Origin of the sequence: Methylobacterium radiodurans (assembly GCF_003173735.1) — a bacterium.
Taxonomy (GTDB): Bacteria; Pseudomonadota; Alphaproteobacteria; order Rhizobiales; family Beijerinckiaceae; genus Methylobacterium; species Methylobacterium radiodurans.
This window is the reverse complement of record NZ_CP029551.1, coordinates 3,787,501-3,844,098: the sequence shown is the minus strand read 5'-3', so window position 1 is coordinate 3,844,098 and position 56,598 is coordinate 3,787,501. Positions and strand designations below refer to the sequence as shown.

49 protein-coding genes (2 of these 49 cut by a window edge) are annotated in these 56,598 nt (G+C 72.7%); 33 read left to right on the top strand and 16 right to left on the bottom strand.

All coding sequences use genetic code 11. The annotated features are described in order from the left end of the window. Window positions 1-793 carry the 3' portion of a phytoene/squalene synthase family protein gene (locus DK427_RS17935; RefSeq protein WP_109952449.1) on the top strand. The gene continues 299 nt to the left of window position 1, outside the view, so 793 of the gene's 1,092 nt are visible here — the last part of the coding sequence; its start codon lies off the left edge, out of view; it ends in the stop codon at window positions 791-793. Window positions 794-983: 190 nt separating this feature from the next. On the opposite strand, the gene DK427_RS17930 is transcribed toward DK427_RS17935, so the two are convergent. Further along, a complete protein-coding gene (locus DK427_RS17930; RefSeq protein WP_109954250.1) occupies window positions 984-1,256 on the bottom strand; it encodes a hypothetical protein in 273 nt (90 codons plus the stop codon). Between the two features lie 351 nt (window positions 1,257-1,607). On the opposite strand from DK427_RS17930, the gene DK427_RS17925 reads away from it, so the two are divergent. Beyond that, window positions 1,608-3,746: a molybdopterin-containing oxidoreductase family protein gene (locus tag DK427_RS17925; protein ID WP_109952448.1), complete on the top strand. Its 2,139-nt coding sequence runs from the start codon at window positions 1,608-1,610 to the stop codon at window positions 3,744-3,746. A gap of 305 nt (window positions 3,747-4,051) precedes the next feature. Here DK427_RS17925 and DK427_RS17920 read toward each other — a convergent pair whose 3' ends face one another. After that, window positions 4,052-4,909, bottom strand: a complete 858-nt coding sequence (locus DK427_RS17920; RefSeq protein WP_109954249.1) for a carotenoid 1,2-hydratase — start codon at window positions 4,907-4,909, stop codon at window positions 4,052-4,054. Continuing rightward, window positions 4,906-6,435 (bottom strand): 1-hydroxycarotenoid 3,4-desaturase CrtD, encoded by a 1,530-nt coding sequence (gene crtD, locus DK427_RS17915; protein WP_109952447.1) that lies wholly within the window; start codon window positions 6,433-6,435, stop codon window positions 4,906-4,908. The genes DK427_RS17920 and crtD overlap by 4 nt, the downstream gene beginning before the upstream one ends. 232 nt (window positions 6,436-6,667) lie before the next feature. Between crtD and DK427_RS17910 the strand changes: the two genes are divergently transcribed. The 12 genes from DK427_RS17910 (at window position 6,668) to pufC (ending at window position 17,766) form a co-directional block, all read left to right on the top strand. Further along, window positions 6,668-7,552 (top strand): polyprenyl synthetase family protein, encoded by an 885-nt coding sequence (locus DK427_RS17910; RefSeq protein WP_109952446.1) that lies wholly within the window; start codon window positions 6,668-6,670, stop codon window positions 7,550-7,552. Next, entirely contained in the window at window positions 7,552-8,808 is a 1,257-nt protein-coding gene (locus tag DK427_RS17905) for a methyltransferase (protein WP_109952445.1), read from the top strand. The genes DK427_RS17910 and DK427_RS17905 overlap by 1 nt, the downstream gene beginning before the upstream one ends. Before the next feature lie 149 nt (window positions 8,809-8,957). After that, window positions 8,958-9,896 carry a chlorophyll synthesis pathway protein BchC gene (bchC, locus tag DK427_RS17900; protein WP_109952444.1) on the top strand — a complete coding sequence of 313 codons (939 nt, stop codon included), beginning with the start codon at window positions 8,958-8,960 and terminating at the stop codon, window positions 9,894-9,896. Next, entirely contained in the window at window positions 9,893-10,879 is a 987-nt protein-coding gene (locus DK427_RS17895; protein ID WP_109952443.1) for a chlorophyllide a reductase iron protein subunit X, read from the top strand. Before bchC ends, DK427_RS17895 begins: the two co-directional genes overlap by 4 nt. 4 nt (window positions 10,880-10,883) lie before the next feature. Next, window positions 10,884-12,440, top strand: coding sequence for a chlorophyllide a reductase subunit Y (gene bchY / locus DK427_RS17890; protein WP_109952442.1), 1,557 nt, complete (start codon window positions 10,884-10,886; stop codon window positions 12,438-12,440). Beyond that, window positions 12,440-13,894 carry a chlorophyllide a reductase subunit Z gene (gene bchZ, locus DK427_RS17885; protein WP_109952441.1) on the top strand — a complete coding sequence of 485 codons (1,455 nt, stop codon included), beginning with the start codon at window positions 12,440-12,442 and terminating at the stop codon, window positions 13,892-13,894. The genes bchY and bchZ overlap by 1 nt, the downstream gene beginning before the upstream one ends. Before the next feature lie 77 nt (window positions 13,895-13,971). Beyond that, the gene (locus DK427_RS17880; RefSeq protein WP_245930619.1) at window positions 13,972-14,184 is read left to right on the top strand and encodes a hypothetical protein; all 213 of its coding nucleotides are present in this window, start codon (window positions 13,972-13,974) and stop codon (window positions 14,182-14,184) included. A 155-nt stretch (window positions 14,185-14,339) separates the two neighbouring features. After that, window positions 14,340-14,597, top strand: a complete 258-nt coding sequence (gene pufB / locus DK427_RS17875; protein WP_109952440.1) for a light-harvesting antenna LH1, beta subunit — start codon at window positions 14,340-14,342, stop codon at window positions 14,595-14,597. Between the two features lie 10 nt (window positions 14,598-14,607). Beyond that, window positions 14,608-14,790, top strand: a complete 183-nt coding sequence (gene pufA, locus DK427_RS17870; RefSeq protein ID WP_109952439.1) for a light-harvesting antenna LH1, alpha subunit — start codon at window positions 14,608-14,610, stop codon at window positions 14,788-14,790. Between the two features lie 87 nt (window positions 14,791-14,877). Next, a complete protein-coding gene (gene pufL / locus DK427_RS17865; RefSeq protein WP_109952438.1) occupies window positions 14,878-15,705 on the top strand; it encodes a photosynthetic reaction center subunit L in 828 nt (275 codons plus the stop codon). Between the two features lie 13 nt (window positions 15,706-15,718). After that, entirely contained in the window at window positions 15,719-16,696 is a 978-nt protein-coding gene (gene pufM, locus DK427_RS17860; protein ID WP_109952437.1) for a photosynthetic reaction center subunit M, read from the top strand. Continuing rightward, a complete protein-coding gene (gene pufC, locus DK427_RS17855; protein ID WP_109952436.1) occupies window positions 16,693-17,766 on the top strand; it encodes a photosynthetic reaction center cytochrome PufC in 1,074 nt (357 codons plus the stop codon). The genes pufM and pufC overlap by 4 nt, the downstream gene beginning before the upstream one ends. Before the next feature lie 69 nt (window positions 17,767-17,835). On the opposite strand, the gene DK427_RS26435 is transcribed toward pufC, so the two are convergent. Continuing rightward, window positions 17,836-18,282, bottom strand: a complete 447-nt coding sequence (locus tag DK427_RS26435; RefSeq protein ID WP_245930618.1) for a YidB family protein — start codon at window positions 18,280-18,282, stop codon at window positions 17,836-17,838. A gap of 226 nt (window positions 18,283-18,508) precedes the next feature. Here DK427_RS26435 and DK427_RS17845 point away from each other — a divergent pair, with 226 nt between their 5' ends. The 6 genes from DK427_RS17845 to DK427_RS17820 all read left to right on the top strand — a co-directional run bounded on the left by DK427_RS17845 (window position 18,509) and on the right by DK427_RS17820 (window position 26,050). Further along, on the top strand, window positions 18,509-18,931 hold the full coding sequence (locus DK427_RS17845; protein ID WP_109952435.1) for a hypothetical protein: 423 nt from the start codon (window positions 18,509-18,511) through the stop codon (window positions 18,929-18,931). Window positions 18,932-19,047: 116 nt separating this feature from the next. Next, on the top strand, window positions 19,048-21,387 hold the full coding sequence (locus DK427_RS17840; protein WP_109952434.1) for a sensor histidine kinase NtrY-like: 2,340 nt from the start codon (window positions 19,048-19,050) through the stop codon (window positions 21,385-21,387). Then, on the top strand, window positions 21,384-22,748 hold the full coding sequence (gene ntrX, locus DK427_RS17835; protein ID WP_109952433.1) for a nitrogen assimilation response regulator NtrX: 1,365 nt from the start codon (window positions 21,384-21,386) through the stop codon (window positions 22,746-22,748). Before DK427_RS17840 ends, ntrX begins: the two co-directional genes overlap by 4 nt. Window positions 22,749-22,942: 194 nt before the next feature. Then, a complete protein-coding gene (gene hfq, locus DK427_RS17830; protein ID WP_109952432.1) occupies window positions 22,943-23,197 on the top strand; it encodes an RNA chaperone Hfq in 255 nt (84 codons plus the stop codon). A 179-nt stretch (window positions 23,198-23,376) separates the two neighbouring features. Next, window positions 23,377-24,795: a GTPase HflX gene (gene hflX / locus DK427_RS17825; RefSeq protein ID WP_109952431.1), complete on the top strand. Its 1,419-nt coding sequence runs from the start codon at window positions 23,377-23,379 to the stop codon at window positions 24,793-24,795. 7 nt (window positions 24,796-24,802) lie between these two features. Further along, on the top strand, window positions 24,803-26,050 hold the full coding sequence (locus DK427_RS17820) for an adenylate/guanylate cyclase domain-containing protein (protein WP_109952430.1): 1,248 nt from the start codon (window positions 24,803-24,805) through the stop codon (window positions 26,048-26,050). Between the two features lie 12 nt (window positions 26,051-26,062). Here the strand turns inward: DK427_RS17820 and DK427_RS17815 are convergent, their stop codons facing one another. Then, window positions 26,063-27,568: an OpgD/OpgG family glucan biosynthesis protein gene (locus tag DK427_RS17815; RefSeq protein ID WP_245930616.1), complete on the bottom strand. Its 1,506-nt coding sequence runs from the start codon at window positions 27,566-27,568 to the stop codon at window positions 26,063-26,065. 276 nt (window positions 27,569-27,844) lie between these two features. On the opposite strand from DK427_RS17815, the gene glmU reads away from it, so the two are divergent. The 5 genes from glmU (at window position 27,845) to DK427_RS17790 (ending at window position 33,416) form a co-directional block, all read left to right on the top strand. After that, window positions 27,845-29,224 carry a bifunctional UDP-N-acetylglucosamine diphosphorylase/glucosamine-1-phosphate N-acetyltransferase GlmU gene (glmU, locus tag DK427_RS17810; RefSeq protein ID WP_109952428.1) on the top strand — a complete coding sequence of 460 codons (1,380 nt, stop codon included), beginning with the start codon at window positions 27,845-27,847 and terminating at the stop codon, window positions 29,222-29,224. A 261-nt stretch (window positions 29,225-29,485) separates the two neighbouring features. After that, window positions 29,486-31,312 (top strand): glutamine--fructose-6-phosphate transaminase (isomerizing), encoded by a 1,827-nt coding sequence (gene glmS / locus DK427_RS17805; protein WP_109952427.1) that lies wholly within the window; start codon window positions 29,486-29,488, stop codon window positions 31,310-31,312. A gap of 70 nt (window positions 31,313-31,382) precedes the next feature. Continuing rightward, on the top strand, window positions 31,383-31,874 hold the full coding sequence (locus DK427_RS17800; RefSeq protein ID WP_109952426.1) for a DUF2721 domain-containing protein: 492 nt from the start codon (window positions 31,383-31,385) through the stop codon (window positions 31,872-31,874). 16 nt (window positions 31,875-31,890) lie between these two features. Then, window positions 31,891-32,568, top strand: a complete 678-nt coding sequence (locus tag DK427_RS17795; RefSeq protein ID WP_245930615.1) for a Pr6Pr family membrane protein — start codon at window positions 31,891-31,893, stop codon at window positions 32,566-32,568. 68 nt (window positions 32,569-32,636) lie between these two features. After that, window positions 32,637-33,416 (top strand): DUF502 domain-containing protein, encoded by a 780-nt coding sequence (locus DK427_RS17790; RefSeq protein WP_109952425.1) that lies wholly within the window; start codon window positions 32,637-32,639, stop codon window positions 33,414-33,416. Window positions 33,417-33,477: 61 nt separating this feature from the next. Here DK427_RS17790 and DK427_RS17785 read toward each other — a convergent pair whose 3' ends face one another. Further along, on the bottom strand, window positions 33,478-33,762 hold the full coding sequence (locus DK427_RS17785; RefSeq protein ID WP_162559825.1) for a hypothetical protein: 285 nt from the start codon (window positions 33,760-33,762) through the stop codon (window positions 33,478-33,480). Between the two features lie 289 nt (window positions 33,763-34,051). After that, window positions 34,052-36,202, bottom strand: a complete 2,151-nt coding sequence (gene recG / locus DK427_RS17780; protein ID WP_109952423.1) for an ATP-dependent DNA helicase RecG — start codon at window positions 36,200-36,202, stop codon at window positions 34,052-34,054. 135 nt (window positions 36,203-36,337) lie between these two features. Between recG and DK427_RS17775 the strand changes: the two genes are divergently transcribed. The 3 genes from DK427_RS17775 to DK427_RS17760 all read left to right on the top strand — a co-directional run bounded on the left by DK427_RS17775 (window position 36,338) and on the right by DK427_RS17760 (window position 41,959). Then, on the top strand, window positions 36,338-36,634 hold the full coding sequence (locus tag DK427_RS17775; RefSeq protein ID WP_109952422.1) for an FAD assembly factor SdhE: 297 nt from the start codon (window positions 36,338-36,340) through the stop codon (window positions 36,632-36,634). Window positions 36,635-36,874: 240 nt separating this feature from the next. Then, window positions 36,875-40,471 (top strand): transcription-repair coupling factor, encoded by a 3,597-nt coding sequence (gene mfd, locus DK427_RS17770; protein WP_109952421.1) that lies wholly within the window; start codon window positions 36,875-36,877, stop codon window positions 40,469-40,471. Between the two features lie 282 nt (window positions 40,472-40,753). Beyond that, on the top strand, window positions 40,754-41,959 hold the full coding sequence (locus DK427_RS17760) for a UbiH/UbiF family hydroxylase (protein ID WP_109952420.1): 1,206 nt from the start codon (window positions 40,754-40,756) through the stop codon (window positions 41,957-41,959). 13 nt (window positions 41,960-41,972) lie between these two features. Here the strand turns inward: DK427_RS17760 and DK427_RS17755 are convergent, their stop codons facing one another. The 3 genes from DK427_RS17755 to DK427_RS17745 form a co-directional block, all read right to left on the bottom strand. Next, on the bottom strand, window positions 41,973-43,526 hold the full coding sequence (locus DK427_RS17755; protein WP_109952419.1) for an alkaline phosphatase D family protein: 1,554 nt from the start codon (window positions 43,524-43,526) through the stop codon (window positions 41,973-41,975). Window positions 43,527-43,626: 100 nt separating this feature from the next. After that, window positions 43,627-43,914 carry a hypothetical protein gene (locus tag DK427_RS17750; protein ID WP_109954246.1) on the bottom strand — a complete coding sequence of 96 codons (288 nt, stop codon included), beginning with the start codon at window positions 43,912-43,914 and terminating at the stop codon, window positions 43,627-43,629. Between the two features lie 587 nt (window positions 43,915-44,501). Beyond that, window positions 44,502-44,765 carry a hypothetical protein gene (locus DK427_RS17745; RefSeq protein WP_109952418.1) on the bottom strand — a complete coding sequence of 88 codons (264 nt, stop codon included), beginning with the start codon at window positions 44,763-44,765 and terminating at the stop codon, window positions 44,502-44,504. A 150-nt stretch (window positions 44,766-44,915) separates the two neighbouring features. Between DK427_RS17745 and DK427_RS17740 the strand changes: the two genes are divergently transcribed. Next, window positions 44,916-46,112, top strand: coding sequence for a sensor histidine kinase (locus DK427_RS17740; RefSeq protein ID WP_109952417.1), 1,197 nt, complete (start codon window positions 44,916-44,918; stop codon window positions 46,110-46,112). A gap of 13 nt (window positions 46,113-46,125) precedes the next feature. On the opposite strand, the gene DK427_RS26430 is transcribed toward DK427_RS17740, so the two are convergent. Both DK427_RS26430 and DK427_RS17725 read right to left on the bottom strand, forming a co-directional pair. Then, complete coding sequence (locus tag DK427_RS26430; RefSeq protein WP_162559824.1) at window positions 46,126-47,394, bottom strand: TadG family pilus assembly protein; 1,269 nt, start codon at window positions 47,392-47,394, stop codon at window positions 46,126-46,128. Beyond that, window positions 47,391-47,762, bottom strand: coding sequence for a TadE family protein (locus DK427_RS17725; protein ID WP_162559823.1), 372 nt, complete (start codon window positions 47,760-47,762; stop codon window positions 47,391-47,393). Before DK427_RS17725 ends, DK427_RS26430 begins: the two co-directional genes overlap by 4 nt. A 443-nt stretch (window positions 47,763-48,205) precedes the next feature. On the opposite strand from DK427_RS17725, the gene DK427_RS17720 reads away from it, so the two are divergent. Genes DK427_RS17720 through DK427_RS17710 form a run of 3 tightly spaced genes read left to right on the top strand, consistent with a single transcriptional unit; the run spans window position 48,206 to window position 52,999 of the window. Then, the gene (locus DK427_RS17720; protein WP_109954245.1) at window positions 48,206-49,249 is read left to right on the top strand and encodes an efflux RND transporter periplasmic adaptor subunit; all 1,044 of its coding nucleotides are present in this window, start codon (window positions 48,206-48,208) and stop codon (window positions 49,247-49,249) included. Then, entirely contained in the window at window positions 49,242-52,466 is a 3,225-nt protein-coding gene (locus DK427_RS17715; protein ID WP_109952414.1) for an efflux RND transporter permease subunit, read from the top strand. Before DK427_RS17720 ends, DK427_RS17715 begins: the two co-directional genes overlap by 8 nt. A 56-nt stretch (window positions 52,467-52,522) precedes the next feature. Next, complete coding sequence (locus DK427_RS17710; RefSeq protein ID WP_109952413.1) at window positions 52,523-52,999, top strand: hypothetical protein; 477 nt, start codon at window positions 52,523-52,525, stop codon at window positions 52,997-52,999. A gap of 37 nt (window positions 53,000-53,036) precedes the next feature. Here the strand turns inward: DK427_RS17710 and DK427_RS17705 are convergent, their stop codons facing one another. After that, complete coding sequence (locus DK427_RS17705; protein WP_109952412.1) at window positions 53,037-54,056, bottom strand: sensor domain-containing diguanylate cyclase; 1,020 nt, start codon at window positions 54,054-54,056, stop codon at window positions 53,037-53,039. Window positions 54,057-54,328: 272 nt separating this feature from the next. Here DK427_RS17705 and DK427_RS17700 point away from each other — a divergent pair, with 272 nt between their 5' ends. Continuing rightward, a complete protein-coding gene (locus tag DK427_RS17700; RefSeq protein WP_109952411.1) occupies window positions 54,329-54,727 on the top strand; it encodes a group III truncated hemoglobin in 399 nt (132 codons plus the stop codon). Window positions 54,728-54,782: 55 nt separating this feature from the next. Here DK427_RS17700 and DK427_RS17695 read toward each other — a convergent pair whose 3' ends face one another. From DK427_RS17695 to DK427_RS17685, 3 genes are all read right to left on the bottom strand, one after another. After that, window positions 54,783-55,184, bottom strand: coding sequence for a type II toxin-antitoxin system VapC family toxin (locus DK427_RS17695; protein ID WP_204165181.1), 402 nt, complete (start codon window positions 55,182-55,184; stop codon window positions 54,783-54,785). Between the two features lie 11 nt (window positions 55,185-55,195). Continuing rightward, window positions 55,196-55,423, bottom strand: coding sequence for an antitoxin (locus DK427_RS17690; RefSeq protein ID WP_109952409.1), 228 nt, complete (start codon window positions 55,421-55,423; stop codon window positions 55,196-55,198). Window positions 55,424-55,530: 107 nt separating this feature from the next. Beyond that, a protein-coding gene (locus DK427_RS17685) for a DEAD/DEAH box helicase (RefSeq protein WP_109952408.1) crosses the window boundary here: on the bottom strand, window positions 55,531-56,598 show its 3' portion. Its footprint extends 591 nt past the window's final position; the window shows 1,068 of its 1,659 coding nt (coding positions 592-1,659); its start codon lies off the right edge, out of view; its stop codon occupies window positions 55,531-55,533.

Below are 56,598 nucleotides of genomic sequence, written 5' to 3'. Positions count from 1 at the left end.
CGACCGGGCACTCGCCGCGGTGATGGAGGCGCACGCGATTCCCCCGGCGCTGCCCCGCGCGCTCCTCGAAGGCCTTGCCTGGGACGCGGAAGGCCGCCGCTACGCCGACCTGGCCGCGCTCACCGCCTACGCGGCGCGCGTCGCCGGCACGGTCGGCGCGATGATGACCCTGATCATGGGCTCGCGCGACCCGAACGTGCTCGCCCGCGCCTGCGATCTCGGGGTGGCGATGCAGTTCACCAACATCGCCCGCGACGTCGGCGAGGACGCGCGCGCCGGCCGCCTCTACCTGCCGCTCGCCTGGATGCGCGAGGCCGGGCTCGACCCGGAGGCGTGGCTCGCCGCGCCGGTCCACGGGCCGGCGCTCGCCGGCGTGGTAGCGCGGCTGCTGTCCGAGGCGGACCGGCTCTACGCGCGGGCGCAGGCCGGCATCGCGGGGCTGCCGGCCGATTGCCGCCCGGCGATCCGCGCGGCGGCCCTGATCTACGCCGAGATCGGCCGTGCGGTGGCGGCGAACGGGCACGACGCCGTGGGCGCACGCGCCCGGGTCGGCACGCCGCGCAAGCTCGCGCTGCTCGCCCGCGCGGCGGCGCCGGAGCGCGCCGCGCCCGTCTTCGGGCGGGCACCCCCACTGCCGGAGACTGCCTTCCTGGTCGCGGCCGTCGCGGGCGCGCCCGGCCCGGCGCGAAGACTGCCGGCCTGGTGGGACCTGCGCGGCCGGGCGCTGCACGCGCTCGACCTCATCGAGACCTGGGAGATCCGCGACGCGCGAGCCCGCGCCGCGCTGCCGTGAGCGGCAAGGCCGTCCACGCGAAAGGGCCGCCCGCGGGCGGCCCTTCCTCTGCTTTCTGCTCGACCTCGGTGGCTCAGAGGCCGGCGAGCACGCCGGCCGAGCCCCAGAGCGTCAGGCCGAGACCGGCCACGAACGCGCCGATCATGCCGTAGGAGAACGCTTTCATGGTCTTCTGCATCCGGCCCACCCCTTAGCAGCGGTTCCCACCGGCGGTCTGGCCGTATTGCTGCACGGGAAAGTTCTGCTGGTTGGCATTGCCCTCGGCGGCCGAGCTCATCGGGCAGATGCGCGGGTCGCGCAGCACGCCGGTCCGGCCGATCGATCCGGTCACATCGACCTCGTAGGGGTTGAGTGCGCCGTAATGGTCGCGCGGCGCACCATAGGAGAGGGCCATCGCAGACGAGGCCGGGGCAGCGACGCCGAGCATGAGAACGGCGAGAGCGGCGGCGACACGGGTCTTCATGGTGGTCTTCATCTCCTGAATGCTTCGTGGCCGGCCTGTTCCGAGCCACTTCGTCTTCCGTGATCTGAAGATAGAGATCGTCTCGTCGGCGCGACGTGCCAGGACGCACGTCACATCACGGAACGAAATTCCGGTCGGCGCCGAGTGCCGTCCGGGCGCCTGGACAGGATCGGGCGCACCGAACGGCCCGGCGCCGGTCTGCCCGCGTCGCGCGCCGACACCCGGTTGCCCTGCCGAGCGGCCGCAGGATCCGAATTAGAACTTTTCTTCCTTTCATTGTACGCTGCTGCCGTGCCGAGCCGGGAGACCGGAACAATAACGCGGTTCCCGAGGCCGGCCGGGGAGGTAGCCATGAACGAGATCGTCAAGCCCGAGGCGTTTTCCGAGGTCTTCTACGGCGCCTGCCCGCACGACTGCCCCGATACCTGCTCAATGCTGTTCGAGGTGCGGGACGGCGAGCTGCTCGGCGTGCGCGGCAACCCCGACCACCCGATGACCCGCGGCGGCCTCTGCGTGAAGCTGAAGGACTACGAGAAGCGCCACTACCACCCGGACCGGCTGCTCTACCCGATGCGCCGCGTCGGCCCGAAGGGCTCGAAGCAGTTCGCGCGCATCAGCTGGGACGAGGCGCTCGACGAGATCGTCACCCGCTGGCGGGCGATCATCGACGCGCACGGACCCCAAGCCATCGTTCCCTACAGCTACCTCGGCAACCAGGGGCTGGTGCACGGGCTGAACGGGGGCGACGCCTTCTTCAACCGGCTCGGCGCCACCGTGACCGAGCGGACCTTCTGCGGCGAGGGCTCCTGCACCGCCTGGCTCCTCACGGTCGGCCCCACCGCGGGCCTCGATCCGGAGAGCTACATCCACTCCAAGTACATCGTCATCTGGGCCTGCAACTCGGTCAGCACGAACCTGCACCACTGGGCCATCGTGAAGGACGCGCAGAAGCTGGGCGCCAAGGTCGTGGTCATCGACGCCTACGCCTCCCGCACCGCCAAGGCCGCCGACTGGCACATCCGCCCGAAGCCCGGCACCGACGGCGCGCTCGCCATGGCGCTGATCAACTCCATCATCGCGCAGGGCCTCGTCGACCAGGACTACGTCGACAACCACACGGTCGGCTTCGCGGAGCTGAAGGAGCGGGCGAGCACCCGCACGCCCGAATGGGCGGAAGGGATCACCGGCGTGCCGGCTGCGGACATCCGGAAGCTCGCCCGCGAGATGGCGACCGAGCAGCCCGTCGGCATCCGCATGGGCGTGGCGCTGGAGCGGCACTTCGGCGGCGGCCAGACCATCCGGGCGGTCACCTGCATCCCGGCGCTCACCGGTGCGTGGCGCCATGTCGGCGGCGGCGTCACCCAGTTCCCGGTCTGGGAGCACCCCTACCGCTTCGACGTGATGTGCCGGCCCGACCTGATCCCGGAGGGCACGCGGGTGATCTCGAACCTGCAGATCGGCCGCGCGCTCACCGGCGAGATGCCGCTCGATCCGCCGATCCTGTCGATGATGTGCTGGAACTCGAACCCGGTCACGCAGGCGCCGGAGACCGACAAGATCGTCCAGGGCCTGATGCGCGAGGACCTGTTCCTAGTCTCGGCCGAGCACTTCATCTCCGACACCGCCGCCTACGCCGACATCCTGCTGCCGGCCGCGATGGGGGCGGAGATGGAGGACATGATCCTGTCCTGGGGCCACCTCTACCTGACCTACAACACCCGGTGCGCCGAGGCGCCGGGCGAGGCGATCCCCAACAACGAGATCTTCCGGCGGCTCGCCGCCCGGCTCGGCTTCGAGGAGGAGAATTTCAAGTGGTCGGACGCGGAGTGCCTGGAGCACTACGTGGACTGGTCCTCGCCGGCCTGTGAGGGCTACGACCTCGCCTACATGCGCGAGCACGGCTTCGCCCGCCTGAAGGTCGGCACGCCCGACGACCGGGCGCCGCATAAGGATGGCAACTTCCCCACGCCGACCGGCAAGTGCATGCTGAAGGTGGAGGGCGCCACGAACTTCGTCGCACCGCCCTTCCGGCAGATGTACGAGGGCTTCCAGCCCGGCGAGGCCCTCGACCCGCTGCCGGACTATGTCGGCGCGCGGGAATCGCACGCGGCGGATCCGGAGCTGGCGAGGCGCTTCCCGCTCAACATCGTCTCGCCGAAGAGCCACTACTTCCTGAACTCCTGCTACGCGAACATGGAGGACAAGCAGCGCGGCCAGGGCGAGCAGTTCGTGATGATCAGCCCGGCGGATGCCGGGGCGCGGGGCATCCTGGACGGCGACCGGGTGCAGGTCGCCAACGGGCGCGGCGCCTTCAAGGGCGTGGCGCGCGTCACCGAGGACGTCACGCCGGGCGTCGTGGTGGCGACGCTCGGCTACTGGCGCCAGCTCAACGAGGGCACGGTCAACAGCATCTCGTCGGCCGCCTTCACCGACATGGGCCACGCGCCGTCCTTTTCGGACAACCTCGTGGAGGTCGCGCGGGCGAACTGAGGGGGGAGCGAGCAGTCCCGCGGATGCGGGGCCGCTCCGGCCTCATCCGGTTTTCGAATGAGCACCCCGATCCCAACGGATCCCCTCTCCCCGCGCGCGGGGAGAGGGGCGAGCCCCCTCGGCGGGGGCGAGCCGAGCGATCGATCCCGGAGGGATCGACGCGGGGGTGAGGGGGCGGTGCCGGGTGAGGCTTCTTCGTGGAAGCCCCCTCACAGTCGCCTGGGGGCTCGCTCCGGCGACGACAAGGTCGCCGAAGCCCTCTCCCCGCACGGCGGAGAGAGGGGGTTCCGCACGGAAGGGGCGCCTCACCCCAACACCCGCGGCATCCGGAACGGCAGCATGAAGCGCACGAGCGGGTTGGTCAGCCGGGTCAACGACAGGCTCTCGTGGACCGGGCGGACGGCCTCGCCTCCGAGCCGGGCGGAGAGCAGCGAGCGGGAATAGAACGGCGTGTCCTCGAAGGTCCGCAGCACTCGCGCCTGCCCGTCGTCGCTGCGGGTCGGGCGGGGCATCCGCCAGAATCGCGTCGGGGCCAGCGCGGCGGCGCGCGGCGGCGCGATCTCCCGGCGGGCGCCGTCGCGGGCGAAGCGCAGGGCGAGATCCTGCGCGCTCCCGTCGCGGCGGCGCACGTCGTAGAGGATCGCCGCGCCGTTCGAGAGGTCGGCCCGGCACCACGACCAGTCGGTGAAGGCGTCCTCCAGGGGCTCGTCGCCCGCGTTGGTGTCGAAGTAGCCGGTGCCGCGCCAGCTGAGGCCCGGCTCGGAGAGGTCCACCTCGACGCGGGACGACGGCGCGATCGGCCACCAGCGGTGGCGCCCGGCCGCATCGAGCGTGAAGGGCCCGGCGGTGATGCCCTCGGGGAAGAGCCGCACCGTGCCGCGGATCGGGCGCGGGAGCGGCGCCCCCCGCTCGTCGATGCGCACGGTGAGCGCGGTCCCGTCCCAGGCGAGCGCGCTCGGCCCGATCGCGAGGTGCGCTGCCCCCCGGTCGAGGGCGGGTGCCCGCCGCTCTGTCAGGGCGAAGCGGCCGGGCGTCCCGTACAGCACCACGTTGAGGGCGCAGTGGTCGAGCGGGTTCCGGGTCGGATCGAGGGCGTAGTAGGTCGAGAAGACCGAGCCGACGAAGGCGATGAGGGTGAGGCCGTGCCGCCCGTCCGCGCTCAGGGCGTCGACGTACCACCAGACATAGCCGCCCCGCGCGACCGCGCCGTCGAAGCGGAGCGGTGATCTGAGAGAATCGCCCGCGCCGCGAGCCCCCCCGAGAGCGCCGCCATCGGCACCCCCGGGCCCGGATGCACGCTGCCCCCCGCCAGGTAGAGCCCCGGCAGGGCGGAGCGCGCCCCCGGCCGCCGGAAGGTCGCGGTCGAGCCCCGGGACGCCCGTCCGTAGAGCGCTCCCTTCGTCCCCGGGAACAGGGCCGCGAACCCCGCCGGCCCGGTCGTGACCGGCGGGCTCGTGTCCGTCAGGCTCAGCCCGAAGGCGGCGAGCCGCATCCGCAGATTCGTCGCGCATCGTTCGATCTCCGGCGGCGTAGGGCCCTCCGGCCCGTCGGCCGGGGCATTGACGAGGAGGAGCAGGCGCTCGGGGCCCTGAGGCGCGGCGCAGGCGTCGTCGCGATCCTGCGCGCAGACGTAGACCGTGGGCGCCTCGGGCAGCCGGCGCTCCCGGAGGATCTCATCGAACTCGGCCCGGTAATCGGGCGCGAAGAACACCGTGTGGTGGGCGAGCGGGAAGCCCGAGACGGTGGCGCGCGCGCAGAGCGTCACCGCCGAGAGCGAGCGCTCCTGGGGCTCCAGGCGCTCGCCCGCGGGCGCGGCTTCCGGCCCGAGCAGGCCTGCGCCGAGCGCCGCCGCGTCGGCGTTGCAGACCACCGCGTCGGCGGGGACGCGCTCGCCGTCGGCGAGATCCACCCCCACGACGCGCCCGCCCGAGACCGCGAGGCGGGCGACCTCCGCGCCGTAGCGCAGGCGCGCGCCCCGCTCGGCGGCGAGATCGGCGACCGCGCGGGCGAGGGCGCTGAGCCCCCCCTCCACGGTCCAGACGCCCGCCTGCTCGACATGGGCCACCAGCATCAGGGTGGCGGGCGCCTCGAAGGGCGAGGAGCCGCAATAGGTCGCGTAGCGGGCAAACAGCTGGCGCAGGCGCGGATCGCGAAAATCGTCGGCCAGCGCCGACCACAGGGTAGCGAAGGGCTGGATCCGCCAGAGCCGCGGCAGGCCCCACGGCCCGACCCGCAGGGCGAGGTCCACGGCGCTCGGCCGGTCGTCGCGGATGAAGGGGCCCTCCAGCGTCTCGTAGACCTCCCGCGAGCGGGCGCAGAAACGGCGGTAGCCCTCCGCCTCGCGGGGTCCCGCAAACGCCCGGATCGCCTCGGCCGAGGCGTCGATGTCGGCGAAGAGGTCGAGCCGCGAGCCGTCCTCCCAGGCGTGGCGGGCGAGCAGCCGCGCCGGGGTGAGGCGCAGCCGCGCGTCGAGCGCGGCGCCGCAATCGCGGAAGAGTTCGTCCAGCACCCAGCGCATGGTCAGGACGGTGGGGCCGGCCTCCACACCGAGCCCGCCGACATCGAGGCTGCGCATCTTGCCGCCCGGAGCGGCGCCGCGCTCCAGCACGGTCACGTCGAGGCCGGCCTGGGCGAGGCGGAGCGCGGCGGCGAGCCCGCCGATCCCGGCGCCGATCACCGCGACGCGCATCGGTGCCCGCCTGGCAGCGTCCCTTCACCCGCAGAAGGGGGAGGAAGAGCGCGCGGGCAATCCGCCCGCGAGATGTGAACGCCGCCGGGAAGCGGACGGGCTGTCTGCATCGGCCGGCTCCGCTCGGTTCGACGACCACGCGCCGCAGAAGAACAGGCTTGATCCGAGGCCAAAGCAATGTCAACTCATATTGACACTTGCTTCGTCACTTCAATTAGACAGGAGCGGCGCCATGGATCCCGGTCGACGGATCGAGACGGCCCTTGAATTGGCGGTGTCCTCGGCGGAGGCGCCCGGCGCGCCGCCGCTGCTGGCGGAGGCGATCCGCTACGCGGTCTTTCCCGGCGGACACCGGATCCGGCCACGCCTCTGCCTCGCGGTGGCCCGGGCCTGCGGCGACGACGATCCCGAAGCCGCGGACGCGGCCGCCGCGGCGATCGAGCTCCTGCACTGCGCCTCCCTGGTCCACGACGACCTGCCCTGCTTCGACGACGCAGCCCTCCGCCGCGGCAAGCCCGCCGTCCACGTGGCCTACGGCCCGGCACTCGCGGTGCTCACCGGCGACGCGCTGATCGTAGGCGCCTTCGAGGCGCTCGCCCGCGGCGCGGCGCGGCGCCCGGCCCGGCTCGCGGGCCTCGTCGGGCTGATCGCCCGGGCGGCGGGCGCGCCCCACGGCATCGTGGCGGGGCAGGCCTGGGAATCGGAGGCGCACGTCGCGCTCTCCGATTACCAGCAGGCCAAGACCGGGGCGCTCTTCGCCGCCGCCACGGTGGCGGGGGCGGCCGCCGCAGGCGCCCGGCCGCTGCCCTGGCGGCTCCTGGGCGAGTGCCTGGGCGAGGCCTACCAGGTCGCCGACGACCTGCGCGACGTCGCCTGCCGCCAGGAGGAGATCGGCAAGCCGGCCGGGCGCGACGTGACGCTCGGCCGCCCGAACGCAGCCGCGCTGCTGGGCCTCACCGGCGCGCTCGCGCGGCTGGAGCGGCTCTCGGCGGAGGCGGTCGCGGTGATCCCGGACTGCCCCGGCGCGGAGGCGCTGCGGGTCGAGATCGAGGCGCAGACGCGGCTGTTCCTGCCCGAACGCTTGCGCGCCGATCCCCGCGCCGCCGCGGTGGCCTGATGGAGGCCGGGGTCGCTCCGGCCCCACCGCTGCCCCCGGGCCGGGGCGCGCGCTGGCTGGTCCCCTGGCGCGCGCGCTGGCTCACGCGCTGGCTCACGCGCTGGCTCTCTTGGCGCAACGCCCGCATCGCCAGCCCGGCCTTCCAGCGCTGGGCGGCGGGCTTCCCCCTGACGCGCCGGGTCGCGCGGTCCGAGACCCGGGCCCTGTTCGATCTCTGCGCCGGCTTCGTCTACGCGCAGGTGCTGTTCGCCTGCGTGCAGCTCGACCTGTTCCGGATCCTGGCGGCGGGCCCGCAGGGCGGCGACGCGCTGGCGCGCCGCCTCGCGCTGCCGCCCGAGCGGATGCTGGTGCTGCTGCGGGCCGCCGTCTCCCTGAAGCTGCTGCGGGCGCTGCCGGACGGGCGCTTCGCGCTGGCCGATCTCGGCGCGGCGCTGCTGGGCAACCCGGGCGTCGCCCGGATGATCGAGCACCACGCCCTGCTCTACGCCGACCTCGCCGACCCGGTGGCGCTGCTGCGGGGACGGGGCGGGACGACGCAGCTCGCCGGCTACTGGCCCTACGCCGCCGAATCGGCCGGAGCCGCGGACGGATCCGCCGGGACCGCGGCCGAATCGGCCGAGTCGGCCGCCTCGCACGGGACGGCGCTCCGGCCCGAGGCCGTCGCGCCCTATGGCGGGCTGATGGCGGCCTCGCAGGCGCTGATCGCCGAGGACGTGCTCGAGGCCTATCCGTTCCGGCGGCACCGGGCGCTCCTCGATGTCGGGGGCGGGGAGGGGGCCTTCCTGACCGCGGTGGCCTCCCGCGCGCCCGGCCTGCGGCTCGGCCTGTTCGACCTCCCAGCCGTGGCAGCGCGCGCGGCCCTGCGGCTGGAGGAGGCCGGGCTCGGCCACCGCGCCGCCTGCCACGGGGGCAGCTTCCACCGCGATCCCCTGCCCCGGGGAGCCGATCTCGCGACGCTCGTGCGCGTGCTGCACGACCACGACGACGGGCCGGCGCTCGCGCTGCTCCGGGCGATCCACGATGCCCTGCCCCCGGGCGGCACCCTGCTGGTGGCCGAGCCGATGGCCGGCACGCCCGGGGCCGAGCCCGTCGGCGACGCCTATTTCGGCCTCTACCTCCTGGCGATGGGCAGCGGCCGGCCCCGCCGGGCCGACGAGATCCGGGCGCTGCTGACGGCGGCGGGGTTCGACCGCATCGCCGAGCGCCGCACCCGCCGCCCGCTCCTGGTCCGGCTCATCCGGGCAAGGCGCCCGTGATCCCCGGGCGGAGGGGCAGCGTGGCGGCGCGGATCCCTTTTTGTCCGGTCCGGGACCGAGCGGACGTTAATTCAGGTTGACGCTGTTGAGTGTCAATATAAGATGACACATCCGATCTCGGTCGGCCACGGACGCGAAAGATCCAGACCATGGACACCCTCGCCGTCGTTCTCGAACAGCCCGAGCGCCTCGCGCTCAGCCGCCTGGCGCTGACGCCCGCGGGGCCGCTCGACGCGGTGGTGGAGATCGCCTGGAGCGGGATCAGCACCGGCACCGAGCGGCTGCTCTGGTCGGGCCGGATGCCGCCCTTCCCGGGTCTCGGCTACCCCCTGGTGCCCGGCTACGAATCGGTCGGCACGGTCGTCTCGGGCCCGCCGGATTCCGGCCTCCGGCCGGGCGACAGCGTGTTCGTGCCGGGCGCCCGCTGCTTCGGGCCGGTGCGCGGCCTGTTCGGGGGCGCGGCCTCGCACTTGGTGGTGCCGGCCGCCCGCCTCGTTCCGGTCGATCCCGGCCTCGGGCCCCGGGCCTGCCTGCTGGCGCTCGCCGCCACCGCGCAGCACGCTCTGGGGCCCATCACGCCGGGGGAACGGCCCCTCATCGTCGGGCACGGCGTGCTCGGGCGCCTGCTCGCGCGGCTGACCCGGCTCGCGGGCGCGGAACCCACCGTGTGGGAGACCGATCCCGCCCGCATGGCCGGCGCGCACGGCTACCCGGTCCTCGTGCCCGAGGACGACCCGCGGACCGACTACGCCCGGATCACCGACGTCAGCGGCGATGCCGCCGGGCTCGACCGACTGATCGCGCGTCTCGCTCCCGGGGGCGAGATCGTGCTGGCGGGCTTCTACGAGGCGCCGCTCGCCTTCGCCTTCCCGCCGGCCTTCGCCCGCGAGGCCCGCATCCGCGTCGCCGCCGAGTGGCGGCCCGACGACCTCGCGAGCGCGACCGCGCTGGCACGCGCCGGGCGCCTGTCGCTCGACGGGCTGATCACCCACCAGGCCCCGGCGGTGGAGGCGCACGCGGCCTACCGCACCGCCTTCACCGACCCGGCCTGCCTGAAGATGGTGCTCGACTGGAGGGCAACCGCATGAACCTGCACCTCAACACGGCGGCGCTCCGCGCGGAGGCCGCGGTCGAGCCCGACGCGCCCGCGACCGGGGAAGCCAAGCGCGAGACCCAGATCATCGCGATCTACGGCAAGGGCGGCATCGGCAAGTCGTTCACGCTGGCCAACCTGTCCTACATGCTGGCGCGCCAGGGCAAGCGGGTGCTGCTGATCGGCTGCGACCCGAAGAGCGACACCACCTCGCTGCTCTTCGGCGGGCGCGCCTGCCCGACCATCATCGAGACCTCGACGAAGAAGAAGCTCGCGGGCGAGCAGGTCGCGATCGGCGACGTCTGCTTCAAGCGCGACGGGGTCTTCGCGATGGAGCTCGGCGGCCCGGAGGTGGGCCGCGGCTGCGGCGGGCGCGGCATCATCCACGGCTTCGAGCTCTTGGAGAAGCTCGGCTTCCACGACTGGGGCTTCGACTACGTGCTGCTCGATTTCCTCGGCGACGTGGTCTGCGGCGGCTTCGGCCTGCCGATCGCCCGGGACATGTGCCAGAAGGTGATCGTGGTCGGCTCGAACGACCTGCAATCGCTCTACGTCGCCAACAACGTCTGCTCGGCGGTCGAGTATTTCCGCAAGCTCGGCGGCAATGTCGGCGTCGGCGGCCTCGTGATCAACAAGGACGACGGCACCGGCGAGGCGCAGGCCTTCGCGGAGGCCGCCGGCATCCCGGTGCTCGCCGCGATCCCGGCCGACGAGGACATCCGGCGCAAGAGCGCGAACTACCAGATCGTGGCCGAGCCCGACGGGCGCTGGGGCCCGCTCTTCGCGGAACTCGCGGCCAATGTCGGGGCGGCTTTGCCCCACCGCCCCCGCCCCCTCAGCCAGGACGCGCTGCTCGGCCTGTTCTCGGGCGAGACGGTCGGGCGCGACGTGGTGCTGGAGCCGGCCTCGCTGGCCGACATGTGCGGCGTCGAGATCGCGCAGAAGCCCTCCCTCGAAGTCGTCTACGACGAGGGCTGAGCGCATGGCCGTCTCCCTCGACATCGCGGACCTGCGGGCGCGGCGGCGGCCCGCCGAGATCCCCCCGGCACCGGAGCAGGGCGCCGCGCCGGAACCCGGCTCCGCCGACGGCCTCGGCTGCCACGGCGGCAAGGCGACGCTGCGGGCCGCCGCCGAGGCGGCCGGTCTCTCCGAGACGCTCGCGACCTACCGCCGGGACTACCCGGCCGGCCCCCACGACCAGCCGCAGAGCATGTGCCCGGCCTTCGGGGCGCTGCGGGTGGGCCTGCGCATGCGCCGCACCGCGACGCTGCTCTCAGGCAGCGCCTGCTGCGTCTACGGCCTGACCTTCACGGCGCATTTCTACGGCGCGCGCCGCAGCGTCGGCTACGTGCCGTTCAACTCCGAGACGCTCGTCACCGGCAAGCTGTTCGAGGACATCCGCGAGGCGGTCCACGAGGTCGCCGGAGCGGGCGAGCACGACGCCGTGGTGGTGATCAACCTCTGCGTGCCGACCGCCTCCGGCGTGCCGCTCCGGCTCCTGCCCAAGGCGATCGACGGGGTGCGGATCATCGGCATCGACGTGCCGGGCTTCGGCGTGCCGACCCACGCGGAGGCCAAGGACGTGCTGGCCGGCGCGATGCTGGCCTATGCCCGCCAGGAGGCCGAGCGAGGCCCGGTGGCCGCCCCCCGCGGCGGCCGCTCGGAGCGCCCGAGCGTGACGCTGCTCGGCGAGATGTTCCCGGCCGACCCGGTGGTGATCGGCGCGCTCCTCGAGCCGCTCGGCCTCTCGGCCGGTCCCGTGGTGCCGACGCGCGAGTGGCGCGAGCTCTACGCCGCGCTCGACGGCGCGGCGGTCGCGGCCATCCACCCGTTCTACGCGGCGAGCGTGCGCGAGTTCGAGGCGGCCGGGCGGCCGGTGGTGGGCTCGGCCCCCGTCGGCCACGACGGCACCGCGGACTGGCTCGAGGCCATCGGCAAGGCCTGCGACGTGACGCCCGCCGTGATCGCGGCGGCGAAGGCCCGCCTGCTGCCGCCGATCCGCGCCGCGATCGCCGCGAACCCGATCCGCGGCCGGATCACGCTGTCGGGCTACGAGGGCTCGGAGCTGCTGGTCGCGCGCCTCCTCGTCGAGAGCGGCGCGGAGGTGCCCTATGTCGGCACCGCCTGCCCGCGCACGCCCTGGTCCGAGCCCGACCGGGCCTGGCTGGAAGAGCGCGGCGTCGCGGTGCGCTTCCGCGCCTCGCTGGAGGACGATCTGGCGGCGCTCGCCGCCTTCCGGCCCGACCTCGCGATCGGCACGACGCCGGTCGTGCAGAAGGCCAAGGAGGGTGGCACGCCGGCCCTCTACTTCACCAACCTGATCTCGGCCCGGCCCCTGATGGGCGTGGCGGGCGCGGGCTCGCTCGCCCAGGTCGTCAACGCGGCCATCGCCGGCCGCGACCGCTTCGCGGCGATGCGCGGCTTCTTCGAGGGCGTCGGCACCGGCCACGCCGCGGGGATCTGGCAGGAGCGTCCGCAGGTGAAGGCCGCCGTGAAGGCGCAGCGCGCGCCCGAGCGCCCGATCGGGGAGATGGCCTGATGCTCGTCCTCGATCACGACCGGGCCGGAGGCTACTGGGGCGCCGTCTACGTCTTCGCGGCGGTCAAGGGCCTGCAGGTCGTCATCGACGGGCCCGTCGGCTGCGAGAACCTGCCGGTCACCGCGGTGCTGCACTACACCGATGGGCTTCCTCCCCACGAGCTGCCGATCGTGGTGACGGGGCTCGCCGAGGAGGAGCTCGGCCGCCACGGCACAGAGGGCGCGATGAAGCGCGCCCACGCGACGCTCGACCCGACGCAGCCCAGCGTGGTCGTCACCGGCTCGATCGCCGAGATGATCGGCGGCGGCGTCACCCCCGAGGGCACCGGGCTGCAGCGCTTCCTGCCCCGCACCATCGACGAGGACCAGTGGCAGGCCGCCGATCGGGCGATGTCCTGGCTCTGGCAGGAATACGGGGCCAAGCGCTACGCCAAGAAGGGCATCCCGAAGCGGCCCGAGCGCAAGGAAGGCGAGCGGCCCCGGGTCAACATCGTCGGCCCGGCCTACGGCAGCTTCAACATGCCGAGCGATCTGGCCGAGATCCGCCGGCTGGTCGAGGGGATCGGCGCCGAGGTCAACCTGACCTTCCCGCTGGGCTGCCACCTCTCGGAGGTTCCCCGCCTCGTCGAGGCCGACGCCTCGATCTGCCTCTACGGCGAGTTCGGCCCGGCGCTGTGCGAGAGCCTGGAGCGACCGTGGCTGCGCGCCCCGATCGGTGTGCTCGCCACCACCAAGTTCCTGCGGGCCCTGGGCGAGATCCTGGGCCTCGACCCCGAGTCCTTCATCGAGCAGGAGCGCCACACCACGATCAAGCCGGTCTGGGACCTCTGGCGCTCGGTGACGCAGGACTTCTTCGGCACGGCGAGCTTCGGCATCGTGGCGACCGAGACCTACGCGCGCGGCGTGCGCCGCTTCCTCGCCGACGAGATGGGCCTGCCCTGCCAGTTCGCCTTCGGGCGCCAGCCGGGCCGGAAGCCCGACAACCAGGCGGTGCGCGCGGCGATCCACGAGCGGCCCCCGCTCGTGCTGCTGGGCTCCTACAACGAGCGCCAGTACCTCGCCGAGGCGGGGGGCCGCGCGGCCTACATCCCGGCCTCGTTCCCCGGCGCGATCGTGCGGCGGCACACCGGCACGCCCTTCATGGGCTACGCGGGCGCGACCTACCTCGTGCAGGAGGTCTGCAACGCGCTCTTCGACGCGCTCTTCCACATCCTGCCGCTGGGACGCGACCTCGACGCGGTGGTCCCGACACCCGCGCGCGAGCAGGGCGAACTCGCCTGGGAGGAGCCCGCCCGTGCGCGCCTCGACGCGCTGGTCGCGGCCGAGCCGGTGCTGGTGCGGATCTCGGCGGCCAAGCGCCTGCGCGACGCCGCCGAGCGCCTCGCCCGCCGCCGCGGCGCCGCGCGGGTCGCCGCAGACCATGTCGAGAACGCGCGCGCGGAGGCACCCGCATGAGCGCCGCGCTTGCACTTCCGCCGCTCCCCGTTCCCGCGCGTCCCACCGGGCGCGTCCCCCCGCCGGAGACCCGAGCCATGCTGAGACCGATGCCCGCCACGGCCCGCCTGCACCGGGAGGCCGTGCAGTTCCGGATCCTGCTCGGGCTGACCTACCCGCTCTTCCTGGCGGCGGCCCTGGTCCAGCGGCTGCGCGGTCCGGCGCGGCCGGCGCTCGCGCCCCGCCGCACGGTGTTCGGCGAGGCCCGGGCGATGGCCGCCCAGGCCGTGCCCTTCGCATTCATGGGCTGAGATCTTGGGCTGACAGGCCCGACCATTCCGGGCCGCCTCGCGGCCCCGCGACGCTTCCGTCCGGTGCATCCGGGGAAGGCCCGCCGAGATCGCCTCGGGTCCCGGCGGGGTCCGCCGCCTCCGATCGGAGCGGCCAAGCAACGGAGGTTCGACCGATGGCAAGCGGAACACAGACCGGGTCCCATCCCGGCACGACACTCGAGAGACCGAGCAGCCTGTCCGGGCTGACGGAAGCGGAAGCCAAGGAGTTCCACGCGATCTTCCTGACGAGCTTCATCGTCTTCACGGCGATCGCCGTGGTAGCCCACATCCTGGTCTGGCTGTGGCGGCCCTGGCTGCCCGGGCCGCAGGGCTACGCGTCCCTGGAGGGCGTGGGCGAGGCGGCCCGCGCGCTCACCACGCTCATCGGCTGAGGAGGATCCCGTGCACAAGATCTGGCTCCTGTTCGATCCGCGCCGGACGCTGGTGGCTCTGTTCACCTTCCTGTTCGTGCTGGCGCTGCTGATCCACTTCATCCTGCTCTCGACGGACCGGTTCAACTGGCTGGAGGGGCCCAAGCGCTCCGCCCAGGCGCAGAGCCTCGTCCTGCCGCAGATGCCGGCTTGACCGACCGGCCGCGGCGCCCCGGCGCCGCGGCCCACATCCAGTCCCACGCCTAGACCGGACTAGACCCGTCCCGGGAGGAGACGCGCCATGGCGATGCTGAGCTTCGAGCGCAAATACAGGGTCCGGGGCGGCACGCTCCTGGGCGGAGACCTGTTCGACTTCTGGGTCGGGCCCTTCTACGTCGGCTTCTTCGGGGTCACGACGCTCTTCTTCTCGGTGCTCGGCACCGCGCTGATCCTCTACGGAGCGGCGATCGGGCCGACCTGGAACATCTGGCAGATCAACATCGCGCCGCCGGACCTGAAATACGGGCTGGCGCTGGCGCCGCTCAAGGAGGGCGGCCTCTGGCAGATCATCACGATCTGCGCGATCGGGGCCTTCGCGTCCTGGGCGCTGCGCGAGGTCGAGATCTGCCGCAAGCTCGGCATCGGCTACCACGTGCCCTTCGCCTTCTCGGTGGCGATCTTCGCCTACGTGGTCCTGGTGGTGGTGCGGCCCTTCCTGATGGGCGCCTGGGGCTACGGCTTCCCGTACGGGATCCTGAGCCACCTCGATTGGGTATCCAACACCGGATACCAGTATCTCCACTTCCACTACAATCCGGCGCACATGCTCGCGGTGACGTTCTTCTTCACCACGACCTTCGCGCTGGCGCTGCACGGCTCGCTGATCCTGTCCTCGACGAATCCGCCGAAGGACGACGACGTGGTCAAGACGCCCGAGCACGAGGACACGTTCTTCCGCGACACGATCGGCTACTCGATCGGCACGCTCGGCATCCACCGGCTCGGCCTGTTCCTGGCGCTCTCGGCCGGCTTCTGGAGCGCGGTCTGCATCGTGATCAGCGGCCCGTTCTGGACCCGCGGCTGGCCCGAATGGTGGGGCTGGTGGCTCAATCTTCCGGTCTGGCGCTGAAGGGGAGGGGGTCGTGGCCTACTACCAGAACATCTTCACCCAGGTTCAGGTGCGCCCGGTCGTGCCGGAGCACGGCATCCCGGTCGCGGTCGATGCCCGCGTGGGCAAGCCCTTCAACAGCTACCTGTTCGGGCTGATCGGCAACAGCCAGGTCGGGCCGATCTACGGCGGCTATCTCGGCGCGCTCTCGCTCGCCTGCGGGCTGATCGCCTTCGAGATCATCGGCCTCAACATGTGGGCTTCCGTGAACTGGGACCCGGTCCAGTTCGTGCGCCAGCTCCCCTGGCTGGCGCTGGAGCCGCCGCTGCCGAAGCACGGGCTCAAGGTGCTGCCACCCTTGAACGAGGGCGGCTGGTGGCTGATCGCCGGCTTCTTCCTCACCGCCTCGATCCTGCTCTGGTGGCTCCGGCTCTACCGGCGGGCCCGCGCCTTGGGCCTCGGCACCCACGTGCCGTGGGCCTTCGCCTCGGCCATCTGGCTCTACCTCGTGCTGGGCTTCATCCGGCCGCTGATGATGGGCTCATGGTCGGAGGCGGTGCCCTTCGGCATCCTGCCACACCTCGACTGGACCGCGGCCTTCTCGCTGCGCTACGGCAACCTCTTCTACAACCCCTTCCACATGCTCTCGATCGTCTTCCTGTACGGGTCGACGCTGCTCTTCGCGATGCACGGAGGCACGATCCTCGCCTGCTCGCGCTACGGGGCCGAGCGCGAGATCGACCAGATCGTCAACCGTGGCACGGCCACCGAGCGCGCCGCCCTGTTCTGGCGCTGGACCATGGGCTTCAACGCCACCATGGAATCCGTCCACCGCTGGGCCTGGTGGTTCGCGGTGCTCACCACGCTCACCGGCGGCATCGGCATCCTGCTCACCGGCACCGTGGTCGACAACTGGTATCTCTGGGCGGTCAAGCACGGCGTCGCGCCGGCCTACCCGGAGGTGTTCGGCCCGATCCAGGATCCCCTCAAAGCGCCGGGAGGCACGCCATGAAGACGATCGGCGTCATCGTCGCGGGCGTCGTGGCCCTGTTCCTCACGATCGCGCAGTTCGGCACGGCGGGCTGGACGCGGCCCCCGATGCTCAACCAACAGCACGGCTTCCGCGGCACCGGCATGGACGTCATCCAGACCAGGGCCGGGGCCGCGGAGATCAAGGCGGCGAACGTCGCCCCGGCCCCGGCCGACAAGGTCGAGGCGGGCACCGACAAGGCCGGCGCGGTCTACGAGAACGTGAAGGTGCTCCAGGACCTCCCCGTGGAGGAGTTCAACCGCCTCATGGTCTCGATGACCGAGTGGGTCTCGCCCCAGCAGGGCTGCACCTACTGCCACAACACCGAGAACATGGCGGACGACAGCCTCTACCAGAAGCGGGTCGCCCGCCGGATGCTGCAGATGACGCAGCACATCAACACGACCTGGAAGGAGAAGCATGTCGGCGAGGCCGGCGTGACCTGCTACACCTGCCACCGCGGCAACCCGGTGCCGGCCCATGTCTGGTTCGATTCGCCGAGCCCGACGCGGGGCTTCGTCGCCCGCAACAACGGCCAGAACCTCGCGACGCCGTCCACGGGCCTCGCCTCGCTGCCCTACACCTACCTGCAGGACTTCCTGGCCAAGCCCGAGGCCGACCAGGGCGCGATCCGGGTGAACGCCACGACGGCCCTGCCCGAGAGCCCCGGCAAGCCGATCCAGTCGGCCGAGCGCACCTTCGCGCTGATGATCCACATGTCGGAATCGCTCGGGGTGAACTGCACCTACTGCCACAACACCCGGGCGGTGGCGGAGTGGTCGCAGAGCGCGCCGCAGCGCACCCTCGCCTGGCACGCGATCCGCATGGTGCGCGACCTCAACGCCGACTACCTGACGCCGCTCACCGGCGTGTTCCCACCGAACCGCCTCGGGCCCAAGGGCGACGCGCCGAAACTCAACTGCGCGACCTGCCATAACGGTCAGAGCAAGCCGCTCGGCGGGGCGCACGTGATCGAGGCCTATCCGGAACTCGCCGTGGCACCCGCGACCACGAGCGGACCGCAGGGGGTGCCGGTGCCGGCGGCGCAGTAGGTCCGGCCGCCTCCCCCGACGCGGGGGAGGCGGGACGCGAGGCCCGGCCCGGGCCGGCTACGGTGCCGGCTACTCGGCCGCCATCTTCGCGGCCCGGGTCGCCTCGGTCGTGCCGGGCTCGCCCGGCATCGCCTGTGTGCTGAATTGCGGCTGTGGGCGGAGCGTCCCGTCCGGGCTCTCGACATCGACCGCGGCGGGCAGGAACTGCGCGAGCGTCACCGGCACACGCTCCGGCCGCAGGCCGAGGTCGTGGGCGAAGGCCGCGGCGACGGCGGGCGGGAGGACGCGGGCGAAGGCCTCGGCGGGGACGGCCGCGTTCGGGCCCCGGCCGAGCCAGGACTCCACGGCCGCGCCGTGACCCTCCGCCCGCAGGGCGTCCAGCAGGGCGGGCAGGCCGCCGGGGAAGAACTTCGCCGCGGCGAGCGCAAGGCCGTCCGCGCCCTTGGCGTCGAGGGCTCGCTCCAGTCTCGCGCCGAGCCCCCCGAAGATCGTCGTCACGCTGCCGAGCACGCCCATCCTCCGCCGTTGCGGTGCCGCAGCGGCACCGTGCGGTCACAAGGTCGGGCGCGCTGCAGCAGCGGCAAGTGCGTCATCGTACACGCCGCGGGGCCCGCACCGGGTGAGCGCGGACTCCGTCCGGCAAAGGCGCCGGCGCCGCCGGCACCGCCCGGCCGGTCCGCACGCCGGGATACGCACGCCGGAACATGCCGGAACATGCCGGTCGGGCTCCGATTGGCCCCGTATGCTTCGCGGATCGCTGCACCTCCCGGCCCTCGCCCTCCTGCTCGCCGCACCCGCCGCCCTGGCGCGGGGATCGGGCCCGTCCGCCCCCGGAGGCGGCAGCGTCGCCGCGCAGATCGGCGGGGGATACAACCCGGGCGCTTCCACCGGCTCGACCGGCCTGCAGGGACCGGGCGCCGGAGGCGGAGGTGTCGGCGGTGGCACGGCGCCGAGCGGGGGCGTCGGTGCGCTGTCCGGCGGTGCCGGCGCCGGACAGCGCCCGCCGGGCGGACAGGTCGGCGCAGGCAGCGCCACCGGCACGGGAGCCGGTGCGCAGGACATGAGCACCGGCACGCGCCCACCCGAGCCCGCGTCGGACCGCCCCATGCGCCGCGAACCGGCTTCCAACGGACCGGCCGGCTGCGCCTTCGGCCTTCCGCGCTGAGACCCTCCGAGACCGCCCAGGCGGCCCAGGAAACCCCTTCCCACACCGCCAGCACCGAGAGGGCCGGCGCGCGATTCGTATTAATTCTGCCACACTGTTGTGGCCCCGCATCGGGGATGGTGCGCACGCGAGACAGATCACAGGAGACGCCCCCCGTGCCCCCCGGCGAGGCCGCCGAGGCGACGCGGCCGGACCCGCGCGGGCCGGGCTGGATCGGCGCCGTCGTGGTGGTCACGGCGCTGGTCTCGGCCACCATCACCTTCCTGATCCTGGCCGGCGTCATCCGGGTGACGCCGACGCCCACGATCGGCGTGACGCTGCTCGCCATCAACGTCGCGCTGGTGCTGGGCCTCGGCGTCATCATCGCCTGGGAGGCGCGCGTCTTCCTCATGGCGCGCCGGGCCAACGCCGCGGTGGCGCGGCTGCACACCCGCATCGTCGGCCTGTTCAGCCTGATCGCGATCCTGCCCACCATCCTGCTGGCGGTCGTGGCCTCGATCACGATCGACCGCGGCCTCTCGCTCGGCTTCACCGACCGGGTGCGCGACGTGGTGCTGAAATCCGTGGAGGTGGCCGACGCCTACCAGGAGAACCAGTGCCAGAGCCTCGCCCGCGAGATCCGCATCCTCAACGACGACCTGACGCGGGCGCGGCCGAACTTCGACGTGAACCGGGCCTGGTTCGAGAACTTCCTCACGACGCGCGCGACCAATCTCGGCCTGCCGGTCGCCCAGATCATGCGGGGCCCGACCGAGGTGGTGGCCCGCGCGAAGATCGACGTGCTGAAGTCGACGCGCCTGCCCTCGGCAGCGGCCTTCGCGGACGCCGCCAAGTCGAACGACCCGATCTGCCTGCTGCCCACCGAGGGCCGGGTCTTCGCCGCGCTCCTGCGGATGCCCGCCTACGACGACGCCGTCCTCATGGTGCAGCGGGAGGTGAGCCAGCTCGCCATCGATTTCCCGGGCGTGTCGCGGGCGGCGGCGGCCGAGTACCTCACCTACGACTCGCTGCGGCGCCAGATCCAGATCACCTTCGCGTCGATCTTCGTGCTGATCGCCCTGATGGCGCTGCTCTCGGCGGTGTGGTTCGGCATGAACTTCGCCAACCGCTTCGTCGCCCCGATCCGCCGGCTCATCAACGCCGCCGACCAGGTCGCCTCGGGCAACTTCTACGCTCAGGTCCCGGCCCGCAAATCCGACGGCGACCTCGCGCATCTGGGCGCCAGCTTCAACAAGATGACGCAGGAGTTGCGCCGCCAGCATGCCGGGCTCACCGCGGCCAACGAACTGATCGACAGCCGCCGCCGCTTCACCGAGGCGGTGCTGTCGGGCGTCTCGCCGGGCGTCATCGGCATCGACGCGGGCGGCTTCGCCACCATCGCCAACCCGGCCGCCGAGCGGATGCTCGATCTCGCGGGCGAGGCGCTGGTCGGGCAGCGGCTCGCCCAGGCCGTGCCGGAACTCGGCCCCGTGCTCGCCGAGGGCGAGAGCCGGCAGCGCGCCGTGCAGCAGCAGATCCAGCTGACCCGGGCGGGGCGCGAGCGCACCGTCACGGTGCGGGTGACGAGCGAGCAGGCCCACGGGGCGGCCCGCGGCTCCGTGGTGACGCTCGACGACATCACCGACCTCGTCTCGGCCCAGCGCACCTCGGCCTGGGCGGATGTCGCCCGCCGCATCGCCCACGAGATCAAGAACCCGCTGACGCCGATCCAGCTCTCGGCCGAGCGCATCCGGCGCAAGTACGGCAAGGTCATCACCGCCGACCGCGAGGTGTTCGACCAGTGCACGGCGACCATCGTGCGCCAAGTCGACGAGATCAAGCGCATGGTCGACGAGTTCTCCTCCTTCGCGCGGATGCCCAAGCCCGCGATCGCCGAGAACGACCTCACCGAGATCGCCAAGCAGAACCTGTTCATGATGCGGGTGGCCCACCCGGAGATCGACTTCGCCTTCTCGACCGCCGGGGACGGGTCCGAGCGCATCACCGCGGCCTTCGACATCCGGCTCCTGTCCCAGGCCATCACCAACATCCTGAAGAACGCCGTCGAGGCGGTGATCGAGGTGCCGGAGGCTGTGCTGGGCCGCGGCCGGATCAGCCTGGACCTCGCCGTCGAGGATGGCTTCGCGGTGATCAGCATCACCGACAACGGCAAGGGATTTCCCGCCGAGGGGCGCCAGCGCCTGCTCGAGCCCTACATGACGACCCGCGAGGGTGGGACGGGCCTCGGGCTCGCCATCGTCAGCAAGGTGCTGGAGGAGCACGGCGGGGGGATCGAACTCAACGACAATCCGGCAGGCCGCGGCGGCCAGGTGCGCATGCGGGTCCCGCGCGCGCAAGCGGCCGACGCGTCGCCGACCGGTTCGGCACAACCCGACAAGACCCCTCAGACAGCGGCCACGACAGTGGAGAAGGGCGCCGCGCGGACGGCCCCCCAGATCGCGGAGATCACCAGATGAGCGCCGACATCCTGATCGTGGACGACGAGGCCGACATCCGCGACCTCGTGGCGGGCATCCTCGACGACGAGGGCCATCGCTGCCGCACGGCCGGCGGCTCGGACGAGGCGCTGGCCGCCATCGAGGCCAGGCGCCCCCACCTCGTCTTCCTCGACATCTGGCTGCAGGGCTCGCGCCTCGACGGTCTGCAGGTGCTCGACCTGATCAAGGCCGGCCACCCGGACCTGCCGGTGGTGATGATCTCGGGCCACGGCAACATCGAGACCGCGGTCTCGGCCATCAAGGCGGGCGCCTACGACTTCATCGAGAAGCCGTTCAAGGCCGACCGGCTGATCCTGGTGGCCGAGCGCGCGCTGGAGGCCTCGCGCCTCAAGCGCGAGGTGCGCGACCTCAAGGCGCGTTCAGGGCACGCCAGCCGCATCGTCGGCACCTCGGTGACGGCGAACCAATTGCGCCAGACCATCGAGCGCGTGGCCCCCACCAACGCCCGGGTGATGATCACGGGGGCGCTGGGCTCGGGCAAGGAACTCGCCGCGCGCTCGCTGCACCGGGCCTCGGCGCGCGCCAACGGCCCCTTCGTGCTGCTCAACGCCGCCGCGATCCTGCCCGAGACGATGGAGGCGGAGCTGTTCGGCGTCGAGGGCGATGCGGGCCGCCGGGTCGGCGCGCTCGAGGAGGCGCATGGCGGCACGCTCTACCTCGACGAGGTGGCCGACATGCCGCGCGAGACGCAGAACCGCATCCTGCGCGTCCTCGTCGACCAGAATTTCCAGCGGGTCGGCGGCACGACGCGCGTCCACGTCGATGTCCGCATCATCTCCTCCTCCTCGAAGGACCTTGCCGAGGAGATCGCCGGCGGCCGCTTCCGCGAGGACCTGTTCCACCGCCTCTCGGTGGTGCCGATCCGCGTGCCCGCGCTCTCCGAGCGGCGCGAGGACGTGCCGGAGCTGATCCAGTTCTTCATGGACAACATCTCGGCCCAGACCGGCCTGCCGAAGCGGCGCATCGCCGAGGACGCGATGGCCGTGCTCCAGTCGCACAACTGGCCGGGCAACATCCGCCAGCTCAAGAACAACGTCGAGCGGCTGATGATCCTGACCCAGGCCGACCCGGAGCAGGAGGTCACCTCCGAGATGCTCCCCTCCGAGATCGGCGCGCTGGTGCCGACCACGCCCGCAGGCTCGGGCGGCGAGAAGCTGATGAGCCTGGCACTGCGCGAGGCCCGCGAGATCTTCGAGCGCGAGTATCTCGTGGCCCAGATCGCCCGCTTCTCCGGCAACATCTCGCGAACCGCGGAATTCATCGGCATGGAGCGCTCGGCTCTCCACCGGAAGTTGAAGTCCCTCGGAATCGGCCCTTGAGGGGTACCGCGCGCTGTGGAAGTCCTGATGAGGGCGGCTCTTTCGTCACCGGAGGCCGCGGCCGCGCCCTTGCATCGGCCGAGGCTTTGCCGGTGTAATGTTTTCCGACATCGCGCCGGGTCCCCCGGGGGGGGGCGCTTCGCGGACCGAATCAAGAAGCCAACATAACAGCCAGCACAACAAAGGATAAAAGAATGGCGGCCGAACGCGCACAGAACCTTCAGGACACCTTCCTCAACCACGTCCGCAAGAACAAGATTCCGCTGACCATCTTCCTCGTCAACGGCGTGAAGCTGCAGGGCGTGGTGACGTGGTTCGACAACTTCTGCGTCCTGCTGCGGCGCGACGGGCACTCGCAGCTCGTCTACAAGCACGCCATCTCGACGATCATGCCGGGCCATCCCGTGCAGCTCTTCGAGCCGGACGAGGCCGCGCCCGAGAAGGCTTGAGACGGTTCGGCCCCGCGAGCGGAAGCCTCTGCGCTCTCCCTCTCCCGCAGAGGGGAAAAGGAGAGCGGCGGTAAACGGACCCACCCTTCGTCCTGTCCCGCGCCGACGATTTCCGCCTCCGGCCCCGCTGCAAAGCGGGCGCGCGCTCCCCAGATAGGACAGGGCGTGACGGAGACGGAATGACGGACCTGATATCGAGCGGCGAGGCGAGGCTGAAGGCGATGGCCGCGCCCGAGGGCGAGATCGCCGCCGCGACCCACACCCTCGTGGTCGGCCCCTATCTGACGCGGCCCGCCGGCGGCGCCCCGGCCCCGACGCGCTCGGCCCAGGCGCGGATCGAGGAGGCGGTCGGACTCGCCGCCGCGATCGAGCTCGACGTGGTCGAGGCGATCCCCGTAACGCTGCCGCGCATCCGGCCCTCGACCTATCTGGGCAAGGGCCGCGTCGAGGAGATCGCCGGCATCGTGCGCGCCCGCGAGATCGGCCTCGTGGTGATGGATTGCGCGCTCTCGCCGGTGCAGCAGCGCAACCTCGAGAAGGAATGGGGCGCCAAGGTCATCGACCGCACCGGCCTGATCCTGGAGATCTTCGGGCGCCGCGCCTCGACCCGCGAAGGCACCCTCCAGGTCGAGCACGCGCACCTCGCCTACCAGAAGTCCCGCCTCGTCCGGTCCTGGACCCACCTGGAGCGCCAGCGTGGCGGCTTCGGCTTCCTGGGCGGCCCCGGCGAGACCCAGATCGAGGCCGACCGGCGCATGATCCAGGAGCGGATGACCCGGATCGAGCGCGACCTCGACGCGGTCACCCGCACCCGAGGCCTGCACCGGCAGAGCCGGGCGCGCGTGCCCTACCCGATCGTGGCGCTCGTCGGCTACACGAATGCCGGCAAGTCGACGCTGTTCAACGCGCTGACCAAGGCGCAGGTGGTGGCGCAGGACATGCTCTTCGCCACCCTCGACCCGACCGCGCGCGCCACCAAGCTCCCGCACGGCGAGACCGTGATCCTCTCCGACACGGTGGGCTTCATCTCCGACCTGCCGACCTCGCTGATCGCCGCCTTCCGGGCGACGCTGGAGGACGTGATCGAGGCCGACATCCTGCTCCACGTGCGCGACGTCTCCCACGTCGACACGGAGGCCCAGGCCGAGGATGTCGGCACGGTGCTGCGCGAACTCGGCATCGAGGACGCGCAGGACCGCGTCATCGAGGTCTGGAACAAGGCCGACCTCCTCGACGCGGACGAGCGCACGCGCTTGCTGAACCTCAGCCGCAAGGGCGGCGGACAGGGCAGCGGGACCCAGCGCAACGACCGCGACAGCGCGGCGCCCGTTCTGGTCTCCGCGCTCACGGGCGAGGGGCTCCCCGCGCTGACCAGCCGGATCGAGGCCCGGATCGCGCGCTCCCGCTCGACCTTCGCGGTGGTGCTGCCGCCCGAGGACGGAGCCGCCCTGAACTGGCTCTACGAGAACGCCGAGGTGCTCGACCGGCGCATGGAGGAGGGCGGCACGCTCCACCTCGCGGTGCGGGTCGCGCCCGAGAAGGAGCCGCGCTTCCTCAACCGCTTCGGCGCGGCCCGCCGGCTCACCCGGGCCGAGTAGCCGTCCGATGCGCGGCGCGCAGCACGCTCGCGCCGCCCGGCGGCTGATGCAGGCCGCCAATGGCGGGCGCCTCCTGGCGGTGCGGATCGTCGTGGTGCTCGTGCTGCTGATGGCGGCGCAGGCCTATGACGGCTCCCTGCACGAGCTCAGCCACTGGGTCATCCTCGCGCTCTACGCGGGCAGCTCCGTCTGGTTCGCGCTGGCCGAGCGGGGCGGGGGCCGGCGCGCCGACAGCTACGCCTGGGCCGGCACGCTGCTCAACGCGGGGCTCGCCGCCTACGTCATCGTCGAGCACCTGCTGGCGGGCGCCGACGCCGCGGGCGCGGCCGACGCGGTGAGCCGCCTGCCCGCCTTCCTGCTCCTGCTCCAGACGGCGCTCAGCGTGCGCGTCTGGCACACCGCGCTCTATGCCGGCATCGTGGCGAGCACCTGGGGCATCGCGCTCCTGCTGGCGGCGACCCACCCGACCGGTATGCTCGGCCCCCATGTGGACCTCTCCGAGCAGGTGCCGGCGCTCCTCACCTTCACGGCGGCGAGCCTCGTGGTAATTGACGGGATCTCGCGCCTGCGCGGGGCGGTGGCCGAGGCCCTGCGGCTGGAGCACGAGCGCACGCTGCTCGCCCGCTTCGTGCCCGAGGACGTGGCCGAGGACCTCGCCCGCGAGGGGGGAATGGGCGCCGTGCGCCGCCGCCACGCCTGCCTGATGATCCTCGACATCCGGGGCTTCTCGCGGCTCAGCGCCGAGCATCCGCCCGAGACCATGGTGGAGGCGCTGCTCGCCTTCCGGGCGCTCGCGCAGGGTCTGGTCGCCGAGCACGGCGGCCTCGTGGACAAGTATGTGGGCGACGCGGTGCTGGCCCAGTTCGTGGTGGGCTCGCCCGAGGATCAGGCCCGCGGGGCGCTCGCCTGCGCCCGCGCCGTCCGGACGCGGGTCGCGGCCCTCAACCGGGCGCGGGCGCTGGCCGGCCGCTTCCCCGTGCGCGTCGCGGTGGCGCTGCACGCGGGCGAACTCCTCGTCGGCGTCTTCGACGACGGGGTGCGGGCCGAGTACACGGTGCTGGGGCCGGCCATGAACACGCTGGCGCGGCTCGAAGCCCGCACCAAGGCGGCCGATCTCGACATCGCGGCGTCGGGCGACTTCCTGCGCCTGACCGGTCCGATCCTGCCGGACGGCGTCACCGTCGTCCCCGTCGCGGACGGCGGCAACCCGGCCCTGTTCGCGGTGGCCGAGGGGCGCCAGCGCGTGCCGGCCTGAGAGCGCGCGGCCCTACGGCGTCCAGCGGTACAGCCAGGTCTCGCTCACGGGCCGGTCGCCCCGCCGGAGCTGGAGGCGCAGCTCGCTCGCCCGCTCGCTGCCGGGATCGAGCTCGAAGGCGACGCGCGCGGTCTTGGCTCCCGGATCGGGCAGGAGCTGCTGCCGGGTGATCGTGCCGGGGGCGGCCGAGAGCGCGAGGTCGAGGCCGCCCGCCTCGGCGAGGTCCTCCCCGGCGAAATCGACCAGGAACAGGCGGCGCGGTCCGGCGCTGCCACGCCCGCCCCGGCTCGCCGTCACCCGGGCGAGCGTGGACGGGGCGGGCCGCTCCCAGACCCAGTGCTGGCGGTAGGCGACCTGCAGCGCCCCGTCCTTCGGGAGGGTCTCCTTCGGGCGCCAGTAGGCCAGGACGTTCTCGTTGGCCTCCGAATCGCTCGGGATCTCGAGGAGCACCACGCTGCCCCTCCCCCAATCGTCCCGGGGCTCCAGCCAGAGGGAGGGGCGGCGCTCCCAGTGCTGCACGTCGTCCTCGTAGTCGCGGAAGGCGCGCGCCCGCTGCATCAGGCCGAAGCCCCGGGGATTGTCGTCCACGAAGGCGGAGATCTGCAGGGCGTCCGGGTTGTGCACCGGGCGCCAGATCTGCTCGCCGGAGCCGTTGGCGATGGCGAGCCCGTCGGTGGCGTGCACGGCCGAGCGGGCATCGTCCACGTTGCGGCGGTCGAGGGGGCCGAACAGGTAGCTCGCCTGGCAGCCGCCGAGGCCGAGATGATCCAGGGGCTGCCGGGCGAAGATCGCCGCCTCGACGTCGCAGACCGTGGCGCGGGCCTCCGGGGCGATGCGGAAGCGCAGCGCCGCGACCGCCGATTCGGACTCGACCAGCGCGTGCAGCACGAGCGCCCCCCCGGCCTCCGGCCGCTCGGCGTAGAGGGCGCGGAACAGCGGGAACTCCTCCCCCCGCGCGTCGGCCGGGCGCAGCGTCAGGGCGCGGGCGGTGACCCCGAGCTCCTGGCCGGGCGCGCAGAGCCGGAAGAACGAGGCACCCTGGAACACCCCGATCTCGGCAGGCTCGCCGCCCTGGACCCGCGCCCGCAGGCGCAGGCCCGAGTAGCCCGCCTCGGAGGGCAGGTCGGGCAGGCTGACCCCCTCCGCCTGGAAGCGCGAGCGGTCGTAGGGCAGGGGGCGGACCTCGCCGCCCTCGACGAGGAAGAGCTGAACCGGCTGGGAGAAGATCGAGCCGCGGGGCAGGGGCTCCAGGATCCAGCCGGAATCCTCGCCCTCCCAGACCCCGCGGCCGGGCGCCGGGCGGATCGCCGCGTAGGCCTCGCGGCCGAGTTCGCGCAAGGCGGCCGGCAGGTCGTCGGTGCGCGGCGCGACGTAGGGGCCCCGCGCCCGCTCGCGGGCGTGGGCGACGAGCGCCTCGCGGTCGAAGGGCGCTCCGGGACCGGGAAAGGGGGGCGGCTCGGCGGCCCGCGCCGGGCCGGACAGGAGTCCGGACCCTGCGGCGAGGCCGGCGGCGAGCACCGCGCGGCGAGTCGGGGCGGCGTGAGCGGCGGCGCAGGAAGGCGTGTCGGTCGGCAGGATCGGGGGCCTTGTCGAAGAGGGTCGGCTTCGCAACTCCCCTAGCACGGGCGGCGCTGAACCGGTCCTGAAAAGGATGCGGCCGGCCTGCTCCGCCCCTGCCCGGCACCCTGCCCGGCACCCTGCCCTTGCGTACCGCTGTTGTGCGTTACCCTTGCGCCCGGATCGCGAAGGCGCCATCCGTCGCGCCGATCTCGAACGAAGCCTGAGGACGAGCGGATGAGCGAGCAGACCCGGCGCAGCCTGACGGCGATCGTGCTGGCGGCCGGCAAGGGCACGCGGATGCGCTCCGACCTGCCGAAGGTGCTGCACCGGCTGGCCGGCCGGACCATGCTCGGCCACGTCCTGGCGGCGGCAGAGGCCGCGGGCGCCGACCGGATCGCCGTGGTGGCCGAGCCCGGCCGCGAGGACGTGGCCGCCGAGATCGCGCGCGAGGCGCCGGGCGCCCAGGTCTTCGGCCAGGCCGAGCGGCTCGGCACCGCCCACGCGGTTCTCTGCGCCCGCGCGGCGCTGGAGGCGGGCGACGACGTGGTGGTGGCCTTCGGCGACACCCCGCTGATCACCGGCGCCACCCTCGCCCGGCTCCGCGCACCGCTGGCGGAGGGCGCCGCGGTCGCGGTGCTGGCCTTCGAGAGCGACGACCCGACCGGCTACGGCCGGGTCCTCACCGCGGGCGGGCGGCCGGACGGGCGGGTGCTGGCGATCCGCGAGCAGAAGGACGCGAGCCCGGCCGAACTCGGCGTGCGGCTGTGCAATGCCGGGCTGATGGCGCTCTCGGGCGAGCACGCGCTCGGCCTCCTCACGCGCATCCGCGACGACAACGCGGCGGGCGAGTACTACCTGCCGGACGCGGTGGCGTTGGCGGTGGCCGACGGGCTCGACGTGGCGATGGTGCCGGTGGCGGAGGCCGAGGCGCAGGGCGTCAACGACCGGGTGCAGCTCAGCGAGGCCGAGGCGGTGATCCAGGCGCGCCTGCGCCGCGCGGCGATGCTTGGGGGCGCGACCCTCGTTGCGCCCGACACCGTTTTCCTGAGCTACGACACGGTGTTGGGCCGGGACGTTCTGGTGGAGCCTCATGTCGTCTTCGACACCGGCGTGACGGTCGCGGACGGCTGCGTGGTCCACGCCTTCGCGCATCTGAAGGACGTGCGGCTGGAAGCCTCGGTCAGCGTCGGGCCCTTCGTGCGGCTGCGCGGCGGGGCGGTGCTGGAGGCGGGTTCCGCGATCGGCAACTTCGTGGAGCTGAAGAACGCCCGCCTCGGCCCCGGCGCCAAGGCCGCCCACCTCACCTATCTGGGCGACGCGGAGATCGGCGCGAAGGCCAACGTCGGCGCCGGCACCATCACCTGCAACTACGACGGCGTCTCCAAGCATCGCACCACGATCGGCGCGGGCGCCTTCATCGGCTCGAACTCCGCGCTGGTCGCCCCCGTGACGGTCGGGGCAGGCGCCTACGTGGCCTCGGGCTCGGTGATCACCGACGACGTGCCCGAAGGCGCGCTCGCCGTCGCCCGCGGTCGGCAGGCGACGAAGCCGGGCTGGGCGGAGGCCAAGCGCACGGCGCTGCTGGCGGCGAAGGGCGAAGGGAAGAAAGCGTAGTCTGTTCAGTGCTCTGAATCTTCAAGCTCAAGCGCCCGCTTAGGTCCGGACCTCGGTACCGACAGGGTAGGGCAGGGCACTCTCCCTCCCCCGCAGAGGGGGAGAGAAGATACGCGACATGCAGCGGGGCTGGCCCCGGGCCGTCCCCATCCGGTACAAGCACGGCCGTGCAGCGGATACCGGGCCTTCATGGCCCGGCGGTCCCGTTCCGGATCAGGCCGCGCCCGGCGCGGCGGCAACGTGTTTTTGAGGGCGCGCATCATGTGCGGCATCGTGGGCATCGTCGGGCGCGACACGGTCGCCGACCAGATGGTCGAGGCGTTGCGGCGGCTCGAGTACCGCGGCTACGACTCGGCCGGGCTCGCCACCGTCGCGGACGGACGGCTCGACCGGCGGCGCGCGGAAGGCAAGCTCGTCAACCTGCAGGCCCGGCTCACCGAGCGCCCGCTGCCCGGCGCCACCGGCATCGGCCATACCCGCTGGGCCACGCACGGGCGCCCGAACGAGACCAACGCCCACCCGCACGCCACCGCGCGGCTCGCCGTCGTCCACAACGGCATCATCGAGAACTTCCGCGAGCTGAAGCGGGAGCTGGAGGCCGACGGCGTCCGCTTCGAGACCGAGACCGACACCGAGGTCGTGGCCCAGCTGGTCAGCCGCAACATGGACCGGGGGCAGGGGCCCGTGGAGGCGGTGGCCGCCGCGCTGCCGCGCCTGCGCGGCGCCTTCGCGCTGGGCTTCATCTTTGCGGGCGAGGACGGGCTGCTGATCGGCGCCCGCCACGGCGCGCCGCTGGCCATCGGCTACGGCGAGGGCGAGACCTATCTCGGTTCCGACGCGCTGGCGCTCGCCCCCTTCACGGACGCGCTCACATACCTGGAGGAGGGCGACTGGGCGATCCTCACGCGCGACGGCGCCGAGATCCGCGACGCCGCGGGCACCGTGGTCGAGCGGCAGCGCCAGCGGATCGCCACCCAGGCCTACCGCATCGACAAGGGCAACCACCGCCACTTCATGGCCAAGGAGATCCACGAGCAGCCGGAGGTGGTGGGCCGCACGCTGAGCCACTACGTCGATCTGGCCAACGGCCGGGTGGCCCTGCCCGAGCCCCTGCCCTTCGACTTCGCGAAGCTCTCGCGCCTCTCGATCACCGCCTGCGGCACCGCCTACTACGCGGGGCTGGTGGCCCGGTACTGGTTCGAGAGCATCGCGCGGCTGCCCGTCGAGATCGACGTCGCCTCCGAGGCCCGCTACCGCGAGGCGCCGCTGGAGCGCGACGGGCTGACCCTCGTGATCTCGCAATCCGGCGAGACCGCCGACACGCTGGCCTCCCTGCGCTACGCCAAGTCGCAGGGGCAGCACACGCTCAGCGTCGTCAACGTGCCGACCTCGACCATCGCGCGCGAATCCTCGGCCGTGCTGCCGACGCTGGCCGGCCCGGAGATCGGCGTGGCCTCGACCAAGGCCTTCTCGTGCCAGCTGACCGTGCTGCTCTGCCTCGCGATCCACGCGGGCCGGGCGCGCGGCGTGCTCTCGGCGGAGCGGGAGCGGGCGCTCATCGACGCGCTGATCACGGTGCCGGGCCTGATGGCCGAGGCGCTGACCCGCGAGGCCGAGATCGAGGGGCTGGCCCGCGAGGTCTCGAAGGCCCGCGACGTGCTCTATCTCGGGCGCGGCACCAGCTACCCGATGGCGCTGGAGGGCGCGCTGAAGCTCAAGGAAATCAGCTACATCCACGCGGAAGGTTACGCGGCGGGCGAACTCAAGCACGGGCCGATCGCGCTCATCGACGAGAGCGTGCCGGTGATCGTGATCGCCCCCCACGACGCGGTGTTCGAGAAGACCGTGTCGAACATGCAGGAGGTCGCCGCCCGGGGCGGGCGCATCGTGCTGATCGGCGACGCCAAGGGCGCGGCCGAGCACGGGCTCGACACGCTGGCGACCGTGACCATGCCGGCCCTCGACGCGACCGTGGCGCCGATCGTCTACGCGGTGCCGATCCAGCAGCTCGCCTACCACACGGCCGTCTTCATGGGGAAGGACGTGGACCAGCCCCGCAACCTCGCCAAGTCGGTCACGGTGGAGTGAGCGCCGCGGGGTGAGGCGAGCGGGGCCCGGCCATTTCGCGCCCGGCCGGATCCGGCTATCAGCCCGCCTCATGCCCGGCACCCCCTCCCTGCTCGCCCCCGACGACATCGCCCACATCATCCAGGTGGCGCTGGCGCCGGCCTTCCTGCTGAGCGCGCTCGCGACCTTGCTCAACGTGTTCTCGACCCGGCTCGGGCGCGTGGCCGACAAGGTCGACGCCGCGGCGGCGGCGCTGCGCACCGCCGGCCCGGCCGAGGCCGCGGGGCTGTCGCGCCAGCTCGCCTTCCTGCGCCGCCGCTCCTTCGTGCTCGACGGCGCGGTGGTGCTCGCCTGCGCCGCCGGCGTCATGACGGGCGCCGCGGTGCTCACGCTGTTCGTGGGCGCGATGCGGGACGCCGCGACCGCCTCGGTGCTGTTCGGCTGCTTCGGCGTGGCGCTGGTCTCGACCGTCGCGGCGCTCGCCGCCTTCCTGGTCGAGATCCTGATGGCCGGCCGCGGGATCCGCGACGCGGTGGACCGCCAGCAGGCCCACGCCTCCGACCGCGTCGCCGAACGGCCGTGAGCGGGAGCGACGGGTCTTGAAGCCGGAACCGGATGCCGTGCCCGCGGACGTGCCCGCGCACCGAACCACCGCCCGCGCCCCGCGCCTCGCGGCGGCCCTGATCGCGCTGACGGCCGCCGCGGGCCTGGCGGCGGGCTACGCTGCCGTGCTCGACCGGACGGGCTCGCACGCGGCCGCGGTCGCGCGGATGCTGAACTACTTCACCAACACCACGGGGCTCGTGGTCGCGATCCTGTTCGGGGCGATTGCGCTCCGGCCGGGATCCTGGCTGCGGCCCTGGCCGGTGGCCGGCACGGCGCTCGCCTGCCTCCTCGTCGGGATCGTCCAGCGCCTGCTGCTCGCGGGCCTGCGGGTGCCGCAGGGGGCCGACCGCGTCGCCGACATCCTGCTCCACCTCGCCGTGCCGGCCCTGGTGCCGCTGTTCTGGCTGACCTTCGTGCCGAAGGGGAGCCTGCGCTACCGCGACGCGCTGCTCTGGGCGCTCTACCCGCTGGCCTTCCTGGCCGTCACGCTGGTGCGCGGGGCGACGACGGACTGGTATCCCTACCCCTTCGTGAACGTCGCCCGGTTCGGCTGGGCCGCGGTGATGGCGAATGTGGGCGGCATCGCCGCGGGCTTTCTCGCCACCGGGGCGGCCCTGGTCGCCCTGGACCGGCGCCTCGGCGCGGCCGCGCGTTCCGATCCCCGCCCTTGAGGCCGGCAAGCGCAGCCGCTACCTCTCGGGGGTCGGCCCCAGCGGCCGTCGGTCGGACAAGGGCAGCCGTGGCCCCACCCATCCCGCCGCTCCCGGAGATCGATCCCGGTGCCCCGCGCAGGCGGGTGAGCGCCCGCGGCCGGCTGCGGACCTACTTCCTCACCGGCATCATCGTGGCGGGGCCGCTCGCCATAACCGCCTACCTGACGTGGTGGTTCATCGCGCTGATCGACGGCTGGGTGAAGCCGCTCGTGCCCGCGAACTACCTGCCGGACCACTACCTGCCCTTCTCGATTCCCGGAATCGGCCTCGTCATCGCCTTCCTGGCGGTGACGCTGCTGGGCTTCCTCACCGCCAACCTCGTCGGGCGCTCGGTGATCGAGTTCGGCGAGGTGCTGCTCGCCCGCACGCCCGTGATCTCGGGGCTCTACCGGGGCCTGCGCCAGATCTTCGAGACCCTGTTCTCGGCCAACGGCACCTCGTTCCGCACGGTCGGGCTGGTCGAGTTTCCCGTGAAGGGGACGTGGTCGGTGGTCTTCCTCTCGGCGCCCGCGGCGAGCGAGGTGCAGGAGGCGCTGCCGCGCGGCGAGGGGGCAGGGCACGATTATGTCGGGGTGTTCCTGCCCTGCGCGCCGAACCCGACCACGGGGTTCTTCTTCTACCTGCCGCGCGCCGACATCATCGAGGTCGGCATCAGCGTGGAGGATGCGGCCAAGCTCGTGATGTCGGCGGGCGTGATCCAGCCGGAGGACCCGCAGGGACGGCTGCACGCGATGGCGGCAACCTTGCGGACGGCGCAGCAGGGGCAGGGCGCGGCGCGTCCGGAGGCCGAGCGGCAGGATGCGTGAGCCGGACGGCGCGGGGACGGGAGGTCCGGGCCCGACCGCGCGGGCCGGGCGGAGGCAAGGCTTACGAGGCGCTCGCGGTGATGACCGGGGCCTTAGCGACGGGCGCGCCGCGCTGTCCCCCCATCCAGCCGGTCGAGGTCTCGGCGGCGAGCAGCAGGGCCAGCGCCAGCGCGAGGCCGTTGGCGGCGATGAAGAGCGGGCGGGAGGCGGCACGCACCGTGTCGGCGGCCGATACGGCGGCCGGAGCCTTGGCGGCGCTGCCGTCCGAGATCGGCAGGAGCCACGCCTCGTGCGCGGTCCAGCCCTCGGAAGAGCCCGGGAGGCCTTGGAACGGTCCGTTGAGCATCGGCTTGCCCTCCGTCTTTTCGCTGTCGGTTCCCCATGGGTTCAGGAAACCGTTCATCTCGAGTTAAGGTTGGAGCCTGAACGCTGCAAGGGATCATGCCCCCACAGCGCCTCCGGCACAAGCCGGAATCTGAACGGCACCTGAACCGCGTGGTCGCAGGACCCGTTCCACGCCGCGTATTCATCCCCCGTTCACGAGGCCGCGAGAGGGTCGGGGCGTGGCTTTTCCGGGGCGCGGGCGTTCGGGTTCGGCACATGAACGCAGGTTCGGCAAGCGAACGCCCGTTCGCCTACCCCGCCTCGAGCAGCCGGATCGCCGCCTCGCGCTCGAAGAGGTAGAGCAGCACCCGCAGCGCCCGGCCCCGCTCGCTCCGCAAGGTGGGATCGCGCTCCACCACCATGCGGGCGTCGTCGCGGGCGGCCTCCAGGAGGTTCGCGTCGCTCTCCAGCCGGGCCAGCCGGAAGGCCGCCACGCCGGACTGGCGCGTGCCCAGCACCTCGCCCTCGCCGCGGAGCTTCAGGTCGGCCTCGGCGATGCGGAAGCCGTCCTCGCTCTCGCGCATCATCTCCAGCCGCGCGCGCGAGACCTGGCCGAGCGGCCCGCGGTAGAGCAGCAGGCAGGAGGAGGCGGCCGAGCCGCGCCCGACCCGGCCTCGCAGCTGGTGGAGCTGGGCCAGCCCGAAGCGCTCGGCATGCTCGATCACCATGATGCTGGCCTCCGGCACGTCGACGCCGACTTCGACCACCGTGGTGGAGACGAGGAGCTTGGTCTCGCCCGCCTGGAAGCGCGCCATGGCGGCGTCCTTGTCGGGGCCCGGCATCTTGCCGTGGATCAGCCCGACCGCGTCGCCGAAGTATTTCTGCAAGTCCTCGAACCGAGCCTCGGCGGCGGCGAGGTCCACGAACTCGGATTCGGCCACCAGCGGGCAGATCCAGTAGGCGCGCTCGCCCCGCTCGAAGGCGCGCCCGAGCCCGGCCACCACCTCCTCGATCCGATCGACCGAGAGCGTCACGGTCTTGATCGGCTGGCGGCCGGCAGGCTTCTCGTTGAGGATCGAGACGTCCATGTCGCCGAAGAAGGTGAGCGCCAGCGTGCGGGGGATCGGCGTCGCGGTCATCACGAGGAAGTCGACCGCCTCGCCCTTGGCGCCGAGCGCGAGGCGCTGGTGCACGCCGAAGCGGTGCTGCTCGTCCACCACCGCGAGGCCGAGATCGCGGAACACCACGGCCTCCTGGAACAGTGCGTGGGTGCCGACCAGCACGTCGATCTCGCCCGCCGCGAGGTCCTTGAGCGTGGCGCGGCGCTCGGCGGCCCGGTCGCGCCCGGTGATCAGGCGGAGCCTCAAGGGGCCGGCGAGGGGGGCCAGGCGCTCGTAGTGCTGGCGGGCCAGGATCTCGGTCGGGGCCATCAGGGCGGCCTGCCGCCCGGCCTCGACGGCCGACGCCATGGCGAGCAAGGCCACCGCGGTCTTGCCCGAGCCGACATCGCCCTGGAGCAGGCGCAGCATGCGCCGGTCGGCGGCGAGATCCGCGCGGATCTCGGCGACCGCCCGGGCCTGCGCGCCCGTGAGGCCAAAGGGCAGGCCCGCCTCGATGCGGCGGCTCAAGGTGCCGTCGCCCGCGTTGACGCGCCCCGCCTTGCGGCGCTGGCGGGCGCGCAGCAAGGCCAGCGCCAGCTGCGAGGCCAGCAGCTCGTCGTAGGCGAGCCGCCGCCGCGTCGGCGTCGAGGGGGGCGGCTGGAGCGGGTCGGTGGCCTTCGGGGGCGCCTCCCTCGGCCGGTGCTCGGCGGTGAGCGCGTCCGCGAAGGGCGGCCAGTTGTTGCGGGCAAGCCAGGCCGGGTCCTGCCACTCGGGCAGGACCGGCAGGCGCTCCAGGGCGGCCACCGCCAGCTTGCCGATGGCCCGCGAGGTCAGCCCCTCGGTGGCGCCGTAGATCGGCTCGACCGGGGGGAGGGCGGCGAGCCCTTCCTCATCCATGATGCGGGCGGGATGCACCATCTGGCGGTGCCCGTCCCAGAGCTCGATCTTGCCCGAGACGTAGCGGTGGGCACCAAGGGGCAGCATCTTGGCGATGCGCGGGGCCGGCATGCCGAAGAACACGAGGGTGATGTCGCCGCTCTGGTCCTCGGCCAGCACCCGGTGCGGGCGCCGCCCGGCGCCGGGCTGGGGCGGCCGGTGCTCCACCACGGTGACGCCGAGCGTCACCGGCTCGCCCGGCGGGGCCTCGGCGATCGAGCCCTTCATCTGCCGCGACACGCCCCCGTAGGGCAGGTGGAACAGGAGGTCGACGATGCGGGCCGGCTGCTCCGGCGTGCCGAGCAGCCGCTCGATCATCGGCGCCAGCTTGGGCCCGACGCCGGGGAGGCCGCGGGCCGGGGCGAAGAGCGGGTCGAGCAGGCTCGGGCGGAGATCGGGGGTGTGGTCTTGGGTGTCGTCGGTCATCGGGCCGGGAGGGTAGGGGGACGCGCCTTACTATCGGGTGGCGGGCGCCCCGTCCCGGGGCCGGCGCGTCGCGCTCGCATCTCACGGCCGGAGACTCTACATGAGCGGGCGACTGCCACTGCCCAGGATCGTCCGATGTCCGGCACCACCCGCTCCAGCGCGGATCTCGACCCGCGCCGCCGCCGCACCCTCTACCGCGCCTGGCACCGGGGCATCCGCGAGATGGATCTGATCATGGGTCGCTTCGCCGACGCGGAGATCGGCACGCTCTCGGACGACGAGCTGACCGCGTTCGAGGCGCTGATCGAGGTGCCGGACCGGGACCTGTTCCGCTGGCTCACCGGGGAGATCCCGGCGCCGGAGAACTACGACACCGCGGTCTACCGGCGCCTGAAGGCGTTCCACAAGCACGACGCGCCGATCCACGGGTAGAGACAATCTGACAGCGCGCGGCCCCGGCCGCGCATCTTCCCCCTGCGGGGGAGGGTGCCGAACGAAGTGAGGCGGGAGGGGGAACGACGTTTCAGGATAGAGCGCTGCCAGCACGGCAGGGCCCTGCCGGAAGCCGGGCTCCCCTCTCCCGACCCGACCTTAGGGCCGGCCCACCCTCCCCCGCAGAGAGGGAGGGAAGGCGCGAAAGCGGAACCGGATAAGAAGACCTCCTCGGACCTCATGGCCAAACCCCAGCCCAAAGCCCCGGCACCCGCCCCGAAGCCGCAGGTCGCGCGCTTCGCCCTGCCGAAATCCGCCCCGCTCACCAAGGCCATCGACGCGCTGAAGGCCGGCGACAGCCCGGTTCTGGCGGGCGTGCCCGAGGGCTTCGACGCCCTCGTGGTGGCCGACCTCGCCCGCGCCCTCGCGCGCGGCCACGAGGGCCCGGCGGTGCTCGTCCACGTGGCGCGCGATTCCGGGCGCTCGGCGGCCTTCGCGAGCGCGCTCCGCTTCGTCGCCCCCGAGATCGAGGCGATGAGCGTGCCGGCTTGGGACTGCCAGCCCTACGACCGCACCTCCCCCACGGCCGCCGTCTCGGCCCAGCGCATGACCGCGCTGTCACGCCTCACCCGGGCGCGCTCCACGGAGGAGGCGCCCCGCATCCTCTGCACCACCGTCAACGCCCTGGTGCAGCGCGTGCCGCCGCGGGACCGGATCGCGGTCGAGACCTTCTCGGCGGCGATCGGCAACGTCGTGTCGATGGACAAGGTGGTGGCCTGGGTCGAGGCCAACGGTTTTTTGCGCACGGGGACCGTGCGTGACACGGGCGAATATGCGGTGCGCGGCGGCATCCTCGACCTGTCGCCCCCGGGCCTGCCGAACCCGATCCGCCTCGACTTCTTCGGCGACACCCTCGAATCGATCCGGGCCTTCGACCCCGAGACGCAGCGCACGGTGGGGCAGCTCCGCTCCCTCGACCTCGTGCCGATGAGCGAGGTGCAGCTCACCACCGAGACGATCCGGCGCTTCCGGCAGGGCTACATCACCAGCTTCGGCGCCGTGACCCGCGACGACCGTCTCTACGAGACGGTGAGCGAGGGCCGCCGCTACAGCGGCCTCGAGCACTGGATGCCGCTCTTCTACGACAAGCTCGACACCCTGTTCGACTACGTGCCGGGCGTGCCGCTGATCTTCGACCCGCAGGTCGAGGACGCGGTCTCGGAGCGCATCGCCCTGGTCCAGGACTACTTCCAGGCCCGCGAATCGGCCCTGAAGACACCGCAGGCGGGCGTGGCGCCCTACAAGCCGCTGCCGCCCCGCGCGCTCTACCTCACCCCGAACGAGTGGAAGGAGCGGGTCGGCGCCACCCGCGTCGCGCAGCTCAGCCCGTTCTCGGAAGCCGAATCCTCCGCCCGCCGGGTGATCGATTGCGGGGCCAAGCAGGGCCGCAATTTCGCGCCCGAGCGCCAGAGCGAGGACACCAGCGTGTTCGACGCGGCGGTGGCGCATATCCGCGACCTGCAGGCCTCCGGCCACCACGTCATCCTCGGCGCATGGTCCGACGGCTCGCGCGACCGGCTCTGCGGCGTGCTCTCGGACCACGGCTTCCGCAAGCCCGTGGCGATCACCCGCCTCACCGACATCTACGCGCTCAAGCGCGGCACCGACGCCGCGGTCGCGGTCTGGGGCCTGGAGGCCGGGTTCGTCGCGGGCGAGCTCGCGGTCGTCTCCGAGGGCGACATCCTGGGCGACCGGCTGGTGCGCCAGAAGCGCAAGGCCAAGCGGCCCCAGGACGTGATCCTGGAGGTGCAGGCGCTCCAGCCCGGCGACCTCGTGGTCCATGCCGACCACGGCATCGGCCGCTTCGTCGGCCTCAAGACCATCACGGCGGCCGGCGCCCCGCACGATTGCCTAGAGCTGCAGTACACAGGCGGCCTGCTGCTCCTGCCGGTCGAGAACATCGAGCTGCTGACCCGCTACGGCTCGGAGGATTCGGAGGTCGCGCTCGACCGCCTCGGCGGCGGCGCCTGGCAGGCCCGCAAGGCCAAGATGAAGCGCCGCATCCTCGAGATGGCTGGCGAGCTGATCAAGGTCGCGGCCCAGCGCTTCGTGCGGCAGGCCCCGCGCCTGCATCCGCCGGAGGGACTCTACGGCGAGTTCGCGGCGCGCTTCCCCTACGACGAGACCGAGGACCAGGCCAACGCCATCGACGCGGTGCTCACCGACCTCAACGCGGGCCGGCCGATGGACCGACTGGTCTGCGGCGATGTCGGCTTCGGCAAGACCGAGGTGGCGCTCCGCGCGGCCTTCGCCGCCGCCATCTCCGGCAAGCAGGTGGCGGTGGTGGTGCCCACCACGCTCCTCGCCCGCCAGCACTACCGGACGTTCGCCGAGCGCTTCAAAGGCCTGCCCGTCCAGGTGGCCCAGCTCTCGCGCTTCGTCTCGGCGGGCGAGCTGAAGCAGACCCGGGCGGGGCTGGCGGCCGGCACCGTCGACATCGTGGTCGGCACCCATGCGGTGCTCGCCAAGAATATCGCCTTCAAGGATCTCGGCCTGATCATCGTGGACGAGGAGCAGCATTTCGGCGTGGCCCATAAGGAGCGGCTGAAGACGCTCCAGGCCGACGTGCACGTGCTGACCCTCTCGGCGACCCCGATCCCGCGCACGCTCCAGCTCGCCATGACGGGGGTGCGCGAGCTGTCGATCATCGCCACGCCCCCGGTCGACCGGCTGGTGGTGCGCACCTTCGTGACGCCGTTCGACCCGCTGACCATCCGCGAGGCGCTGCTGCGCGAGCGCTATCGCGGCGGCCAGTCCTTCTACGTGGTGCCGCGGATCGAGGATCTGGCGGAAGTGAAAAAATTCCTCGACGCCGAGATGCCCGAGATCAAGGTCGCGGTGGCCCACGGCCAGATGGCGGCGGGGCAGCTGGAGGACGTGATGACGGCCTTCTACGAGGCCAAGTTCGACGTTCTGCTCTCGACCACCATCGTGGAATCGGGCCTCGACATCCCGACCGCCAACACGCTCATCGTGCACCGGGCCGACATGTTCGGCCTCTCGCAGCTCTACCAGCTGCGCGGCCGCGTCGGCCGCTCGAAGGCGCGCGCCTACGCGCTGTTCACGACGCCGGCGAACCGCCAGCTCACCGCCCAGGCCGAGCAGCGCCTGAAGGTGCTGCAGAGCCTCGACACGCTCGGCGCCGGCTTCCAGCTGGCCTCCCACGACCTCGACATCCGCGGCGCTGGCAACCTCCTCGGCGACGCGCAGTCCGGCCACATCAAGGAGGTCGGCTACGAGCTCTACCAGCAGATGCTGGAGGACGCCGTCACCGCCCTGAAGGCCGGCATCGAGGACGTGCCGGAGGAAGCGTGGTCGCCGACCATCGCGCTCGGCGCCCCGGTGACGATCCCCGAGACCTACGTGGAGGATCTGGGCGTGCGCCTCGCCCTCTACCGACGGCTCGCGACCATCGAGAACGACGCCGAGATGGAGAGCTTCGGGGCCGAGCTGATCGACCGGTTCGGGCCGCTGCCGCCGGAGGTGGAGCAGCTCCTGAAGATCGGCACGATCAAGCTCCTCTGCCTGGAGGCCAACGTCGAGAAGGTGGAGGCCGGGCCGAAGGGCGTGGTGGTCCACTTCCGCGAACGGAGCTTCGCCAACCCGCAGGGTCTGGTGGCCCTGGTCGCCGAGCAGGGCTCCTTCGCCAAGGTGCGGCCCGACATGAGCGTGGTCTTCATCCGCGAGCTCACCACGATCCCGGCCCGCCTGAAGACCGCCACCGAGGTGCTGCGCAGCCTCGCCGGCATCGCCCGCAAGGCGAGGAAGGCGGCTTAGCCCCGCCGCTCTCCCTCCCCCTTCTGCGGGGGAGGGTGGGCCGGCCGTCAGGCCGGGTCGGGAGAGGGGAACCCGGCGAGCGGATGAGGCTGTGCCCGTCATGACAGTCGCGGCCATACCTGGGATCGGGCTCCCCTCTCCCGACCCTCTTCGGGGGCCACCCTCCCCCGCAGAGGGGGGAGGGAGCGCGCGCGCCGCGGCATCGGGGCGCCCGCGACGGAACGGTCGCGTGAACCTATCTCACCGCGTAAGACACCGCGTTCTTCGCCGGAGGCCCTCCCCGTGACCGATACCCGCACCGAGGTCGCCGTCGTCGGCGCGGGCGCCGCCGGGCTCGCCGCGGCGCTCGTGCTGGCGCAGGCCGGCGTCTCGACCGCCCTCGTCGGCAGGCACGCCCCCGTGGCGGACGGGCGCACCGTGGCGCTCCTCGACGGATCGGTGCGCTTCCTCGACGCGCTCGGCGCCTGGGGCGCGATCGCGCCCCAGGCCGCGCCGCTCGCCGTGCTGCAGATCGTGGACGATACGGGGAGCCTGTTCCGGCCGCCGCCCGCCCGCTTCCACGCCACCGAGATCGGCCTCGAGGCCTTCGGCTGGAACGTCGAGAGCGCGGGCCTCGTCGAGTCGCTGCGCGCCCGGGCGCGCGAGACGCCGAACCTCGCGCTGATCGAGCGCGATGCGGAATCCTGCGCGGCCGGCGAGGCGGAGGCCCGCCTCACGCTCGCGGACGGCGGCGCGGTCGCGGCTCGCCTCGTCGTGGCGGCGGACGGTGCCCGCTCGCGCCTGCGCGCGGGCAGCGGCATCGCCGTGCGGGACTGGTCCTACCCGCAGGCGGCGCTGACCACGATCCTGGCCCACGACCGGCCGCATCGCGACGTCTCGACCGAGTTCCACACGAGGAGCGGCCCGTTCACGCTCGTGCCGCTGCCGGGCGGGCACCGCTCCAGCCTCGTCTGGGTCACGGACACCGCGCGGGCCGAGGCGCTCGCCGCGCTCGACGACGACTCCCTCGCCGCGGCGATTGAGGCCCAGGCCAAGGGCATGCTCGGGCGGATGCGGATCGATGGGCCGCGCGGCCGGGTGCCGATGCGGGGCCTCGCCGTGGCGAGCCCGGTGGCGCACCGCCTCGCCCTGATCGGAGAGGCGGCCCACGTCTTCCCGCCGATCGGCGCGCAGGGGCTGAATCTGGGCCTGCGCGACGCCGCCGCCCTGCGGGACGCGGTGCGGGCGGCCGTGGCGGACGGGCGCGATCCCGGCGCCCGCGCGGCGCTGGCCGGCTTCGCCCGGAGCCGCCGCCGGGACGCGGCGTTGCGGACCGCGGTCGTGGACGGGCTCAACCGCAGCCTGCTCACCGCGCTGGCGCCGCTCGACGCCCTGCGCGGCCTCGGCCTCGTCGCCATGCAGACGGTGGGGCCCCTGCGGCGCGCGGTGATGCGGGAGGGCGTGCTGCCGCGCTCCGGCGTGCCGGAGCTGATGCGGGCGGGCCGCTGAAGCTTGCCCGGCCTCATGCCGGGTCGAGCACCGTCCGCCACAGATCCGCGTCGGCCGCGTCCTTCAGCGTCACGGTCATCTGCCCCGTGGCGCCCGCGATCGCGACGTGGCCGAAGAACTGGTAGCCCTCGGCCGGCGAGAGGTTCTGGCGCCCCGCCGGCGGTGCCTTCACGAAGCGCAGCTGCGGGCCGAACGTGTCGTCGAGCTTGGCCGGCCCGAAGGTGCCGGCGTGGAGCGGGCCCGAGACGAACTCCCAGAACGGCGCGAACTCTTGGAAGTGGGCCCGGTTCGGGTCGTAGTGGTGCGCCGCCGTGTAGTGCACGTCCGCGGTGAACCAGACCGTGTTGCGGATGTCCTGGTCGCGGATGAAGCGCAGCAGGTCCGCGATCTCCAGCTCCCGCCCGAGCGGAAGCCCGTCGCCCTGCGCCACCGCCTCCGAGCCGAACCTCCGGTCGGTGTCGTAGGTGACGATCAGCCCGAGCGGCATGTCGGCGGCGATCGCCTTCCAGGTCGCGCGGGAGGCCTTCAGCTCCCGCTTCAGCCAAGTGAGCTGCGCGGGCCCGAGGAACTGCGTGCGCGCGCTCGGCTCGGTTTCGTCGTTGGCGCCGTTGGGCCCGCGATAGCTGCGCATGTCGAGCAGGAACACGTCGAGATGGGGTCCGTACGAGACCCGGCGGTAGACGCGCCCCGGCTCGGCCGGCTCGAAGCGCATCGGCATGTACTCGTGGAAGGCGCGGGTGGCGCGCGCGGCGAGCACGAGGCTGTTGGCCGCCGTGTAGCCGCGGCGGCGGTGCTCGGCCCGGGTCAGCGGCTCGCCCGGCCACCAGTTGTTCGTGACCTCGTGGTCGTCCCACTGGGCGAGGATCGGGATCTCGCGGTTCATCGCGAGCACGTTGCGGTCGAGGAGATTGTACTTGTAGGCGCCGCGGAACTCGGCCAGCGTCTCGGCGGGCTTGGCCTTCTCCTCGGTGACGATGTTGCGCCAGAGGCCACCGTCGGGGAGCCGGACCTCGGCCTGGATCGGCCCGTCGGCGTAGATCGTGTCGCCGGAATGCAGGAAGAAGTCGGGGCGGTTCCGCAGCATCGCGGCGTAGATCGTCATGCCGCCGCGGGATTCGTCGATGCCCCAGCCCTGGCCGGCGGTGTCGCCCGACCAGCAGAAGCTGACGTCGCGCCCTTGAGCCGGCGCGCTGCGGAAGCGGCCGGTGAGCGGCTCGCCCAGGATCGTCGGCTCGGCGAGGTTCTGGAGCCGCACCCGGTAATGGATGTCCTGGTCCGGCGGCAGGCCCTGCAGAACCGTCTTCACCGTGAGGTCGCTCTCCGGCAGGGCATCGACGAAGACGCCGCCGCCGATCTCGGTGAAGCGCTCGGTCGTCGCCCACTCGATCACCGCGCGGGACGGCCGGTCGGCCCGGGCCCAGACCACCGCCTCGCTGCCCGAGACGTCGCCCGATTGCAGGCCGTGGCTGAGCGCGGGCCGGTCGGCGGCGCGGCTGATCCCGGGGCGGGCCAGGGTGAGGGCGGCGGCGCCCGTGAGGACGCGGCGGCGGGTGAGGGGAGGGGACATCGGGCTCTCTCGCCGGGATCTCGGAACCGGGCGAGACAGAGCGCAGCCGTCTGACAGGGGGATGACGGGAGCCCCGCCCCCGCGGACGGGACCGGCGCGATCAGCGCCGCGGACGTCCGGACCAGCCCGCGGCCCAGGCCGGCGAGACGACGTCGCGGCGGGCGATGACCGGGGCGGGCTCGTGCAGCATCGGCGCGCCGAGGATCTGACCGGTGCCTTGGCGCTGCGAGTAGACGGAGCGGGGATCATGGTAAGGGTTGTTGACGAAGCTGCTCATGTGGCCACCGCCGGCCACCATGCGCTCACCACCCCCACCCTCGCCGGCCTGGGCTGCCAGGGGCAGGCCGAGAGCGGAGACCATCGCGGCAGTCACAACGATACGCTTCATCATGACGATCTATCCTTTTCGCTACAGTGATCGCGTCGATCTCCGAAGATCTTCGCCGATGAGCGGAATGTAGATCGGCATTTCTCAGCTGTTTGTGCGCCAAAACACCTGTTTATTCGTCTATCTTTAATCCTCGTCTGAGATTTACTCGGGTGAAGCAGCGCACATCGGAGTTCTGGTGCGCGCCCGCGTCGCAGGATTATTCGGCTTTGGACAGTACCCGCACGGGAGCGAGCGCCGGCCGGCGGCCGGCGCATCCACGCCCAAGTCATTCTAGACCAAGGTTTTTACGGCATCCGAGGGTGGCGATGCCGGATTGCAAGGTTTCGGCAGCGGCATCGGCTCAATAACTGTATGTGGAATACTGGTATACCAAACGGCGTGAGAGGGGCGAGTATTCGGGCGCGAGCGCGGGTTGCGACATGCGAACGCAGCGCTCCCGGGCCGGGATCCGGGCGGCGATCCGCATGGGTCCGGTGCGAGGCGCGCACGCCCCCATCTCTCCGCCAGACGGGGCTGCCGGCTTCCTGCAATGCGTTGATGCTGCACGATCGAGAAGGATCGGCCCTGCCGGGCGCGAGGGACGCTCAGGCGCCCGCCGTGCGCCGCATCGCCTCGACCAGCGTTTCGGTAAAAGCTTGCGCCTCCTCGCTCAAGTCGATCCCGGTCTCGCTCGCGGTGGCGAGGCCCCGGCGCTCCAGCTCGGCAACCCCCTCCGGATCGGCCTCGTGGCCCGCGCCGTCCTTCCGGATCACAGACGAGACGCGCTCGCCGCTGAGCAGACGGTGATAGGCCGCGAAGGCGAAGATCGAGAGTGCCTTGTCGGAAAGTCCCTGCGTGTTACCGGCCATGGTCGCGCCTCCTCCTGTTCGGCCGGTCAACGGGCGAGGGGAGTCGGGGGCTGCAGCGTCGAAGGGACGCGGGGGGACCGAAATGTGAAGGCCTGCGCGGGGCCGCCCGCATCGCACCGTCCGGCACGTCCTGCTATAGATACGGCCGTTATGGACCAGTGCTCCGCGGATCTCTCCCTTCGCCTGCGCCAGCAGGCGATCCTCTCCGAGTTCGGCGTCGAGGCCCTGCGCGGCGACGATTTCGACCGGCTGCTCCAGCGCGCGGCCGAGCTCTGCGCCGAGGGGATGGGCGCGCAGTTCTGCAAGGCGCTCGAATACCTGCGGGCTGAGGACACGCTGCTGGTGCGGGCCGGCGTCGGCTGGGGGCCCGAGGTGATCGGCAAGGCGACGGTCGGGGCCGACCTCGCCTCGCCCGCGGGCTTCGCCCTGAAGACCGGGCGCCCGGTGATCTCGAACCACCTCGACCAGGAGACCCGCTTCCGCACGCCCAAGCTCATGGCCGACCACGGCATCCGCCGGGCGGTCAACGTGCTGATCGAGAACCGCGAGGGCGCCTTCGGGGTGCTGGAGGTGGACGACACCCGGGACGGCATGTTCGGCGAGGCCGACATCGCCTTCATGCAGGGCTTCGCCAACCTGCTCGGCGGCGCCATCGAGCGCCTGCGCACGGAGGGCCTGCTGCGCGCCGCGCTCGCCCGCCAGGACCTGCTCGCCCGGGAGATGAGCCACCGGGTCAAGAACAGCCTCGCGATCGTGGCGAGCCTGCTGGCGCTCCAGGCCCGCAGCGTCGAATCCGGCCCGGACGGCGAGGCGGTGCGGGCGGCTCTCATCGACGCGCGCACCCGCGTCGAGGCGATCGCGGGCGTGCACGACCAGCTCTGGCGGCAGGGTGACGGGCAGGGCGAGGGGGGGACCCCGGGCGAGATCGACCTCGCGCCCTTTCTCGAGACGCTGACCGCCAACCTGCAGAGCGGCGCGCCGCGCCACCGCCTCGTCTGCACGGCGACGCCCCTGCGCATCGCGGCCGACCAGGCGATCCCGATCGGGCTCCTCGTCAACGAGCTGGTGACGAACGCGATCAAGTACGCCTATCCGGAGGCGACCTGCCCGGCGGGCGGCGAGATCCGTGTGCGCACGACCCTGGCGGACGATCGGCTCGTTCTCGACGTCGGCGACGACGGCATCGGCCTGCCGGAGGATTTCGACATCGCGCGGGCCACCCGCAGCCTCGGCATGCGGGTGATCGCCAATCTCGGCCGCCAGCTCGGCGCCACGCTGACCACGCCCCGGGACGGGCCGGGCGCGCATTTCCACCTCGTGGTGCCGCTGGCCGAGCCCAGGACGTGACGCGCCGGCGCCCTCAGCGGACCAGCCTCACGCCCCCCGGCTGGTAGAGATTGTTGCTGCAATTCGCATCCGGTTTCGTGGCCTGGTAGCGCGAGTTGTTGTCGAGTTCCAGGCGCGACACGACGATGCGGATGCAGGAGGCCTCCCACACGACGTTGTTCTCGAACTCGACCTGGCTGCTCGGTGCGTAGATCGTCCCCTCGGCCACGGCACCGAACTTCGAGTAGATGTCGTGGTCGTGGGTGTTGCGCTTGTCCGACCACAGCACGATCCCCGCATAGGGGCCGGTCGCCGCCGCCTTCAGGTTGAAACTGGTGTTGCTGTGGAAGAAGATGTCGCTGCCCGAGCCGTCCAGGTAGATCAGCACGTCGCTGCCCCTGATCGAGGCCCCGTCCTTCACGGTGAGCGGCCCCTTGATGACGTACACGCCCGGCGAGAACGTCACCGTCCCGCCCGCGATCGTGAGGCCGTCGCAGAAGGCCTGCGTCGGAGTGAGCGTCGTGTCGGCATTGCTCACGAGCTTCCTGCCCCCGCAGGCATTGTTCACCGGGGCGGGCAGGGCGGCGTAGGGATCCGCCATCACGTCGGCGCCCGTCACAGGGGCCGGGTTGACGGTCGCGGAGCCGCTCCTGTCCACGCCGCCGACGACGTGGATGCTCTTGACGTTCACATAGGACGAGGACCCAAGTCCTAGGGACGCACTGTGCTTCGAGTTGACGTGGACGTGACAGTCGGGCGCGTCGATCCGGGCACCCCGATCAATGTCGAACGCGTCGAAGTGATCCGGATGAAGGGTCAGGATGCAGACTGGGGCGGTACCGGCCACGGCGACCGCGCTCGCCGACACGTCCCAGGTCCTGATACCGAAGAGCTTGGCGAAGGAGGTCTCGAGGGCGTTCTTCTTGGCCGCCGTGCGGGAGGCCGTCACCCGGACGGCGTTCGCTGGGCCGCCGGGCGTGAACGTGCCCTTGCTCCACTGGCCGAACTCCACCTGTGCCGCGGTGACGAGGTCGCCGACGTTCGGGCGGTTCCGCGCGGCGTAGGACTGGGCGACGGGGAGCGCGGCGCTGCCATCAGCGGACGAGATGTAGGGGCCGACTGCCAGGGCGGCGGCCTCCGCGCTGGTGAGAAGGATGTTCTTCTCCCTGTAGGCCATGCCCACATCGACGACGAGGCCTGCGACCTGGGTCAGGATCACGATCAGGACGGCGGCGATCAGCACCACGCCCCCGCCGCGATCGTCCCGGAACGCCCGCGCGCGTCCTGGGTCGACAGCCCTCACGGCGCGATGCTCCGCATGACGGCCTGGGACCGGACCCCGCCGGGCACCCAGTTCCCGAACGGCGTCAGCTTGGCGATCTCCGCCGGGGCGATCGTGAGCGTCACGACCACGTCGCGGTCGTTCGCATCCCCCTTGGTCGCCGGATCGATGCTCGCGCTGACGGCGACCTTCAGATCGTTGCGCGCGCGCGTCTCGGCGAACTGCTTGGCCTCCGCCTCGGTCATGTAGCCGACGGCCAGGCCGCGCGCCGCCTCTCTGGCATACATGGAGATCGTGTTGTGCGCGTGCAGGGACATGCCGAGGCTGAAGAAGACGCCGCCCATGTAGAGCATCAGGGGAGCGACCAGGGCGAACTCGACGGCCGACACGCCGCGGCGGTCCCGTCCGAACTGGCGGTTCCCGAGCGCCCTCCCCCTGAACGACGCGCCGCTTCCCATGACCCGAAGACCCCTCCCGCACCTCTATCAACCCGGCAGGCATAGGATATTGTTGTTTATATTGCCCTAATGCGTACCGGAGAACGCAGTGCATCTCGCATCAAGTCCGCCAAATATCCCATCAAAGCTGTGTTTTCATTCGCTAACTCCTCCAAGTTGCACCATGGCCCGTCCGCGCCCGGGTCCGCGCACCGCCGCGGGAAACCATTCCCTGTGAACCGAAACCAGGTATATTCGGCCATGAGATCCGGGCAAAATAGGCAATCGCCGCAGTGCTTCCCCGGGACGGTGGCGGGCGGCACGGCGGCGCGTGCGGGGAGGGTGTCTCGGTGGTTCAGCGGCGACGTCCAGCCCTGCTCGCGGGCCTCGCCCTCATGGCCGGCGCGATCCTGGCCGGCGCTATCCTGGCCGGCGCCCTCACGGATGTGGGCGCGGGCCTGCGCGCGGGCATCGGCTCCGGCCTGCGCCCCGCGCCGGTCGCCGGGGCGGCGCTGCCGGCCCCCCGCACGGCCGTCGAGGACGGCCGCACCGTGGTGCGCCTGACGCCCGAGGAGCGCGCCCGCATCGGGCTGGTGAGCGAGGTGCGCCGTGCGCTGCCCCACCGGCAGGAGCTTCAGGCCTACGGCCTCGTGCTCGACCTCGCCCGGGTCACCGAGCTGACCAACGCCTATGCCAGTGCGAAGGCGCAGCTCCAGCAGGCGCGGGCCAGGGCCGAGGTCTCGGGCAGCGCCTCGCGCCGAGCGCGGAACCTCGGCCAATACGCCACCACCGTGCAGGTCGAGACCGCGGAGGGCACCTACCAGACCGACGCAGCCGCCCTGGCGGCGGCGGAATCGCAGCTGCGCACGCTCGCCGCCACCGCCCAGCAGGAATGGGGGCCGGTGATCGGCCGGGCCATCGTCGAGCGCGCGCCCGCCGTCACCCGGCTGATCGAGCGCGCCGACTTCCTGATGCAGGTGACGCTGCCGCCGGGCGAGGCCCTGAGCGCGGCCCCGGAGGCGGCCTTCGCCGAGGTGCCGCCGCAGAGCGCGCGGGTTGCCTTACGCCTCGTCGGCCCGGCGCCGCGCACCGACCCGCGCATCCAGGGCCAGAGCTTCTACTATCTGGTCTCGGGCGAGGGCGGGCTCCTGCCCGGGATGAGCACCCTGGCCTTCCTGCCCGCCGAGCGCGCGGTGACGGGCGTGCTGGTGCCCGAAGACGCGGTGGTGCACGGGCAGGGCGGCACCTGGGTCTACCGGGCGGTGGGTGAGGGGGCCTATGTCCGCCACCCGATCCGCACCGACCCGCCGATGTCGAACGATTCCTACGTGGTCGAGGGCCTGTCGGACGGCGCCGAGATCGTGCTCCGGGGCGGGCAGGCGCTGCTCTCGGAGGAGTTCAAGAGCCAGATCCGGGTCTCGGGCGACGACGATGACTGAGCCCAGAGGCCTGCAAGGGGGTCTGCAAGCCGCCCTGGTCGGGTTCTCGGTCCGCCTGCCCCGGGTGGTGCTGACGCTCGCCTGCGCGCTCCTCGTGCTCGGCCTCTACGGGCTGGCCAGAGCGAAGTACGACGTCTTTCCGGAATTCGCCCCGCCCGCCGTGGTGATCCAGACCGAGGCGCCGGGGCTCGACCCGGAGCAGGTCGAGGTCCTGGTCACCCAGGCGGTGGAGGTGGCGGTCAACGGGCTGCCGGGCCTGGAAGCCCTGCGCTCCTCCTCGATCCAGGGTCTCTCGGTGATCACCGCGACGTTCCGGTCGGGCAGCGACATCGACCGGGTGCGCCAGCGCGTTGGCGAGCGGATCGCGGCGCTCGCCGGCCGCCTGCCGCAGGGGGTGATGGCGCCCGCCATCACGCCGCTGACCTCCTCGACCGGCACGGTGCTCCTCGTCGGCCTGACCTCGGAGAGCCGCGACGACCTCGACCTGCGCACCATCGCCGACTGGACCGTGCGCCAGCGCCTGCTCGCGGTGCCGGGCGTCGCCCAGGTCTCGGTCTACGGCGGCGGGGTGCGCGCGCTCCAGGTGCAGGTGCGCCCGCACGACCTCGTGCGCTTCCGCGTCGGCCTCAACGACGTGGTTGCCGCCGCCCGCAAGGCGACGGGCGTGCGCGGCGCCGGCTTCGTCGACACGCCGAACCAGCGGGTGGTGCTGCGCACGGAGGGGCAGGCGCTCGCGCCCGAGGTACTCGGCCGCACCGTGCTCATCAACGAGGGCGGCGCCAGCGTGGTGCTGGCGGACGTCGCCACCGTTCGGGTCGCGCCCGAGCCGCCGATCAGCGCGGCCCTGATCGACGGGAAGCCCGGCGTGCTCCTGATGGTCGGCGCGCAGATCGGGGCCAACACCCTGGAGGTTACCGCCCGGACCGAGGCCGCGCTCGCCGACCTCGCCCCCGCGCTCGCCCGCGAGGGCGTGGTGCTCAGGCCCGACCTGTTCCGGCCCGCCAACTTCGTGGCGGTCGCCAACGGCCACGTGCTGCAGGCGCTCGCCGTCGGCGGCGCGCTCGTGGTGATCGTGCTCCTCGTCTTCCTGGCCGACTGGCGCACCAGCCTGATCAGCGCGGTGGCGATCCCGCTCTCGCTGGTCGCCGCGGTGCTCGCCCTGATGGCGGCGGGCGAGAGCCTCAACACCATGACTCTGGGCGGGCTCGCCATCGCCATCGGCGAGGTGGTGGACGATGCCGTGATCGGCGTCGAGAACGTGGTCCGGCGCCTGCGCGAGCGGCGGCTCGCCGAGGACCGGACGCCCGCCGCGCGCATCGTCCTCGAGGCGGTGCTGGAGGTGCGCACCGCCGTCGCCTACGCCACCGTGGCGGTGCTGCTGGTCTTCCTGCCGGTGCTGGCGCTCTCCGGGGTGGCGGGCCGGCTCTTCGGCCCGCTGGCGCTCGCCTACATCTTCGCGGTGCTGGCCTCGCTCGCCGTCGCCCTCACGGTGACGCCCGCGCTCGCCCTGCTGCTCCTCGGCCGAGCAGGGCAGGGGACCCGCGCGCCGCGCGAGCCCCCGCTGATGGCCTGGTCGCGCGCCCGCTACGGCGCCCTGCTGGCGCGGGTCGGCCGCCACCCGCGGGCGGTGATCGCGGGCGCGGCGCTCGTCACGATCAGTGGCGCGGCGCTCCTGCCGACGCTCGGCGGCACCTTCCTGCCCGACCTGAAGGAAGGCCACCTGATCCTGCACATGGCCGCGGCCCCCGGCACCGCGTTGCAGGAATCGCAGCGCCTCGGCGTCCGGATCACGGCCGAGCTCCGGCAGATCCCCGGGATCCGCGCGGTGGCCTCGCAGATCGGCCGGGCCGAGGCCGGGCAGGACACGGCGGGCACCCATTACAGCGAGATCCACGTTGATCTGGAGCCCGGCCTCGACGGCGCCGCCCAGCGTGCGGTCGAGGCGCGGATCCGGGCGCTCGCCGCGGGCTTTCCCGGCGCCGCCTTCTCGCTCAAGACCTTCCTGACGGAGCGGATCGAGGAGACGGTCTCCGGCTACACCGCGCCCGTGGTGGTCAACCTCGTGGGCAACGACCTCGACCGGATCGAGGCTGCGGCGCGCGCGGTCGCCCGGGAACTTGCCGAGGTGCGCGGCGCCCGCGACGTGCAGCAGGCCTCCCCCGCCGGCATGCCGCAGATCACCGCGTCCTTGCGCCCGGCGGACCTGCGCCACTGGGGCCTCGACGCGATCGAGGTGCTGGAGACCGTCCGCACCGCCTACCAGGGCGACGTGGTCGGCCAGACCTATGTCGGCAACGCGGTGTTCAACGTGCTGGTCAACCTCGACGAGCGGGCGCGCGGCCGGCTCTCGACCTTGGGCGACCTGCCCCTGCGCACGCCGGGCGGGCGCTACATCCGTCTCGCCCAGGTCGCCGACATCTACGAGACCACCGGCCGCTACCAGGTGCAGCACCAGGGCGCGCAGCGGGTCCAGGCGGTGACCGCGAACGTGGTGGGTCGGGACATCGCCGGCTTCGTGGCGGCGGCCAAGCGCAAGATCGCCAAGGAGGTGCAGTTGCCGGAGGGCGTCTACGTCGCCTTCGCGGGCTCGGCGGAGGCTCAGGCCCAGGCCCGGCGCGACCTGCTCCTCGCCTCGGGCGCGGCCGGCCTCGGCATCGTGCTGCTCCTGGCCGTCGTGACGGGCTCGGGCGCCAATCTCGCGCTCGTCCTCGTCAACCTGCCGCTGGCCTTCGTGGGCGGCGTCGCGGCGGTGGCGGCGACCGGCGGCGTGCTCTCGCTCGGCTCCATCGTCGGCTTCGTGACGCTGTTCGGCATCAGCTTGCGCAACACCATCATGATGATCGCCCATTACGAGCATCTGGTGACGGTCGAGGGCCGGCCCTGGACGGAAGCAACCGCGATCCTCGGCGCCGCCGACCGGCTGGTGCCGATCCTGATGACCTCCCTGGTGACGGGACTCGGCCTGACGCCGCTGGCGCTGGGTGCCGGCGAGCCCGGCCGCGAGATCGAGGGCCCGATGGCCATCGTGATCCTCGGCGGCCTCGTCAGCTCGACGGTGCTGAACCTGCTGATCCTGCCGGGCCTGGCGCTGCGTTTCGCCCGGTTCGGGTCGGACGGTCCGGCGCGGGGCAGGGGGGCGGAGCGGGACGCTGGCGCGGAGGAGGGGGCCGGGACCGGCCCGCGGGCGGCCCTGCCCCGCCCCGTCCCGCAGCGGTGATGTACCCGCGGGGGCACGGCCTGCTATGTCCCGCCGTGCCCCCGCGGAGATGATTCATGCCCCCGGCCCCGCTCCTCCTCGCCCTCGCGGCCGCGTTCCTGCCGGTCCCGGCCCTCTCCGAGACCGCGCCCGCCGCGCCGCCGGCGCCCGCCCCGGCGGCACCGCCTCAACCCGCCCCGCCCGCGCCGCTGACCATCCCGAACTTCCCGCTGCTGCGGGTGGTGCCGAAGGGCGAGGCGCGGGCCATCGCCTTCTACGCCTCGCTCAACCCGGACTGCTCGGTGATCGGCCCCGTGGTGGTCCGCACCCTGTCGAAGCCCGCGCACGGGCGGCTGACCGTGGAGGCGGCCGAGTCCTTCACCCGCTACGGCCCCGGCGCGCCGCTCGCCCCCTGCAACAGCCGCAAGGTGCCGGGCACGCGCCTGACCTACGAGGCGGAGGAGGGGTTCGAGGGCATGGACACCTTCCGCATCCTGGTCATCAACGCGGATGGATCGGGCTACGAATCGGACGTGAAGGTCTCGGTGCGCTGAGGTGCGCCGGCGGGGCAGGGGGGGCCGCGAACCGCCCTCACCCGATCCAGACCCGCGCCTCCGTGGGGATGCCGCGCCCCGGCCGCGGGCGGTCGGGGCCGCCGTGCCGGTCGAAGCTCCGGAACGTGTTGCGACCCGCCGCCTTGGCCGCGTAGAGGGCCTGATCCGCGCGCGCGAGCCATTGGGGACCGGTGCAGCCTCCGTTGCGGGCGATCCCGATCGAGGCGCCCAGGCGGAAGCTCTGGCCGTCCCGCCAGACCGGCTTGTTGAGCGCCGCGATGATGCAGGCAGCGAAACGCTCCGGCGCGTCCCGGTCCGGCTCATCCCTGAGCAGCACCACGAACTCGTCGCCCCCGATCCGCGCCACGAGCTCCGCGGCGACGCAGATGCGGGTGAGGCGCGCACCCGCCTCGATCAGGCAGAGGTCACCCGCGGCATGGCCGTGGCCGTCGTTGATCTGCTTGAACCCGTCGAGGTCGACGACGAGCAGCGCCGCACCCGCCGGACCGCTCGCGGCGGCCGCGAGCCGCTGCTCGAACAGGGCGCGGTTGGCAAGGCCCGTCATCGTGTCCCGCTCGGCGAGCGTGCGCAGCCGCTCCGCCTCGAACAGCTCGGCCGTGACGTCCTGCTTCATCCCGTAGAGCCGCCCCGGCGCTCCGTTCCGGCAATCGACCGCCGCGGTGATCCGGATCCAGCGCCGCTCGCCCGTCCGGGCGACGATCTCGGCGTCGAACCGGAAGCCGGTGCGCGTCCGGATGGCGTTCCGGCGCAGGCTCTGCAGGTGGTCCAGCGAGCCCGGCGCGTAGCATTCGAGGATGGCACCGCGCCGCAGGGCGGCACCACGGCGAAGCCCGAAGAGGTCGTAGACGGCGCCGCTCCAGGTCAGCGCCTCGTCGGAGAGGCGGCACTCCCACAGCCCGATCCGGGCAGCTGCGGACGCCTGCTCGAACACCTGGTGCCAGTGCGCCAGGGCCGCCGGCCCGTTCGCCGCGAAGGCGGAGACGGGCCCGGCGATGCAGGGCGCCGGGGCAGGGCGGAGCGGGTCATCCTCGGGCATGCGCTGGCGGGTTCGTCGCGGATCCGATGCCGGATGATCGGCCATCCGCGGAAGCTTGCGGCAGGATGATTAACGAAGCTCTAAGCCGGGTTGCGGCCCGGGTCCGCGGCCTGCCCCGCGGCCAAGGTCCGCAGCCCCAGATTCCGTTCGCATAAGATATATTATGGAACATTAGAGCCCGTCCGGCCGGGCGAGGGGGCCTGTTGCGGCCGTCCGGTGCCGGCAGCCGGAGCCTTGATGCCGGCCTCCGCGACGTGGCATGCCAGATTGCGATGCCCGACCCAATCCTCGACGAGGCCGCCCTCGCCGCCTTCCTCGACGCCTTCTACGCCCGCGTGCGCCAGGATCCGCTGATCGGCCCGGTCTTCGCCGCAGCGATCCCGGACGCGGCCTGGCCCCGCCACATGGCGACCATCCGGGACTTCTGGTCCTCCGTCCTGCTGAAGACCGGCCGCTACAAGGGCAACCCCTTCGGTCGGCATCAGGCGCTCGGCGTGCTGGAGCCCGCCCACTTCGCCCGCTGGCTCGGCCTGTTCGAGGCGACGGCGGTCGAGCGCTTCCCACCCGAGCTCGCTGCGGCGCTGACGGAACGCGCCCACCGGATCGGCGACAGCCTGAAGGCCGGCCTGTTCTTCCGGCCCGGGGCGCCGGACGGGCAGGGCCAGCCCTGAGGCGAGGGGCCTTCGGAGCACCCTCCCCGGCCGGGTCGGTCCCCGAGCCCGGCCCTCACGCCGCGTCGATCGTCCAGTCCTCGATCCTGAGGCCGTCGACCCGTTCGAACTCCCCGACGTTGTTCGTCACCAGCGTCAGATCCGCCACGCATGCGTGCGTGCCGATCCAGAGATCGTTGCCGCCGATAAGGCGTCCGGCCACCGCCAGATCGGCGCGCAGCCTGCCATAGAGCGCACCGACCCGCTCCTCGATCGGGAGGACAGGAATGAGGCGCGCGAGTGCGGCCAAGCGGCGGCCGGCCTCGTCGGGATCCTGGCTCCTGGCGACACCGTCGGCGAGTTCACCGTAGGTGATCACCGACGTCACGACGGTGCCGGGTATAGCCTTCGCGAACCGGCGCATGACCGCGAGAGGGCGCGCTCGCCGGATGTGGATGCAGATGTTGGTGTCGAGCATGTAGCGGGGCGTCACAGGCCCTCGCGCTCCTGCGGCGGCAGGTCGTCCCGGTGGTCGATCTCCGGTGGGAGTTCGGTCAGGAGCGTGAAGGCGGCGCCGAGCCCCCGATCCTCCACTTCCCGCAGGACGAGTTCGCCATCCCGCCGAAAGATCTCGACCTCGCTTCCTTTCAAGCGAAATTCCAGTGGGATCCGAACAGCTTGGCTGTTCCCGGACTGGAAGATGCGGGTCCGCGCCATGAATCACCTCGTCTATACAGGCAGTATGTACGTGCGCTCCCTGCCGGAACAGCGCCCGACCGCGCGGGCGAGGGCGGTCCTGTAATGCCAAAAAGCCCCCTCCCCGGTCAGGCCGCCAGATCCTCCACCCGCCGCGTATCCGCGAACACGCGCCCGTCGGGGAAGCGCAGCGCCACCTCCGCGCTGAGCCGCCCGGCCTGCCGCACCCGGATCGCATCCGGCCGCTCCAGCTCGTCCCGGCGCTCGAGCGCCTCGGCGGTGTCGACCGGCGCGTCGCGCCCGCCGCCGAGGCCGCGCCACCACAGCACCGCCTTCTCGCGGGCGTAGCCGCTGCCCTCCAGCGCCAGCCGGATCCGCTGCGGGCCGCCAGGGCAGGCGAGTTCCACTGCGAGGCCCTCGGGCTCCGGCACGAGGTGCCAAGCGCGCACCGGCTGCCAGCCGCCCTCCGCCCGCAAGGCCGCCGTGACCCGCTCGGAGAGGATCGGCAGGGCGTCCTCGGCGGCGGCCTCGTGCTTGGCCTCCGCGTCCGCCTCGGCCTCGGGCTCGACCCAGCAGGCCTCGCAGGTCGAGGCGTTGAGCGCGATGAGCGCGCCGCAGCCGGGGCAGGGCTTGGCCCGCACCTCCCCTTCCCGCCCCCGCACCTGTGCGGCCGTGCGGGCCGTGACGATGTCGACCGGCCCGTGCATCCGCACCAGCCCCGCATAGTCGAGGATCAGCGCGTCCACCTTGCCCGGAGCCCGCCGCAGCGCTCGGCCGACCTGCTGCACGTAGAGCCCGGTGCTCTGGGTCGGGCGGAGGAGGGCGACAAGGTCCACCTCCGGCACGTTGAAGCCGGTGGCCAGCACGCCGACGGAGGTGAGGCAGCGGATCCGCCCCACGCGGAACGCCTGGACCAACCGGTCGCGCGCCCGCCGCGGCGTCTCGCCCGAGATCGTCTCGCAGGAGAAGCCTTCCGCCCGCACCGCGTCCCGCACGGCCTCGGCGTGCGCCACCCCGGCGCAGAAGGCGAGCCAGGCCCGGCGCTCGCGGCCGTAGCCGACCATCTCCTCGACCGCCGCGCGGGTGATCCAGTCCTGGTTCACCGCGGCCTCGAGCTGGCTCGGGATGTAGTCGCCTCCGCGCCGCCCGACGCCGCTGACGTCGAGGGCGGTGAGCGTCGCCTTCGAGAGCAGGGG

Coding starts and splice junctions, on each gene's coding strand:
- DK427_RS17905 (WP_109952445.1), top strand. CDS start 7,552: ATGGAGGCCGGGGTCGCTCCGGCCCCACCGCTGCCCCCGGGCCGGGGC.
- DK427_RS17690 (WP_109952409.1), bottom strand. CDS start 55,423: ATGGCGCGGACCCGCATCTTCCAGTCCGGGAACAGCCAAGCTGTTCGG.
- DK427_RS17930 (WP_109954250.1), bottom strand. CDS start 1,256: ATGAAGACCCGTGTCGCCGCCGCTCTCGCCGTTCTCATGCTCGGCGTC.
- DK427_RS17720 (WP_109954245.1), top strand. CDS start 48,206: ATGGCCGGCGCGATCCTGGCCGGCGCTATCCTGGCCGGCGCCCTCACG.
- DK427_RS17895 (WP_109952443.1), top strand. CDS start 9,893: ATGAACCTGCACCTCAACACGGCGGCGCTCCGCGCGGAGGCCGCGGTC.
- bchY (WP_109952442.1), top strand. CDS start 10,884: ATGGCCGTCTCCCTCGACATCGCGGACCTGCGGGCGCGGCGGCGGCCC.
- ntrX (WP_109952433.1), top strand. CDS start 21,384: ATGAGCGCCGACATCCTGATCGTGGACGACGAGGCCGACATCCGCGAC.
- DK427_RS17845 (WP_109952435.1), top strand. CDS start 18,509: ATGCTTCGCGGATCGCTGCACCTCCCGGCCCTCGCCCTCCTGCTCGCC.
- DK427_RS17910 (WP_109952446.1), top strand. CDS start 6,668: ATGGATCCCGGTCGACGGATCGAGACGGCCCTTGAATTGGCGGTGTCC.
- DK427_RS17755 (WP_109952419.1), bottom strand. CDS start 43,526: ATGTCCCCTCCCCTCACCCGCCGCCGCGTCCTCACGGGCGCCGCCGCC.
- DK427_RS17710 (WP_109952413.1), top strand. CDS start 52,523: ATGCCCCCGGCCCCGCTCCTCCTCGCCCTCGCGGCCGCGTTCCTGCCG.
- DK427_RS17820 (WP_109952430.1), top strand. CDS start 24,803: ATGCGCGGCGCGCAGCACGCTCGCGCCGCCCGGCGGCTGATGCAGGCC.
- pufL (WP_109952438.1), top strand. CDS start 14,878: ATGGCGATGCTGAGCTTCGAGCGCAAATACAGGGTCCGGGGCGGCACG.
- glmS (WP_109952427.1), top strand. CDS start 29,486: ATGTGCGGCATCGTGGGCATCGTCGGGCGCGACACGGTCGCCGACCAG.
- DK427_RS17715 (WP_109952414.1), top strand. CDS start 49,242: ATGACTGAGCCCAGAGGCCTGCAAGGGGGTCTGCAAGCCGCCCTGGTC.
- DK427_RS26435 (WP_245930618.1), bottom strand. CDS start 18,282: ATGGGCGTGCTCGGCAGCGTGACGACGATCTTCGGGGGGCTCGGCGCG.
- mfd (WP_109952421.1), top strand. CDS start 36,875: ATGGCCAAACCCCAGCCCAAAGCCCCGGCACCCGCCCCGAAGCCGCAG.
- bchZ (WP_109952441.1), top strand. CDS start 12,440: ATGCTCGTCCTCGATCACGACCGGGCCGGAGGCTACTGGGGCGCCGTC.
- pufB (WP_109952440.1), top strand. CDS start 14,340: ATGGCAAGCGGAACACAGACCGGGTCCCATCCCGGCACGACACTCGAG.
- DK427_RS17705 (WP_109952412.1), bottom strand. CDS start 54,056: ATGCCCGAGGATGACCCGCTCCGCCCTGCCCCGGCGCCCTGCATCGCC.
- DK427_RS17700 (WP_109952411.1), top strand. CDS start 54,329: ATGCCCGACCCAATCCTCGACGAGGCCGCCCTCGCCGCCTTCCTCGAC.
- DK427_RS17750 (WP_109954246.1), bottom strand. CDS start 43,914: ATGAAGCGTATCGTTGTGACTGCCGCGATGGTCTCCGCTCTCGGCCTG.
- DK427_RS17745 (WP_109952418.1), bottom strand. CDS start 44,765: ATGGCCGGTAACACGCAGGGACTTTCCGACAAGGCACTCTCGATCTTC.
- recG (WP_109952423.1), bottom strand. CDS start 36,202: ATGACCGACGACACCCAAGACCACACCCCCGATCTCCGCCCGAGCCTG.
- DK427_RS17695 (WP_204165181.1), bottom strand. CDS start 55,184: ATGCTCGACACCAACATCTGCATCCACATCCGGCGAGCGCGCCCTCTC.
- bchC (WP_109952444.1), top strand. CDS start 8,958: ATGGACACCCTCGCCGTCGTTCTCGAACAGCCCGAGCGCCTCGCGCTC.
- glmU (WP_109952428.1), top strand. CDS start 27,845: ATGAGCGAGCAGACCCGGCGCAGCCTGACGGCGATCGTGCTGGCGGCC.
- hfq (WP_109952432.1), top strand. CDS start 22,943: ATGGCGGCCGAACGCGCACAGAACCTTCAGGACACCTTCCTCAACCAC.
- DK427_RS17785 (WP_162559825.1), bottom strand. CDS start 33,762: ATGCTCAACGGACCGTTCCAAGGCCTCCCGGGCTCTTCCGAGGGCTGG.
- DK427_RS17800 (WP_109952426.1), top strand. CDS start 31,383: ATGCCCGGCACCCCCTCCCTGCTCGCCCCCGACGACATCGCCCACATC.
- pufC (WP_109952436.1), top strand. CDS start 16,693: ATGAAGACGATCGGCGTCATCGTCGCGGGCGTCGTGGCCCTGTTCCTC.
- DK427_RS17740 (WP_109952417.1), top strand. CDS start 44,916: ATGGACCAGTGCTCCGCGGATCTCTCCCTTCGCCTGCGCCAGCAGGCG.
- DK427_RS17925 (WP_109952448.1), top strand. CDS start 1,608: ATGAACGAGATCGTCAAGCCCGAGGCGTTTTCCGAGGTCTTCTACGGC.
- DK427_RS17880 (WP_245930619.1), top strand. CDS start 13,972: ATGCTGAGACCGATGCCCGCCACGGCCCGCCTGCACCGGGAGGCCGTG.
- hflX (WP_109952431.1), top strand. CDS start 23,377: ATGACGGACCTGATATCGAGCGGCGAGGCGAGGCTGAAGGCGATGGCC.
- DK427_RS17775 (WP_109952422.1), top strand. CDS start 36,338: ATGTCCGGCACCACCCGCTCCAGCGCGGATCTCGACCCGCGCCGCCGC.
- DK427_RS17840 (WP_109952434.1), top strand. CDS start 19,048: ATGGTGCGCACGCGAGACAGATCACAGGAGACGCCCCCCGTGCCCCCC.
- crtD (WP_109952447.1), bottom strand. CDS start 6,435: ATGCGCGTCGCGGTGATCGGCGCCGGGATCGGCGGGCTCGCCGCCGCG.